Raw genomic sequence first — 56932 nt, forward strand, 5'->3', positions numbered from 1 at the left:
CGGACACCCTAGGGCCAGCATGTGGAGGGCGGAGCCGATCTACGATGCAAGCTCGAAGCTTTAGGAGCGACTGGACCTCCCACACCTCCTCCGATGATCAGTCGGAAGACATGACGCCTGTTTAGGGGCGACATGTCCAGATACAAGGAGCGGCTTTAGCCGCGACGGGCGTTACCGGTGACGCCTGTCGCGGCTAAAGCCGCTCCTACGAAGAGCAAAAAACGCAAAGGTCGCGGGCGTACCACACAGGCGCAGCCTTGCCTCACCCACCACGCGCCTGCTCCAGCACCCGCCGCTGCATCTCGTCCAGGTACTCGTCCAGTTCCTGCACCGAGGTAAAGATCTCGTTCAACGGCACCGCCTTGACCACGTCGAACACCTTGCGGATCTGCGGTTGCGGGTTCACCACCAACACCCGGCCGTCGCGCGCGGCCAGCACCTTGCGCGCCTTGAAGATCGAGCGGATGCCGGCGCTGCTGATGTAGTCCAGGTGCGACAGGTCCAGCACCAGGGTGGTGAGCTGCGTGGCCAGCAGCGGCGCCAGCGCCTCGTCCAGGGCCTGGTAGGTGTGGGTGTCCAGGCGCCCGCTCAGGGTGATGCGTTGGCGCTTGTCCTGCGCCGGATCGATCTGCAGGCTCAACGTGGTCATGCGGGCGACTCCTGAAGGGATGGATCGGCGGGCTGCAGCAGGACGATGCGCACGACGTTGCGGCCGCCGTCGTGGCGATATTCCAGGCGATCGGCGAGTTGCTGCACCAGGTGCAGGCCGAGGCCGCCGATCGGGCGCTCGGCGATGTCCGCGTCCAGGTCCGGCACCGGCGCCGTGCGCGGGTCGAAGGCCGGGCCGCTGTCGTGGAACTCCAGCACCAGCGCGTCGTGCAGCAGGTGCAGGATCACGTCCACCGGCAGCGGCTCACGGCGCAGGTGGCCATGCTCCAGGGTGTTGCAGGCCAGTTCCTCGACGATCAGCCGGGTGCGGCTCACCTGCTCGCCGCTCACGCCGTGGCGCAGCAGCGCCGCCTCCATGCTGTCGCTCAACTGCGCCAGTGCGTCGATTGCCGGTTCCATCTGCCATCGCAGCATCATCGTGTCGTCTCCCGTGCCGGATCCTGGCGCAGCCGGATCGCCAGCAGGGTAATGTCGTCGGACTGCGGTGCCGGCGCGGTGAACGCCTGCACATCGGCCAGCACCGCGGCGCATTGCGCCTGCGCGTCGGCGCCGGGCTGCAGCGCCGCCAGCAGCCTGGCTTCGCCGTACGGCTGCTCCTGCGCATCCATCGCCTCGGTGATGCCGTCGGTGTAGCTGAGCAGGGTGGCGCCGGCGGCCAGGCGGCCATGGACCACCGGATAACGCGACTGCGGCTCCAGCCCCAGCGGCGGACCCGATTCCAGCGGCAGCAGTTCGGCGTGGCCGTCTGCGCCGAGCAGCAGCGGCGGCTCGTGGCCGGCACTGGACAGCCAGTAGTCGCCGCTGTGCACGTCGATCAGCCCGCACAGCACGGTGGCGAACATGCACGGCTCGTTGCCTTCCACCAGCCGCTGCGAGGCCGCGATCAGGATCGCGTCCGGGCGCGTGTGCCGGCGCGCGGCGATCTCCAGCACCGTCATCGCCCGCGCCATGAACAGCGCCGCCGGCACGCCCTTGTCGGACACGTCGCCGACCACGAACCACAGCAGCCCCGGCTCGGTCTCGAAGAACTGGTAGAAGTCGCCGCCGACCATCTCCGCCGGCTCCAGCAGCGCATGCGTCTCCAGGTGCTTGTGGGCGCTGTCGAAGGTGCGCCCCACCGGCAGCATCGCCTGCTGGATGTCGCGCGCGATCGACAGTTCGCTCTGCATGCGCTGCCGCGCCTGCGCCAGCGTGGCGATCTCGTCCAGCTGGCGCTTGATCGACCCACGCGCGCTGTCGAAGGCGCGCGCCATCACCCCCACTTCGTCCGCGCGCTGCACGTGGCGCAGCGGATAGTCGAACGCGCCCTGGCTGAAGTGCAGCGCCGAGTCGGTCAGGTCCTCGATCGGCCGTACCAGCCGCACCGTGTAGCGGTGCAGCAGCCACAGCCACAGCGCCAGCGCGGCGGCGCCGGCCAGCGCGCCCCACAGCACGATGCGGTCCAGCCCGGCCAGGATGTAGTCCTCCGACACGCTCAGCGCGAAGGTCCAGCCGGTGTCGCCCACCGCCGCGCTCTGGGTGAGGTAGCGGGTGCCGTCCGGCGCGGTGTGCTCGAAGCGCACCGGCCTGTGGGTGTCGGCCGCCTGCGCCAGCGGCGACAGGTCCGGCCGCGCCCGCGCCACGTGCGCCTCCAGGGTGCGGCGGAAGCGCAGCGCCGGGTCCGGGTGCAGCACGAACAGCCCGTCCGGCGACAGCAGCATCGGCTGCAGCCCGCTGTTGGCCGGCAGTTCGGCGACGATGGCCTGCAGCCGCTGCAGCGGCACGTCCACGCTGACCATGCCGATCGCCGGCGCCTGCGGTCCGTCGCCGGGCAGGCGCAGCGGCAGGTTGTAGGTGGTCAGGTAGGCGCCGCCGGTGCTGGCATCGCTGTACGGCTCGGACCACCACGGCGCCGGTGTGGCCAGGGTGCGCCGGTACCAGGGCATGCTGCGCGCGTCGAAGCCCAGCGCCTCCACCGGTTGCTCCAGCACCCCGGTGGCGGTGCGCCGCAGGTGCCAGGCAAAGCCGCGGTCGTCGCCCTTCAGCGCCCCCGGCTCGATCACCAGCAAGGCGCCGGCGATGTCCGGGTCGCCCTGCAGCGTGGCCTGCAGCAGGTTGCGCAGGTTGAACGGTTGCCGGCCCAGCCCGCTCGCGGCGGCGGCCAGGGTGCGCCCGCTCACCTGCACCGAGCCCAGCGTGGCGTCCAGGCTGCGCGCGGTCTGCTGGGTCAGCCCGGCCACCTCCTCGCGGGCGTTGCGCACCATCACCTCGCGCGCGCCCACGTAGAACAGCAGGGCCAGGCCCAGCAGCAGCGCCACCTGCAGCAGGCTGCCCCACAACAGCAGCCGCGTGCGCAGGCTGTGCCGCCAGGCGACCGCGGAGGCGTCCTGCGCTGACGAGGCAAGGGCGATGGCGGCGCTCCACGGGGGCCTGGAGCCCGATCATAAGCGTAGCCGCGGCCGCCCGGCACAGCGGCCGTGGCGGCTGTCCCGCAGGGTGTCCCGGGCCAATGTGACAGTCCGTTCCATACGCTGGCGTACGAGGTCCTGAGAGGCGGTTGCGCTACACTTGCAGGCTTCGAGAAAACACATGCCATCGCGCGCGTGCGTGCGACCTACGGGAGCGTTATGAACTGGTTGAACGAGGTGCTGCAGAACGATCCGAACCCCACTGAAACCCAGGAGTGGATCGAATCGCTCAAGGCCGTCATCGATGTCGCAGGCCCCGAGCGCGCGCATCAGCTGCTGGAGGACATGGTCGAACTGACCCGTCGTTCCGGCGCCTACCTGCCGTTCTCGCCGACCACCGAGTACGTCAACACCATCTCCCCCGCCAACGAGGCCAAGAGCCCGGGCGATGCGGCCATCGAGTGGAAGATCCGCTCGATCATCCGCTGGAACGCGATGGCCACCGTGGTCCGCGCCAACCGCAAGCCGGGCGACCTGGGCGGCCACATCGCCTCCTTCGCCTCCAGCGCCACCCTGTACGACGTGGGCTTCAACCACTTCTGGCGCGCGCCCTCGGACAAGCACCCCGGCGACCTGCTGTACATCCAGGGCCACAGCTCCCCCGGCATCTACGCCCGCGCCTTCCTGGAAGGCCGCATCAGCGAAGACCAGCTCAACAACTTCCGCATGGAAGTGGACGGGCAGGGCATTTCCTCCTATCCGCACCCGTGGCTGATGCCGGACTTCTGGCAGACCCCCACCGTGTCGATGGGCCTGGGCCCGCTCAGCGCCATCTACCAGGCGCAGTTCATGAAGTACCTCGAGCACCGTGGCCTGATCGAGAAGTCCGACCGCAAGGTGTGGTGCTTCATCGGCGACGGCGAGAGCGATGAGCCCGAGACCTTGGGCGCCATCGCCCTGGCCGGCCGCGAAGGCCTGGACAACCTGATCTTCGTGGTCAACTGCAACCTGCAGCGCCTGGACGGCCCGGTGCGCGGCAACGGCAAGATCATCCAGGAGCTGGAAGGCGTGTTCCGCGGCGGCGGCTGGAACGTCATCAAGCTGCTGTGGGGCGGCTACTGGGATGCCCTGCTGGCCAAGGACACCAACGGCGTCCTCAAGAAGCTGATGATGGAAACCGTCGACGGCGAGTACCAGAACTGCAAGGCCTTCGGCGGCGCCTATACCCGCGCCAACTTCTTCGGCAAGTACCCGGAGACCGCGGCCATGGTCGCCGGCCTGTCCGACGACGACATCTGGCGCCTGAACCGCGGCGGCCACGATCCGCACAAGGTCTACGCCGCCTACCACCAGGCGGTGAACACCAAGGGCATGCCCACCGTGATCCTGGCCAAGACCGTCAAGGGCTACGGCATGGGCTCGGCCGGCGAGGCGCTGAACCCCACCCACCAGACCAAGAAGCTGGACGACGACGCCGTGCGCGCGTTCCGCGACCGCTTCAACATCCCGCTCAGCGACAAGCAGCTGGCCGACGCCGAGCAGGTGCCGTTCTACCACCCCGGCCCGGACTCGCCGGAAGTGCAGTACCTGCAGGAGCGTCGCGCCGCGATGGGCGGCTACCTGCCGCAGCGCCGCCGCAAGGCCGACCTGTCCATCCCGGCCCCGGGCCTGGACAAGTTCGAGCGCCTGCTCAAGGACAGCGGCGAGCGCACCTACTCCACCACCATGGCCTTCGTGCAGAGCCTCAACATCGCCCTGCGCGACAAGGAACTGGGCCCGCGCATCGTGCCGATCGTGGCCGACGAAGCCCGTACCTTCGGCATGGAAGGCATGTTCCGGCAGATCGGCATCTACGCCCCGTTCGGCCAGAAATACAAGCCGGTGGACGCCGACCAGCTGATGTTCTACCGCGAAGACCAGTCCGGCCAGGTGCTGCAGCAGGGCATCAGCGAGCCGGGCGCGATCTCCTCGTGGATGGCCGCCGGCACCAGCTACTCGGTCAGCAATGTGCCGATGCTGCCGTTCTACATCTACTACTCCATGTTCGGCTTCCAGCGCGTGGGCGACATCGCCTGGCAGGCGGCGGACATGCGCACCCGCGGCTTCCTGCTCGGCGGCACCGCCGGCCGCACCACGCTCAACGGTGAAGGCCTGCAGCACGAAGACGGCTTCAGCCAGGTCATCGCCGGCTCCATCCCCAACGTGCGCAGCTACGACCCCACCTTCGGCTACGAAGTCACCGTGGTCATGCAGTACGGCATCCAGCGGATGATGCAGGAGCAGGTGGACGAGTACTACTACATCACCCTGATGAACGAGAACTACGCCCACCCGGAAATGCCGGCGGGCGCGGAAGACGGCATCATCAAGGGCATGTACCTGCTCAAGGACGCCGGCAAGCCCAAGAAGGGCGAACTGCGCGTGCAGCTGCTGGGCTCGGGCACCATCCTGCGCGAAGCCATCGCCGCGGCGGAACTGCTGGACAAGGACTTCGGCGTCACCGCCGACATCTGGTCCTGCCCCAGCTTCAACGAACTGCGCCGCGACGGCTTCGACGCCGAGCGCTGGAACCGCCTGCACCCGGAAGGCGAACAGCGCAAGCCGTTCGTCACCCAGCTGCTGGAAGGCCGCCAGGGCCCGGCCATCGCCGCCACCGACTACGTGCGCGCCTTCGCCGACCAGATCCGCGCCTTCGTGCCGATGCACTACACCGTGCTGGGCACCGATGGGTTCGGCCGCTCGGATACGCGTGCGAACCTGCGCCGGTTCTTCGAAGTGGATCGGTACTACATCGCGCATGCCGCGATCGCGGCGTTGGCGAAGGATGGGAAGATGACCGGGAAGGATGTGGCCAGGGCGATCAAGCAGTACAAGATCGATCCGGAGAAGGCTAATCCGGTTGGGGTTTGATAAGTTACGTGTGTAAGGTATAGGGCGGCCTTGTGCCGCCCTATTTTATTTGTTGGCGTTTGCATATATTTTAGATATATGGAACGCTGTATCGGCGACTTGCCGATAAAAAAGCAGGAACGTGACCAGGAAGATCATGATGGATCAATCCGCCTTTCCAAACGAATCTCGACAAAGCGAACGGTCAACCCACTCGATAGCGCCGGCTGGCGAATCTCCAGCCGGAGGGGCGGTCGTGAGTCTCTTCTGCGGGGCCGGTGGGCTGGATCTCGGGTTTGAGAAAGTCGGCTTCATTGTGCCAGCGGCTTATGATATTAGGCAATCAAGCATCGATTCCTACAATGCAAATCGATCAAGTGTGCTCACAGGCCATGTGTTTGATGTTCGCGATTTGTCCGTGGAGAAGATTTCGCTAGATGCTGGTGGAAGACTAAACTTTGTCGGCTTAATTGGTGGGCCGCCTTGCCAAAGTTTTAGTGGGGCAAACACCACGGATAGAATTGATGATCCAAGGCATTCACTCCCTGATCAATATGCACGCTTGGTCCACGAACTGAATGAAAGCTCGCCTCTTCATTTTTTTGCATTCGAAAATGTTCTCGGGCTCATTGGTCCAAAGCATGCTCACGTCTTCGAGAGGATGAAGAGTGAGCTTAGTAAGGAATTCAATCTCACTGAGGCTGTAATGGATGCCTACGATTTTGGCCTTCCGCAGCGACGTAGGCGTATCATTGTTGTGGGATTTAACAAGGCCCTTTACGGAGCCAGGAAGTGGATACCTCCCCAGCCCAACGCAGTCGCAATGACAGTCAAGGACGCAATTGGAGACCTTCCAGAGCCTATCCACTTCGAACGGGGCCTCTCAACAGATTCAATTCCATTTCATCCAAATCACTGGTGCATGAAGCCTAAGTCTGAGAAGTTCATCAGCGGGAGGATGAGTATCGGTAGCAAAAATAGACGTTGTTTTAAGGTCTTAAGCTGGCATGAGCCAAGTCCAACTGTTGCGTATGGCAATCGCGAGGTTCATGTTCATCCTGGCCAACATCGTCGCCTGAGCGTGTTAGAAGCGATGCGGCTACAGGGGTTTCCAAACGATTTTGTTCTGAAGGGAACGCTTTCTGCCCAGATTACGCAGGTGAGTGAAGCGGTGCCTCCGCCTATGGCTGCCATTATTGCGGAATCCATTCGGACCCAGTTGCAGCTAGACTGAGTGAGACAAAGGACCAAAGGAGTGGCAAATTGGAAACGAATGAATTTGACCCCGTGCCTGACGTTGGTTTTATCGAGCGGCAAAGCGAACTTGCGAAATACCTCGGCAATCCTGATGACGCAGGGAAGCCGATTAAAACGCATCTTCAAGCAAGTGATCGTGTTATCGCAAGGGTTACGGACGGAATTTACCGTGAGCCAGCATCGGCGCTGAGAGAGCTGATCTCAAATGCTTGGGATGCGGATGCGCGTAATGTTTCCATCTTGACTGATGCGCCGCGTTTTGGTCGCATCTATGTTCGAGATGACGGCAATGGCATGACGTTCGAAACATTGTCTCACTTAGTCAAAAACATCGGTGGCAGCGCAAAGCGCAATGCTAAGGGGCAAGAATTAGGTGTAACTGGAGGCGACACAGACGTATCTCCCGGCGGTCGACAGCTGATCGGGAAAATAGGAATTGGGTTGTTTTCCGTGAGTCAGCTGGCACGTCGATTTCGAATCATCACAAAAGTTCGTGGTGCGGACTACCGCTTAATTGCGGAGGTCTCTTTACGGACATACGCTGAGGATGGCGACGAGTACGATCACGCCGAAAGCGAAAGTGATGATAGGTACATTACAGGGATAGTTGAGATCGTAAGGCAGAAAGCTGAAGATCTGGATTCCCATGGCACTGATCTTATTCTTGAGGAAATCAAGCCGCGTGTCCGAAATATCTTGCGTGACGCTGATCGGTGGGCGCTAATTCGCGAAAAGGATGAGGCGCTACTGCGCGGAGACAAAGAAGCCGCCAATGCGATTCGCGTCAATCGTCCTGCATTTCACGTAGGTAATATGGCGCCAACAACGCATGGAGATGTGGCGACCATCGCTGAAGCACCTAAGCTGCCTTGGAAAGAAAACGATCAGGAAGATGTGCGAATGTCGATCCTCATGGACGAGGTGGAGCGTGAATCAGGCAAGTCCAATCGAGCAGATATAAGTTCGACGCTCGACGCATATCTGAATATGTTGTGGACATTAGGCCTTTCGGCGCCAGTGCGATATGTCGATCGTCATCCTTATGATCTAACTGCCAGTGACAATATTCAACTTTATTGGATTTCAAATGAGCAGCGCGGACAGGCTACTCATGTCTTAATGGAAAATGGAGAGACTGTTCGTGAGGCAATACATCGCCGAGGTCCGGGAAACCACAGGCTACTAGATGGACAGGAGCAGGGGCAGGGTGGATTTAGGGTGGTTATCGATGGTGTCGAGATCAAACGCCCGATTCGGTACAAATTCATCCCTGCTGGAGAGAAGAATATATCAAATTCTCTTCTTTTGGTCGGTGCTTATAATCCTAATTTGTCCAAGATTTCGGAATCAAAGAGGGGCGGGAGTCTCGATTTGGAGGCATATGCGTTCTGGACAGGACGAATCATACCCAAGGAAAATAATGGCGTCCTGGTGCGGATTCGAGGTGCGAGTGGGGCTGCCTTTGATTCAACATTCTTCGGCTATCAGGTCTCGGAGCTGACGCGGCTTCGGCAAATTACTTCTGAGATATTCATCCGGCGCGGATTGGATGCGGCGTTAAATATTGATAGAGAATCCTTTAATTTTTCTCATCCCCATGTGCAACTTGTTGCAAGCTGGTTGCAGAGGACGATTCGTCAGCTTACCAACAAGCATAAAGATCTCGCTGCCAAACAACGTAAAGCTAGAGTTGAGGTTGATATTGGAAAAGAGTTAACTGAATTACATCAGCATGTTAAGTCTGTGTGGGCTGAGCGGCAAGCGGACGATATTCCGCCATCTGTAACTATTGCCGATGATCTTGCCGTGGAAGCTGCGCGTTTTGAAGGGCGGGTGGCAATTAGCAGGAAAATCCTAGGGCGTGTTAAGTCCTTAAGCACACTGCCATTGGATCAAGGGGACGGAAAGGTCGAAGCGCTGGTCCAGGTTCTGCTCGCATATGAAGTTCTGCAGTCAATGAGCTTCGACGATCAGGAGGGACTAATCAAAGCAATTCTGCAGGTTTTCTACGGAGCTAAAGAATGATGAATCATATCCCAGATGGACATGGGGTCGATGCCGTAGAAGAAGATGAAATCACCGGCATCTATGGCGATGATGCCGACGGAGAGGCCCTTTTAAGCCTGCGGAAAAAGATTAAGTTCGAACCCTGGCATCACCCCGTCAAACAATTGATTCGAAGGCGTCAATGGGTGGCACAGGTTGATCGATTAATTGGTCAAGAGCAAGGGCGTGTCATTTCATATCTATCACTTCCTGGGGCGGACATGCTTGACGTCCGAGTTCTTGGTGAGTCTGTCCAAAAGAACGGAGGTGCAATTCGTCTCCTGGGATTTAATGCAAGGCAGGTGTCAAATGATGAAACGGGTGTGCAGCTAAATGCAGAGTCAGTTCTACGGCAAGAAGGAATAATAACGGATGACTCGTTGACCCTGCCCGATCGCCTGCAGGATATAGCAGTGGGCCGTTCCCATGCCGCCGCAAAGCTAGCCGAGTGGGGAACGTTCGATGTAATTAACATTGACTTATGTGATCACTTCGGTTCTGCAACCCCCAGTCCGAACATGTTTGATGTTATAGAGCGGATTGTCGCTCATCAGCGCGTACGCACGCGGCCTTGGCTGTTAATGATCACGACTCGAGTGGATCCAGATAACGTTGGTCTTGCAAGAGAGAAATTTTCTAAGCCGATTGACACAAACTTAGCCGCCGCAGCGCAGTTCGAGGCTAGCCTTGTAGAGGCTCTTGCACTAGGTGAAGAGAGTATTGGTGATGAGTTGGCAGGCTGTTGGGGAAAATCGGGAGAGCCGATCGCAAAAATTTTTGCCATAGGCATGGGGAAATATCTTCTGCATTTTCTTCACAACCAGATTCAAGATCCAGCGAAGGTAGAGCTAGCAAGTTGCTTTGGATATCGTGTGTACGGCAATGATGTGGATATGTTGTCGACGGTGTTTCGTATCAAGCCAATTGAAAAGGTAGTAATTGCAGTTGGTGTTGAACAGGTTGATATTCCGGAAATTGAAATTTCGAGTGCGCTTCAGATCGTTCGAAAGGCCGGGGCTTTGATAGATGGGGATGCTGTATTGAATGCTGATCAGAACATGATGGATATGGTCGAGGATACAGAGAAAATGCTCTCAAAGGTGGACTACGATATTAGCGGCTATCGTCCTTGGTTGAGGGCTCTCACTGCTCGGGCTTGCCAGGTCTAGCGAATGAAGATATTCAAGATATATATGTCGCTTGAACCTGCAGGCCACAGTTATTATGCGGGCCCAAGTCGTTGGTGGTGAATTTTTATATGTGGCTTAAACGTCCTGAGGAGTTGTGGGGAGTAGTGGGGTGGAATGGTGTTGGAGCTGGCCGAGCTAATCGCTATTTGGTCAAATCTTGTCGCGCTCAGTGATCGTCTGATAAAGCCTGTCTAGTCGTTTTTCGCTGAGCTGGCAGGCCCATATAACACGAACAAGCCAACCGTCCTTCTTTAAGCTTCGGATGGCTTTGGCGTCGCGCTTGCGGTTCCCTGAGATCTTATCCAGCCAATATTCAGTTTGGCTCTTCGGCATTTTCCAATTTTTGCACCCCTCATGGCCGTGCCAGAAACAGCCATGTACGAAGACTGCAACCTTACGGGATCTGAAGACTAAGTCAGGCTTCCCTGGCAACTTGCGGTCATGGAGCGAATATCGCAGGCCACGGCTGTGCAAGTACCGTCGCACAACCATTTCAGGTTTGGTGTCGCGGCCTCGAATTCGAGACATCACACGACTCCGGGTCTCTTTGCTCATGAAATCCATGGCCTAATAAAAGCACCCGCTAACCGGGAGATCAACCAGTGCCTACTAACTGATTTACATATGTCAGGAAGCTTGGCGAGGAAGGTGGGGTGGTTTTGCAGTGTCGGCAGGGCGCACCTGGGGCTGTTATCTTGACCGTTGACAGAAGTGATGCATTAGATGCATTCTCATGAATAAGGAGCGTCGAAACTCCTCACGTAGCGGCACCCACCTCCGACAAACCGGTGGGTTTTTTGTGCCCGATGCTCGGGCGCAAGCTGACGCGATGCCTGCGTCGGGAGGGCGGCTAATACAACACCCTTCGGGGAAATACGCCCGCCGTCTACGTGCGGTTTCGAACCTCCCGACTTCCCGTCCGCCATGCGTGGCGGCCGGACCCCTTCATGGAACGAGGAGGCAACGATGGCGCACGACCGATTGGACGACGAAGACATGCCCGGCTATTTCCTGCCGGAGGACAGCCAGTTCCGGCTGGCGAAGCTGCGCGATCACGTGCGCTTCCTGGTCCGGCTGGCACAGCCACGCACGCAGGCCGAGGAGCGCGCCGCCGAACCCAAGGTGCGCATGGGCGAACTGGCGCTCTGCCTGGAACTGTTGGCCGAACAAGTGGACCTGGTGCTGGACGCGCTGTCCTATCCCGCCCAGCGGACCGACACCACGCGCGGCGCCCGGCCCGATGCCACTTACCAGGCAGCAACGGACGCCGGCAGCGGCACGTTCCGCGTGACGCAGCAGCAGATCGACAGGCTCACTCAGCTGGCCGAGACCGTCTCGGCCAATGCCCGGATAGTGGCGGCCGGCGATGCGCCCGAGCGTCCCGGCCAGACGCTGCCGGAAGCGGGCACCACGCTCTGCGCCGCAGCGAACGACGTGCGTGAACTGCTGCTGCAGATCGCACGCCAGCCGCTGCGCGAACCGGCGTCCAACAGCGTACGAGAAGAGCGGGCTGTCTATGCGCTGGAATCCGAGGCGCCGCCTGCGGGAGGCGGGTGGCTGCATTGATCCTGGCTAATTGGCGCGGCGCGGGCGATTTGTAAGACAAGGCCGGCCCGACGCTGTTGGGCCGAACAGGGCTGCAGCGAGCGTCCGCGTGGGCGACGGCATACTCGCGCCGATCGGCCGGCCGGACTACTCTCTAGTGCAAGAGAATCGAAGCGAGCGTGTCATGGTGACAGCGAAGCACCTGATCGGCATCCTCTTCATTGCCGCGACGCTGCAATTGACGGGATGCCAGGCTGATTCGGCTCAGCCCCCAGCGCCGGACCGAGCGCCGCATGCCAAGGAGGAATCTGCAATGAGAACGGCCGTGCCGTTGGTCAGGCCACTGAGCCCGCACGTGCTGGCTGATGCCATCACGCTGGATTTCGATGTTCCCGCCCAGGCCGATGATCCGGAACCGCCTATCTTCATTGGGGTGAGGGTAGCGGCCCCGGATGCTGAGTCTGCGCTGTCCAAAGTGGACCGCTTACGCGACGCCGGCGTCACCGCGCAGGTCCATCTCTCTCGGTTGACGGCGGCAGGCGAGGAGCCCGTGGTCTTGCAGCGGAGCGAACTGGTTGGGCGCACCGAGTACCAGGCGGTGGCATTGGACCGCGACGGACATGTGCCAGGTCTCCTCAAGGCCAATGCAGATGAACCGACGATGCGCGCCGCTGGATTGATCGCTCCGGATGCCGCTTACCGTGAAATGGATCTGGCCTTTGTTCGCGATACACCGCCTGGTCGCTACCGGGTGTCCGTCCGCTTCGAGAGTAATGTTCGTGCCTTGGGAGAGGCGAAACCGGACTTGTTGGTCGCCTTCACGGCCAAGGCGAAGTAGGAACGCACGGCCGGTGAGTGAGTCACGCGGATGTGCTTGCCAATCTGCTGGTTAAGGGAGTACTTCCCTCGTCTATCTTCGGTTGAAGGCGATTGTGCGAGCATGTTTGTGCATTGCGTGCAGCATCGAATCCCTACGAGGAGGTCTGCGTGAAAAGTGTACTAAGCCAAGCGCGCATTCCTGCGCTGGCGCTGGTGGTGGGGCTACTGGCGGGATGTGGTAGAGCCCCGCAATTCGCGGAACGGAACGTCGTCAAGGAGCGAAGCGATATGCGAACTGAAGTACCCTTGGTACGCAACCTGGATTCAACGGGTCCAGCGGAAGTCCAGGTGGAGTTTGACGTGCCGAAACAAGGTGATGACGAGACGCCACCCGTCTTCATCGGAGTCAGGATCACAGGTGAGGATGCGACTGCCCTAGCCGATCTTGCCGACCGATTGGTGCGTGCCGACATCGTCGCATTTCTCCAGCTTGAGCGGATCGATTCTTCTGGTGCGACGAAGGTCGAACTCCAGCGGAGTCAGCGCATCGACCGCGAGCGGGACGCGCTTGTGCCGCTGCCAGCCGATGGCACGGCGGCCGGCCTATTCGATTTCGATGCCGACGTGACCACGATGCAGGAGTCCGGTCTGCTTTCGCCAAGCAAGTCGGAAAGAGAGCTTGCATTCGCCTTCAGCCCGTCGCTACAGGCGGGTCACTATCGGTTGAGGCTGCGTGTGGATCGGCATCGCGAGGCGCTTGTCGAGGCGCATGCGCAGCTCTTGATCGCGTACACAGCAAAGGGAAAGTAAGAGGGAGCGGACATGGACAATCCGGATAAGCGTTATACCGTGACGGTGTATGTGGCTGCGCCTGGGACGCCAACGCTTCTGTCAGGCGGTACGTCGGCTGCGGGGCATGTCTACTATGCAATCGACGATGGCACGACGAAGAATAGCTATGGCTTCGCTCCCAAGCACCATGGTGACTACAGTGGACCGGGCAACGTCGTCTACAACGATGTAAAGGACTACAAGGATCCTTACTACTCGCGCACGATGGAGATCGATAAAGCGCAGTACGACAAGCTGAGGGACTTTGGTGCGGATCCAAAGAAGTACGGCTTCGATATGCAGTACAACGGCGCGACGAATAGTTGCATCGATTTCACGTGGGGTGCTCTCAACCACGCGGGACTACATCGTCGGGACCGGCATGGGGTCATCGACGAGAAATTCGACGGCGATCTCAAGCCCTTGAACAACGAGGACGACATCCGCAGCATTCCGGCGCCGAAGCCGGGAAGCGAGTTGAACAAGGAGCATCACAACTCAATGCCGGAGCAGAAATTCTGGCAAAAAGCTATCAGCGAGAATGAGACGCCAGGCGCCCGAGGAGCGTCCGCAGTGCTCGCTAGTGCAGGCCTCGAGCGACCACGCGATCCATTGCTGCAGCAGGCAGAATCTGCGGTGGTCAAGCTGGAGCAAGGCCTGGGGCGGGATTACGACGGCAACAGCGCCAAGTTGGCGGCGAGCGCTGCTTGCCTTGCGAAGGAAAACGGCCTTTCGCGTATCGACCATGTGGTTCTCAGCCAGGACTCGCGCAACGTGCATGCAGGCGAGAACCTGTTCGTTGTCCAGGGTGCGCTCAACGACCCTGCGCACCTGCGTGCGCACATGCGAACGGAGGATGCGCTGCGCAAGCCGGTGGAAGAGACGCTGGCGCAGCTGCAGGCTTTGAACGAGGCGCAACGCTTAAGCCAGGCGCAGGGCGTGGACCAGCTTTCTCAGACTCAATCCAAGCCTCATCAGATCTGACGGCCAGCGCCATGTGGCGGCGCATGCGACGTCCTGGAGGTCGTGAGATCGGCATGGTGATGGTCACCTTGCTGATGGCAGCATGTGCTTCCATTCCAGGTGCCACCCGCGCGACTGATCTCCAAAGAGGGTGCACACGCTACGGCGGTGACCAGGGTTGGGCCGGTCTTCGCTGTCAGAACGGTCAGCGTGTTGCCTGGTAGTTCGCGCGCAGCCGAAAATTTCGCTGTCATTGAAGAGTGCCGCAGCGGAAAGCTACACGTCACCTTGCGACGACAGGAAGGTGCGGAGACCTATGCTGCGCCCGCATGTGCAGCGGTGCTGTCTGCGCTTCAGTATGCCGTCACTGCGTCGAAATTGCCTGGCGTGGAGCTGGAACTGACGGAGGATTTGATCGGTCCCGGCCGGCAGCTCATTGCCCGCACGTCATCGCTGGCAACGGCGACCAGCGCAAGCGCGCGCTATGCATTCGCGCTAGATAAGGAACGTGATCTGGTTGCCGCGAATGTCGTTTCCACGACCGCACACGAAACATTCCACCTGCTGCGTGGCCTCAGCGGCACAACGTCCGAAATGCAGAAGGAGGAACGCCTCGCTTACACGATGGGGGCCTGCGCACAACTGCAGGCATTGGGATGGGTGAGAAGCAAGGATCTCCCTTCCATTGCGTTGCCGCAGCATGCAGAAGGCGTTTCTGGAAGCGTCAATGCGTCGAACTTTGCGGGCATTTCGGCAACAAAAGAGCTCATGCAATTCATGCGGGATGGGGTGGTGACCAAAGACGCACCTGAGGGGATAGCGATGGCGCACTTCTGCCAAACGGCCCTTGAGTGAGCCAAAAGCGGCCCTTCGTAGTCCAGGTCAGTCCGGTGGAGATGGACAGTGCGCCGTGCGCTCGGCTACGTTTTAGTGGGAGGTCACCAGACCTGCCATTTCACGGTCGCCGGGCGGCAGGGAGGGAGCGATGGCGAGACTGCGCTGTTGGTTGGGACTGAGTGGCCTCTTCTTGGCCGGATGCGCCAACGTCTCTACCAGCGAAGTCCTGGCTGCAGGCTCTGGAGACGCACTCTGTAAGCAAGCCACCGATTGGGATAGTGGGGTGGCGTTGCCTGCGCAGCAGATCACGCCAACCATCATAGGGAACGAGGTGGGGGTGACCTATCATTTCGACCTGCGAGGAACGGGCGGTTTGCGGTCGCTCGATGCCAGTTGTGGGGCGGGCAGCTACGCCGAGTGCAACTTCACTGCACATCGGCTGGACGACACGGCGTACCAGTTCTCCGAGCTCTCTACGTTTGGTCTTTGGCAGGTGCAGGGCCGCCTGTATCTGCTGTATCGCATCGTGTCGCCGAAGAACGACACAGCGTCCCGCAAGCGCCGGTTGGTGGAGTTGGCCGAGCCACCCGCGGAGATCTGCAATCAAATCGGCGATTACTCGGACCTGATGTAGATGCCCTGCCGGATCGACAGGTTGCCTATGCTCATCCTTCCCGCTGCATCATCAGGGCCAGAGGGCGCTGGGCAGCAGCGGCCTCTAGGCCACGCGCCTCAGGGAGCGGATCTCGGTGCGCGTTGATTCGGTCATTGGGTTGCAGCACACCGTGCGCAGGTGCAGATGGACGGGTCTGCTGGCCCTGCACTGCTTCTGGATGGCACTCATCTGCACGCAAGCGCTAGCGGCAGATGCACCACACATCTCGGTCGAGGGAATGAACAAGCACAGCGCCATCAATGGGATGGGCCTGTTCCTGACACGTTCTCAGGTCGCGACGCAGGGGCGCGCGCAGCTCGTGCACTTCGAAAAGCGCATCGTCTGCAGCGATCGCCGCATCCAGGTGGCCTTTGCCAACGGACTGGAGCGCATGCCTGAGCGGATCTGCCGCGTCGCCTCCGAGGCGCTCGCGTTCGTCAGCACCCAGTCGCACGTTCAGAACATCGCCATCACGTTGCTCGTCGTGCCCAGTCGGGTGGACTACCAGGCGACCTTCTACAGGGTGGGCAGAGGGCCGAAGCTCGTTCTAGTCGCCCCGGTGCTGCAGACCGAAGAGGCGACGCTGGCCAACATCGCCGATCTGGTGGCGCACGAGGGCTTCCACGTGGGCATGTTCGCCGCTGGCGACGTGCCGCTGGCTGGGAACGAGTACGCCGCTTACCACTACGGGCTGTGCGGGCAACTGGTGGCATTGGGGCATCTGGAGCCTTCTGCGCTGCCGGGCTTCGGCGTGGCGTCGGACGATCCGCATCTTGTCGATTCATCCGAGAGCGCTGAGCGTGTGCGGACCGAGGCGCTTGAGGCCTTCGGCGCCCTGCCCATGACGAGAGAAAGCCCCGCCGGCGAGGCGTTGCTCGCACAATGCCGTGCGACTGTGCCGGCCAGCTCGAAGCACTGAGCCTGACTCCTTCGGGTCTTCAGCCTGCTTGCCCGCACGTCGCAGTTGCTGGCGCCAGCCTTGGCTACAGCACATGGCGCGGTGCCATTGGGACACGTGAAGCGAAAGACCTGCGTCACCGCCTGGCATCGGCGGACAACCAGATGCCTTGCCCACCACGATGCGCTAGCATCCCCCGCACACGACGGCGCGCGCGCCGTCCTTCAGGGGGACATCGATGAAACATTCCATGCTGGCCGCCGCCGTGGCGGCCTTGCTGTGCGGCTGTACCGTGGTCTCGCCCGATCCGGGGCAGCAGGCAGTGCTGGTGGACAAGCCGCTGCTGTTCGGCAAGGGCGGCATCCGCCTGGACGACGTGCGCGATCCTGGCCGCACCTACACCTGGATGACGACGTCGGCGGTGTACGTGGACACCACGCCGCAGACGGTGCAGGTGGCCTTCGACGACTTCTCGTCCAGCGACAACATCCTGTTGGACTTCTCCACGCAGATCCAATACCGGATCACCGCGCCGGCGCGGCTGCTGTCCGGCTTCGGCCAGGACTGGTTCAAGAACAACGTCGCCAGCCAGTACGCGGCGATCGTGCGCGACCAGGTCAAGCGCTACGACATGACCCGGATGATGAGCGACCCGGACACGGCGCGGAAGATCGACGATTCGGTGACCGAGAACGTGCGCGCTCTGGTCAAGGAGCAGGGCCTGCCGATCCAGATCCAGAACATCACCCTCGGCCGCGCCCGTCCCAATCCCGACGTGCTGCAGCAGATGAACCTGACCGCGGCGCAGCAGCAGCGGGTCAAGACCCTGGTGGAAGCCACCACCGCCGAGCGCCAGCGCGAGCAGGAGCAGGTGGCCAAGGCCGACGCGGACAACGCCTACCGCAACCGCATGGGCCTGACCCCGGAGCAGTACCTGGCCAGCCAGATCGCCGAGATCAATGCCGAGGCCTGTGCCAAGGCGCAGGCCTGCTACATGGTGCCGTCGGGGACGTCGGTGATCGCCAAGTAGCGCGCCGCAGTAGAGGCGGGCTTGGGGTGGCTCGCCGCATGCCGCTCGGTCGCACGCTGCACGTTGTCGCTACGGCGCGCCGGCAGCGGTTGTCGCCGTGCCGCGTGTCTGCCACTGTGATGGCTGTGTCCTGCGAGGAGATCCGCAGATGGAGCCCGCCCCGTTCCCAGTGTCGCAGCGCCCGCCGGCGACGCGCCTGTTCGCCCTGCTGGCGCGCGACGCGCGTACCGGCGTGATCTTCCGCCGCGGGCCGAGCAAGCAGGTGCAGTTGATCCACTGGGATCTGCGCGACGACAGCTTCGTGCATGGCCAGTGGTTCAAGGGCCGCATCTACGAACGGCGCTGCGATCTGTCGCCGTCGGGGCGGCTGCTGGTGTATTTCGCCTCCAAGCAACGCGGCGACTTCGGCACCTGGACGGCCTTGTCGCGGCCGCCGTTCTTCACCGCGCTGGCACTGTGGCCCAAGGGAGATAGCTGGGGTGGTGGTGGGATGTTCGAGGACGAGCGGACCTTGTTGTTGAACCATCGGCCCCGCGACGGGCGCGACCCGTTCCCGATGCCGAGCGGCTTCCAGTTGCCGCTCCATCTGCAGGTGCGTCCATTCGGCATGTACTCGGGTGGCGGCGAGGACGAGCCGATCGACGGCGCGTTGCGTGAGCGCGCCGGCTGGCAGCTGCGCGATGAAGGCGAGGGTGAGCGCGGTGGGCTGCGCAGCGACGCGCTGTTCCGCTTCAGCCGCCCGCGCGTGCGCGAGAAGCTCGGCGCCAATGGCCGCCGCCTGCAGTCGCTGCTGCATGCGGTCGGCGAGGATAATCATGCATGGTACGGCCTGGATCACCGGGTGCTGGACCGCGATGGCAACGTGCTGGTCGACCTGCCGGGCAGCGACTGGGCCGATTGGGACGGCGGCGACCTGGTGTTCGCGCGCGAGGGCGGGCTGTATCGCCTGCGCAAGAGCGACTTCGGCGAGGTGGCGCAGCGGGGTGCGCAGGCCTTCCAGTTGCTGCACGATTTCAACGGCGCACGCTTCGCGCCATTGGCACCGACGGCGGACGCGCTGAAGTATTGAGCGGCCGTTGCGCCGCGCCTACAGTAAACCGCCGCGAACAACGCTTCGCTAGATGGAGGCGCGGCTTTAGGAACCCTATAACAGCGGCCGGCGCGCACCTGTAGGAGCGGCTTCAGCCGCGAAAAAAGCCGTCCGTAAAGATGCGGCATCCGCCCAACCAGCGGCATGGACGCCACACTCACTGCGGCGGAACACCGAGCAGGAACTTCAAGCCATGGGTGAGTCCACGTGGCGCCACACTCAGGTGATCCTCGTCGGCGAGCACATCCAGTTGCAGGCGCAGCGACGGATAGTGCCGCCCACGCAAGGTCTGCACCATCTGCTGCGCGTCGGTCACCATGTCGTAGCGCTTGCCGTAGCGGCGCTGTTCGTACTCGCCGACATACATGTAGACCTGTGCCGGAAGATCGTGGTGACTGGAGGCGAAGTGCGTTTCCTCGGCGCGCATGGCATGCGCGCCGAACCAGTACGACGGGCTGCCCAGGATGTAGCCGGAAAACAGCTCGGGTGTGCTCAGCAGGATCTGCGTGCCGAGTAGGCCGCCGTACGAATGGCCAAGGAACAGGCGCCGCGCTTCATCGGTGCGATAACGGTGCGCGACGAAGGGCAGCACCTGATCGCGCAAGTAGGCAATGTAGGTGCTGGAACCTCCGTGAGTGGCACCGGCGGCCGCAACATCGCCGGCCTCGGTGGTGGGCGTGTAGTCGCGGCGCCGGCTCGGCATCGGCTCATCGCCGAGTGCATACGACAAGCCGACCAGGATGAAGTCCTCGATAGCCGGCCCTTCGCCGTTCAAGCGCCGCGCGATCTGCCGCGCCACCGGAAATGCATAGTCGGCATCGGTGGCATACAGCACCGGGTAGCTCCGCTCGGGATGGTCGGCATAGCCGGCAGGCAGCGCCACGAACACCTGGTAGGTGCGGCCGGACACGGGATCGGGGACATCCCACACCTCGGTCCCGACCAGTTCGTACGGCGCACCGCTGCCGCGCTGACCGCCGAGCTGCGTTGCCACGGTGCGTGCGGGAGGTGGTACCGGTTGCGCGCTGGCCTCCTTTGTTGCCGCCGCTGCCGCAGGTGCCTGCGCCGTGTTCGTGCACCCGGCGAGCAGCAGGCACGTCCAGACCAGCCAAAGCGCTTTCCTCATTCCGTCGTTTCCGTTTGTTCGGGTCCGCGCGCAAGTCGGCGCATCTGCATGGTGCCATGTCGACGCGAGTGCAGGCGGATCGCGTGTTCTGCATCGCTCGCGCACCCGCTCCGCGGCGCCCGGTCCGTGTCGATTGGACATGCGAAAAGGAGATTCCGGCGCTGGCGGCTTCCCTCTGCATGAAAGGTAGATTAGGTTGCCTGCACTCGGGGGGAGCCGCATGCGTATCGCGTTGGTCATCGTCGTTGCCGTGGCATCGCTCTGGCTGCTTGCTGCAGGACGTGCTGCGGCGCCGGCCGGTCGGCAAGAGTCGATCAGGATCGCCGCGGTCTCGATCCAATACACGTACATGGGGTGGGGGTACGTCGATGAACGTTTCCACCTGGTTCCGGCGCGCAACGGTGCGGGGTTCGTCATGCGGTGGACGGACAAGGATGGGGCGAGGCACGCCGAGCAGCTGGTCGCCACGGACAAGGTGATGGCGTTGTTCGCAGCAGCGCGTGCTCCCCGCGTCGATCGCGCGACCGGGCTGGGCGTAGTGCAGCAGCGGGCGATGGCGCCGGAGACGATCGCCAGAATTCGCAGTAGGCTGTTTGCTGCTCGGGATTGCTCACCTCTGCAGCAACGTCAGTGGCGCGCCGCACAAGCGACTGCGGGCAGCGTGAGGACAGAGCTTGAGCAACTCTATCGCGAGACTATTCCATGGACCGACGATAGCCCGTCCATGACGGTCCGCATCGTGCCAGAACGTGGGGCGCCGCTGGTGTTCCATTCGCAGTCGCAGAAGCCGTTCATGCTGGCGTGGATTCACGGCATGCCAGGTGGCCGAAGAGATGAGGAGATGGATGGCCCAAAGGCGACCTAGTCGCTGCCGCTCAGCGATGCGCTTGTCGAGATCCTGCCGGCCCTGTCGCCTGCACGAAAGCGGTTGGCGCGCGAGCAACTGGTAAGGGTACTGGCTCGGAACCTGGAACGCCGCTCTCCTTTATCCTGCTCGCAGGATCGAGGCAACGCGCACGCAGGGAGTTGAATCTTTGGTGCCTGGCTCTTGCAGGTGAGTCGGCCAGGCAGGGCGCGCAGCTAGCTGACAGGTGCTCCTTGGTGTCGTCCGCATGTGTGCGTATAGACTGGCAACTCCATATTGGGGGCGTCCGATGAGAGTACTTCGCTGCCTGCTGCTGCCGGCCCTGCTGTGCATTGCTGGGCTTGCTCAGGCCCAGGACGACACCCGCCGCATTGCGGTGACCATCGACGACCTGCCGTGGCAGCGCATTGAGCAGACGCCGCCTGCTCAGTTGCCGGCGCTGCATGCGCAGTTGATGGCCTCGCTGCGGCAGGCGCAGGTGCCCATCGTCGGCTTCGTCAACGAGGACAAGCTGGAGCAGGACGGCCAGGTGCAGCCGCAACGCGTGGCGATGCTGCGCGATTGGCTGGACGCCGGCTATGCGCTGGGCAACCACACCTACGGTCACGTGAACCTGCACCAGGTGGGCGTGCCAGCGTACGAGGACGCGATCGTCCGTGGCGAGCGGACCTTGCGGCCGTTGCTCGCCGAACGTGGCCAATCGCTGCAGTGGTTCCGTCATCCGTACCTGGCGACCGGCCGCAGCGTCGCCGATCGCGAGGCTGTCAACGCGTTCCTGGCTGCGCACGGCTACCGCATTGCGCCGGTCACCGTGGACAGTGGCGAGTGGGTATGGGCGTTCGCCTATGCGCATGTGCTGGACGAGCCGCCAGGCCCGGCACGCGATGCCCTGCTGCTGCGGCTGCGCAAGGGCTACGTACCGTACATGCTCAACAAGCTGGATTTTTTCGAGCGCGAATCGCAGGCGCTGTTCGGCCGACGCATCCCGCAGGTGTGGTTGATGCACGCCAACGCACTCAACGCCGCCGCCTTCCCGGATCTGGTCGCGGCCACGCACCGTCGCGGCTACGCCTTCATCGGCCTGGAGGAGGCGCTGCGCGATCCCGCCTACACCCATGCCGAGGGCTACACCGGCCCCGGCGGCATCAGCTGGCTGCACCGCTGGGCGATGGCCGAGGACAAGCCGAAGGACTTCTATGCCGGCGAACCGGTGGTGCCCCGTTGGGTGTTCGCGCTGGCTGGGGTGGATTCGGAGTAATGCAGGCGTGCAACTGCCGGCGCGTCCCGGCAGGCCTTCACCATCCACGCACGCGTGGCGAGATCACGATGGCGCCTCTCCGCTCACCCTGACGCCCATGCCCTCGTCCAAGACGCCTCCGTGGAAGAAGCCGAATCCGCGCGGTCAGCGCAGTCAGCCTTTGTCGCCTTCGCAGAAGGCGGCCGCGCGACAGCGGGCCGATGAGAACGGCCGTCCGTATCCGAACCTGATCGACAACATGTGGGCGGCGCGGCTGCCGCATGCGACGTCCTCCTACAGTTCGGACATCGACGAGGAATAGTCAGGGCGTCTGCGCTTGGATTGGGGCGTACATGGCGCGCGTTGTCGGAAGAATGTCGGAGTTCGCCAGTGCGGCAACCGGTCTGGTTGTCCTGGCGCGTGCGATTGATGAATGCCGATACACCGGAGCTCGGATGCACCCTTGGCCTGCGCCGGGCGATGCCCATACCGTGCCGTGCCGGCACTGGGCCGGTCATCGCATCCAGGTACGGGTATGACTCCGCAAGAACAGCAGCTTCTCGAAGACTTCCTGGCGCGCCTGCGCAGCGCCGGCGGGGTGGCCAAAGATCCGCAGGCCGACGCGTTGATCCACGCGCGCCTGGCGGATCAACCCGATGCCGCGTATCTGCTGGTGCAGCGCACCCTGCTGCTGGAGCACGCGCTGGAGGCCGCCAAGGCGCAGATCGCGCAGTTGCAGCAGCAGGCCGCGCCGCCACCGCCGCCGGCCAGCTTCCTGGGCCAGGGCTTCAATGCGGCGCCGCCGCCGTTGCCCCCGGCGCCCGCCGCCACAGGCGTCGCGGGCGCCGGTGCGCCCGGCTGGCGCGAGCGCTGGTTCGGGGGTGGCGCTGCGGCCGCGGAGCCGACGCCGGCACCGGCCGCCGCGCGTGGCCCCAGCTTCCTCAGCACCGCGGCCACCACGGCGGCCGGTGTGGCCGGCGGCATGTTCCTGTTCGAGGGCGTGGAAAGCCTGCTGGGCGGCCACCACGGCGGCGGCCTGTTCGGTGGCGGCGCGCCGCAGGAGACGGTGGTCGAGAACATCACCAACAACTACTACGACGACACGCCGCAGCAGGACATGGGCCAGGACTTCCAGGACGACGGCGACTTCGGCAACGACAACTGGGTCTAAGACGCACCAGCCTGCAGGGTGCGTCGTCATTTAGTTGCACATACCATCTAGCTGACAGACACTTTTATTTGCGTTTCAAAGAGTTGACAGCACCGATGGCGAGCGCCAGACTGCGATCTGCGAAGCAGATCGCAGTCTGGCGCTCGCCATCGGTAGCGCAAAAATCAATTCTTTATCTATTCAAGAATTGCGTTTGATTCGAGCCTGCAAGCCTGCTTTGGCCGCAGAAGCAACTGTTCTCAGTCGCTGACTGGCTTGACTATTAATTCATAAATCTATTCAATGTCGGCATGAGCGATGACCGGCTACGCGATCTTGTTGCCCTCTTGCGCAGCGAAAAGGTCGTGACGGCGGCCCGCATCGGCGATGTGCTGCAGATCAGTCAACCGACGGTATCGCGCCTGTTGGCCAGTGCTGGCGAGCAGGTGCTGCGGATCGGCAAAGCTCGGGCGACACGCTATGTGCTCACCCGGTCGCTGGGCCGGGCGGGCCATCGTTGGCCGTTGTTCCGCATCGATTCGCGCGGTCGTGCCGAAACGCTCGGTCATCTGCACGCCATGCACGGTGATGGCTACCTGTTCGTTCCACAGGTCACCTGCCCCGCGCTGATCCATGGCGACTTTGCCAGTGGACTGTTTCCAGGGCTGCCGTGGTTTCTGGACGACCAGCGTCCGCAGGGCTTCCTTGGTCGGGCCTTCGCGAGGCGCGTGGCTGAGGACATCGGTGCGCCGCAGGACTTGCAACGTTGGCAGCCTGACGATGTGGTGCTGGCTCTGTTGCGGCACGGCGACGATCAACCGGGCGATTTGGTGCTGGGCGAGTTTGCATTGCAGCGCGCACAGCAGGCTGCGCTGCAACCAGTGGATGTGATACCGCAGGCGGAGCGGCGTGGTCTGTATCCGCAGCATGCCGAGCAGGCGTTGCTGGGCGAGGCGGTGGGCTCGTCGGCGGGAGGCGAACAACCGAAGTTCACCGCAATCCTGCACACGGAAGGCGGCTACACGGCGGTCATCGTCAAGTTCAGCGAGCGTGCCGGCACGCCGGCCGCGCAGCGTTGGAGCGACCTGCTGCGGTGTGAACACCTGGCCAGCGACGTCTTGCGTGCGCACGGTATCGCCGCCGCCGAGAGCGAACTCCTCGAGAGCGACGGTCGCGTGTTCCTGCAATCGACGCGCTTCGACCGTACGCCTGTGCTGGGACGGCGCGGCTTCGTCTCGCTGGCCGCGGTGGATGCGGCCTACTTCGGCCATGGGCGCATCGACTGGTGGTCGTTCGCACCGCAACTGCAGCGCGAAGGCTGGCTGAGCGACGCAGATGCGCAGCGCCTGCGCGTGTGCGGTTGGTTCGGCGCACTGATCGGCAACAACGACATGCATCTGGGCAACGCTGGCCTGATGCTGGACGATGCCTTGCCGCTGGCCTTGGCACCGATCTACGACATGCTGCCGATGGCGTTTCGGCCCGCGGCCAGCGGCGAGGTGGTAGAGCGCGCCTATGTGGTGCCGTTGCCGACACCGGACCAGCGCGACGACTGGCGCGCAGCGGCCGGCATGGCGGTGCCGTTCTGGGAGCGTGTCATCGAGGACGTGCATGTGTCCGCGGCATTCCACAGCATTGCGCGGGATGCCCTGACGCAGTTGACCCGCGCCGTATCGCGGATCGGTTGAGCGCTTTCGCGCAGCGTTAAATCACCCGACACATCGCCCTCACGCGGGCCGGACACGCCGCAGGGGAAGCTGCCGCGACTTCCCCCACGAGGCCTTGCCCATGACTGCTACCAACGCACGCGTCCGTCTGCATGTCGAAGATACCGGCGGTGCCGGTCGTCCGGTGATCCTGATCCATGGCTGGCCGCTGTCGGCCGAGGCGTGGAAGGACCAGGTCGGGCCGCTGCAGCAGGCGGGCTACCGGGTCATCGCCTACGACCGCCGCGGCTTCGGCCGTTCGGAGAAGCCGGCCGACGGCTACGAGTACGACACCCTGGCCGACGACCTGGCTGGCATCATCGAAGACAAGCAGCTGCGCGATGCGGTGCTGGTCGGGTTCTCGATGGGCGGTGGCGAGGTGGCGCGCTACGTGGCGAAGCATGGCACCGGGAAGCTCGCCGGCGTGGTATTCGCCTCCGCGGTGCCGCCGTACATGCTCAAGACCGAGGACAACCCGGAAGGGCCGTTGAGCAAGGAGCAGGCGCAGGAGATGGAGCAGGGGCTGAAGACCTCGCGCGAGACCTTCTTCGACGACTTCACCCGCGGCTTCTTCAGCGCCCACGGCACGCTGAAGGTCAGCGAGGCGCAGCGCCAGGAAGCGATCGCGCTGTGCCTGCAGAGCGACCAGACCGCGGCGCTCGGCTGCATGCAAGCGTTCGGCACCACCGATTTCCGCGAGGACATCAAGAAGGTCGACGTGCCGACCCTGGTGCTGCACGGCGATGCCGACGCCACGGTGCCATACGAAGGCTCCGGCCAGCGCACGCACCGCGCCATCGCGGGCAGCGACGTGGTGTTGCTGAAGGATGCGCCGCATGGCTGCAACACCAGTCATGCCGAGGAGTTCAATCAGGCCTTGCTGGCGTTCCTGGCCAAGCTGGGCTGATCGCGAGGCCTGGCACCGGTTGCGTTTCGCGGTGCGGTCGCGCAAGGCGCAGCACCGCTTCGACGAGAGAAGCAAACGCTTAAAAAACAGACCCGCGGCAGCAATCAACTGCCGCGGGTCGATCCGGCCGACTCAGGCCATCGCGCCGGTCACTCGCCGACCAGCGTAGCCACGCTCTGCGGGTCGACATAGACCACGGTCTGGCCCGAAGCGACGCTGTACTTGCCGCCGTAGCCGACGTTGAGGCTGGACGAGGTGCTGTACTTGGTGAACGCGGTGGCGCTGCCGACGGGCACGCGCACGGTGATCTGCCGATGCTGGGTGCCGGTGTTGACCGCCACCAGGACCAGCTTGCCGCCCTGGGTCTTGTAGGCGCTGACCGCGACGTCGCTATACGGCGCGGCGGTGGCGCCGATGCGCACCGAACCCGGGCGCACGAAGCGCGCGTATTGCGACATCACGTAGCCGCGCTTGCTCACCGTGCCGTTCTCGGCGATCAGCCCGTAGCTGCGGCGGATGTACCACCAGATGTAGCCGCTGTAGTTGGCCAGCATGCTGTTGTGCAGTTCGCTGCCCACGCCGAGCGCGGACGGCCAGGCGTTGCCGTCGGTGTTGTCGGTGTAGTGCTCGGTCATCCACAGCTGCTTGCCCTTGCTGCGCGCCAGCGGGTAGTCCTTGGGCTGTACGCCATACAGGTGCCCGCCGATGATCGACAGGTACTGGGCGGCGCTGCTGTTGAGCACCGGGTCGGTCAGCGCGGTGTTGAAGCCCAGCGACTCGGCGGCGAGCAGCTTGAACTTGCCGAACTTCGCGCCCTGCGCGCTGATGAAATTGAGGAAGTCGGTGCCGTTCCAGTCGCCCGACTCGTAGTCCGGATGCCAGTCCGGCTCGTTTTGCAGCGACAGGGCGTAGATCGGCGCGCCCTTGCTGTCCATGTAGGCGGTGAAGTCCAGCAGGTGCTTGGCGTAGGCGTCGTAGTACTGCGGCAACAGCTTGCCGCCGTTGTTGAGGTTGTTGTTCGACTTCATGTAGGCCGGCGCCGACCACGGCGTGGCCAGCAGCACCGCGCCGTGCGCGCGGGCGCGTACCGCCGACGGCACCTGCTGGCTCCAGCCGGAGCTGGACGGATCGATGCGCATGCGCATGATCGACAGGCCGATCTGCCCGGTGTCGCTGCCGAACGCCAGGTCGACCTGGGCCGGGGTTAGGTCGGCGATCCAGCCGGCGCCGTTCATGCCGCCGAAGCCCTGGATGGTCTGGTGGACTTCGGACGGATTGACGGTGACGGTCTGCGCCAGGGCGGCGCCGGCCGAGAACAGCGTGGCGGCCGCGGCGAGCAAGGTGCCGAGCAAGCGGGGGGTCTTCATGATGTGTCCAACGGTGGGGGAGGCGTGACGCTAGCCAGCGCAGATGACCATTTCAATGTCGCCATCGTCCAAACCCGGCAAGTGAGACCGGTGGCGCAAGGCGAGCGCAACCGTGTCCTCAGTCCGCACGGCGCGCATGCCACGCCGGATGACGCGATGCAGCGCGGGTGCTTGCGCCGCTGCGCAGCGAGGAGACGCCTGCGGATTGTGCGCAGTTGCGCGTGCAAACGCCGCAAGATGCACAAGTGCGCGCGATGCAGAACTGCGCACAATGCAGGCGCCGGCAGGACGGAGGGGACATGCCGGCATCTCCTCTTGCGAAGGGTGTTGCGCATGCCATTGTTCCGTCTTCCGCAACGCTGCGGCGTTGCCCTGTTCGCTGCGATGCTGTCGCTCCTGCTCTGCCTGCCGATGCTGGCGCAGGCGCAGGCCACCCGCTATCGCGACGCCGCGCCGCTGCTGCTGGGCGTGGCCTGGTATCCGGAGCAATGGCCGGAGACGCAGTGGGAGCACGATCTGGCGCTGATGCAGGCGGCGCACGTGCGCGTGGTGCGGATCGGCGAGTTCGCCTGGAGCCGGATGGAACCGCGCGAGGGGCAGTACGACTTCGACTGGATGGATCGTGCCATCGCCGCCGCCGCGCGCCATGGCATGGTGGTGGTGCTGGGCACGCCGACCGCGGCGCCGCCGGCGTGGCTGACCCAGGCCTATCCGGACACCCTGCGGGTCAGCCAGGACGGTGTGCGCGACGAGCACGGCAACCGCCAGCAGTTCTCCTTCGCCAGCACCCGCTACCGGCGCTTCGCGCATGCCATCGCCGAGCAGATGGCGCAGCGCTACGGGCACAACCCGCACGTGGTCGGCTGGCAACTGGACAACGAGTACGCGCAGGCCTCGTTCGATCCCGAGGCCAAGGCGCAGTTCCATGCCTGGCTGCAGCACAAGTACGGCAACATCGAGGCGCTCAACCAGCGCTGGGCCACGGCGTACTGGAGCCAGACCTACAACGATTTCGCGCAGATCCCGGTGCGCGAGGACGAGGAGAACCCGGCGCTGTTGCTGGAGTGGAAGCGCTTCGTCAGCGACACCTGGACCGACTACTCGCGCAACCAGATCGACGCGATCCGCCCCCACGCCGATCCGCGCCAGTTCATCACCACCAACACCATGGGCTGGTTCGCCGGCTTCGATGCCTACACCGTGCACGGCGTGCTCGACATCGCCGCCTGGGACGACTACGTCGCCGGCGAGCGCTACGACTGGGTGGACAATGCCGCGCGCCACGATCTCACCCGCGGCTACAAGCAGCGCAACTACTGGGTGATGGAAACCCAGCCGGGCTTCGTCAACTGGCGCGCGACCAACGTGGCGCTGCGCAAGGGCCAGGTGCGGGCGATGGCGTGGCAGGCGGTGGCGCATGGCGCCGATGCGGTGTCGTACTGGCAGTGGCGGGCCGCGCCCAACGGGCAGGAGGAGTACCACGGCACCCTGGTCGGCACCGATGGTGAGCCGGTGCCGGTGTATGCGGAGATCCAGCAGGTCGGTGCCGAGTTCGCCAAGGCCGGGCCGGCGCTGGCCGGCACCACGCCGCAGGCGCAGGTGGCGCTGATCAACGACTTCGACAGCCGCTGGGCGATCGGCTTCCAGAAGCATGCGGCCGACTTCGATCCGGTCGTGCAGATGAAGAGCTTCTACCGTCCGCTGCGCCAGCAGGCGCAGGTGGTGGACGTGATCTCGGCGATGGCGCCGCTGGAGCGCTACAAGCTGGTGGTGGCGCCGGCGCTGAACGTGCTGACCGAGGCGCAGGCGCAGCGGCTGAAGGCCTATGTCGAACACGGCGGGCATCTGGTCCTGGGGCCGCGCAGCGGCATGAAGAACAGCGACAACGGCCTGCATCCGCAGCGCCAGCCCGGCCCGCTCGCGGCGTTGCTTGGCGGGCGCGTGGAGCAGTTCTATGCGCTGGACAAGCCGATCCCGCTGGTCGGCGCGGGCGCGGACGGCAGCACCAAGATCTGGGCCGAACAGTTGCAGGCCACCGCCGCCGACACCACTGCGCCGCTGCAGTACGGCTCCGCCAACGGGTGGCTGGACGGCGCGCCGGCCTTGCTGACCCGGCGCGTCGGCAAGGGCCGCATCAGCTATGTCGGCGGCTGGTTCGACGACGCCACCCTGGATCGTCTCACCGGCGGCTGGCTGCGCGATGCCGGGGTACAGGCGCCGCTGGCCGATGTGCCGGACGACGTGGAAGTGGGTGTGCGCAGCGACGGCGCGCGGCGTATCGTGGTGTTGATCAACCATGGCGCCGCTGCGCAAGCCGTGCGGCTGCCAGCGGCGATGCGTTCGCTGCTGGGGCCGACGCCGAGCGGCGACACGGTGCAGCTGGCGCCCGACGACGTGGCGGTGCTGGAGCAGCGTCGCTGAGGACTGCGGCGGTGCGCTGCGGCGCTCCGCTGGCGATGCTGTGACGGATCGATGCGGTTGGTGCGCACAGGCAGCGCCGACGTCGCCGCGTCGCGCCCGTGCGCCAAGCGCGAAGACACGCCCTACAATGCACCTGCCAGCGGGCGTCGCCGCCGCCATCGCGTCGCGGCCTCGTTCCCTCACTGGAGTCACGTGTGTCCTTGTCTTCTTCCCGTCCGTTGTCGCCGGTGGGCCGGCTGTTCGCCGCTGCCGCCGTGTTCGAAGGCCTGACCTGGGCCGGCCTGTTGCTCGGCATGCTGCTGAAGCACGGCACCCAGACCACCGAGCTGGGCGTGTGGCTGTTCGGCCGCCTGCATGGCGTGGCGTTCCTGCTGTACGTGGCCGCCAGCCTGATCGCAGCGCTGCGCCTGCGTTGGCCCTGGTGGGCGTGCGCACTGAGTTTGCTGGCGGCGCTGCCGCCGCTGGTCACGGTGCCGCTGGAAGTGTGGTTTCGGCGGATCGGCCTGCTCGGCGCGCCAGGGCAGCGCGCGGCGGGCTAGTGCTGGCGCTTCGGCGCAGGCGAGGGCGTCGCGGTGTGCCCTGCGGCGCGTTGTGCCGGCGTTCTCCGGCATCGCTCTAGACTGCAGCCCCCAGTGCAGGCGAGGAGGCCATGGGCAAACGCCAACGACGACCACCCCCGCCAATGCCGACACCCACGCGCCTGCAGCGGCTGGTCGCGCGTCTGGAACGGCCGGTGTTGGTGTTGATGGCGGCGGGCATGGTGGCGAGCGCCGCGATGAAGCTGTACCTGCTGGCGAAAGCGCTGCAGAGCGGCGTGTACATCGGCGTCCCGAGAGCCGGGCCGAAGCGGATCTATCTGCTGGCGACCGATCCAGGCCACTACTGGTTTTCGATCGCTTGGGACAGCTTGCTCTGCCTCGTGTTGCTGGCGCTGGCCATCGCCACGGGCTGGGCGCTGATGGCGTTGCGCAAGCCGAAGTAACGTTGGGCCGGCGGATCGCCGCGGCCATCACTTGGCCAGGCAACGCTGCCAACGCTCGGCCACGCGCTGCGCGAACCAGGCGGTGGTGAGCTTGCGGGTGATCTTCGGGCTTTCCAGGGCAATGCCCGGCAGCACGGCGCGTGGCAGCGGCCTGCCGGCATCGCGGTCGGCCAGCGCGAACACCTGGCGATACAGCGGGCTGTCGGCGAAATCCGCCTCATTGCCGCGCTGCAGTTCGCGGCGGATCGTGCGCGCGTCCATGCCCAACGGCGTGGCCAGGCTGCGTGCGGCGCGCTCGCTGGCACCGGGGGCGTCGAGGTTGGCGCCGGGCGTCAGCAGATCGCCATCGAGGGCGAGCGAGATGCCGCTGGCGCGCGCGAGCGCAGCCTGGAACGCGGCATTGCGGCTGGCGTACCAGCCGGTATTGAAGTCAGCGAAGCGGTACAGCATCGTCGCTTCGTTCGGGTAGCCGAGCAGGTGGCGGGTGCCGAACCAGATGCCGCCGCGGCGAGTGAACACCGCGTGGCGCACGCCGTCGCTCAGCGGATACGGATAGCCGTCGGTGTGCGCCTGCGCAAAGGCGATGCTCACCTGCATCGGCCCAGCCGTGTGCACCGGGTTGAGATCGCCGAACAGGCGCTGGCCCAACGGCACGCTGCCGGCGATGTCCTCGAAAATCGTGCTGAGATCCTGCTCGGTGCGCGCGGCAGCCAGGCGCTCGGCATAGCTGCGTCCATCCGGCCCGCGCAGCGTGAGCGCCGCATCCAGCGCGAACGCCGGCACATGCACCGCCGCTGCGCGCCGCTGCAGTTCTGCCCGGGCGATCTTGCCCAGGCCCGGCACCGGTGGGTTGGTCTGGTAGGTCGATTCCTGTTCGATCACCGCCAGCACCGCGCAGATGTTGTCGGCGTTGGTGGGCAGGTTCTGCGAAGCCAGGGCCACGTAGACGTCGTCGGCCCAGCCGCGGCGATCGGGCACCGTCGTCGGGATGCGCCGGGCAATGTCGGCCTTGACCTCGCTGGGCGTGCGCTCGGGCACGCGCGGCGCCTGCGTGGCGCAGGCGCCGAGCAAGGCGGCGCTGCACACGGCGAGCAGGCGGACGAAGACGTCGGTGGACATCGGTGCGGCGGTTCCAACGGAGTGGCGGTCGCCTGCATCCTACAGGTGTGCTGTCGGCACCGCGCCTACGTCGCCGGCGTCGATGCTGTGTGGTCGGAGATCGTTGCCGCTTGCGCGTCCGCGTCGAGCACATGGATGCCGAAGCCGCTGCGGCCGGGCGCGAACTCCTCCCGCAGCGTCAGCGCCGGAATCGCGTAGTCGCCGTGATTCTGCTTGCGAAAGGCGATCGGCGCGGCGCTGAACAACGCATCCAGGCGCTCGCCCAGGGCAGCACTGGTCTGCGCGAAACGCGCCGCATCCATGCGGCCGCTGCGGTAGACCACGAACGGCGGCAGCACGTCGAACCCGGGGTAATGCAGGATGCCGTGCTGGATCGGGAACAGCAGGTCGTCGATGGGCCCGTTGATGCCGCGCGGCGCGTAGTGCGATTCCCAGCCGCCGGTGGTGACGATCAGCATCGCGCGCTTGCCGGCCAGCGTGCCTTCGCCGTAGCGGTCGCCCCAGTGCGTGTCGGAGTGTTCGCCGACGCCGTAGGCGAAGCCGCAGGCATACACCCGGTCCACCCAGCCCTTGAGGATGGCCGGCATCGAGAACCACCACAGCGGGAACTGCAGGAGCAGTGCGTCGGCCCAGCGCAGCTTGTCCTGCTCGGCGGCGATGTCCGCGCGCTGGCGGCCGCTGGCGAAGGCGCGCTGCGAGTCGCGCGAAGGATCGAAGCGCGCTTCCGCGGCACCGTCCAGGCTGTCATGGGCGTCGACGGCGGTTTTCCACTCCATTGCGTACAGATCCGAGACCTGGACCTGGTGGCCGGCGTCCTGCAGGCGCTGCACCGCCACCTGCTTGAGCGCGCCATTGAGCGAGGTGGGTTCGGGATGGGCATGGACCAGCAGGACGTTCATGCGGGTTCTCGGTGAGGGAAGGTCTCCACGCTAGGCCGCGCTTCGCTATAGTGGAAATGAATTGCCTTGATAGTCGCTATTGCCATGGTTGATCTGCGGCGCCTGGATCTCAATCTGCTGCTGACCCTGGACACGTTGCTCGACACGCACAACGTGACCCGCGCCGCGGCGCGCCTGCATCTGTCGCAGCCATCGGTCAGCGTGCACCTGGCCAAGCTGCGCGAGGCACTGGGCGATCCGCTGCTGCTGCCGGGGCCGCGTGGCATGCGCCCCACTGCGCGCGCCGAAGCGCTGCGCACCCCGTTGCGCGAGGCCTTGCAGGCACTGCAGCAGGCGGTGGCGCCGGACGCGCCGTTCGATCCGGCACACGCGCAGACCTTGTGGCGGGTGGCGGCCAGCGACTACGGCGCCTCCACCGTGCTGCTGCCGGCGATTGACGCCTTGCGTCGGGTGGCGCCGGGTACCCAACTGGCGGTGCTGCAGTTGACGCCGTCGACGATCGCGCAGCAGGCCGAACAGGGCCAGATCGACCTGGCCCTGCACACCGTCGCCGATGCGCCGCCCGGCCTGCGCCGGCGCACGCTGTTCGCCGAGCGCTATGTGCTGGTCGGCCGCGCCGGCCATCCGCGATTGCGGCGGCGGCCGAGCCTGGCGCAGTTCTGCACGCTCGAACACGTCATCGTCTCGCCCGACGGCGGTGGTTTCAGCGGCGTCACCGATGCGGCCTTGCGCGCGCATGGCCTGCAGCGCCGGGTGGTGCTGTCGGTGCCGCACTTCCAGTTCGTGGTCGCCGCGCTCCAACGCAGCGACCTGGTGGCGATGCTGCCCGAGCGCCTGGTGCGAGACCAGCCCGGCCTGCGGGTGTGTGCGCCACCGCTGGAGCTGCCCGGCTACGACATGGCCATGCTCTGGCACGAGCGCGTGCATCGCGATCCAGCGCACCGCTGGTTGCGCGAGCACCTGCTGGCGTCGATCTGACGCGGTGCAGGCGATCTCGCCTCAGCGGCGCGTGGCCAGCACCCCGTCCAGCGCCAGTTGCGCGGCGAAGCCGGCCTTCTCCAGGCGCCTGGCCACCTCGCGCGGCACGTCGCGGCCGCTGGTGAGCTTGTTCGGCGTGCCCGTGTAGTGGAACAGCCGGCCGCCGCGGCGCAGCACCCGCGCGAGCTGGTCGTAGAAGGTTTGTGCGTAGAGTTCGCCGGCGATGCCGAAGCGCGGCGGATCGTGCAGGATCGCGTCCATCGACGCGTCGGCGATGCCGCCGATGGCGGCGCCGACATCGCCATGGGTCAGCTGCAGGCGGCCGTCGCTGGCGGCCGGATCCGGCGACCACGGATTGAGCGTGCGCAGCCACAGCACGTCGGCGTTCTTCTCGAACGAGTGCAGTTGCGCCACGCCGGCTTCCAGCGCGCAGGCGGCGAAATAGCCGAGGCCGCCGCAGGTATCCAGCACCTGCTTGCCGCGCGGTTCCACCAGCGCCACCTTGCGCCGCGCGTCCTCGAACGGCGACAGCTGCGCGCTGGGCAGCATCTTGATGCCGTCGATCTCGAAGGTCGGCGCGCCCCACTCGGTCGGCACCAGCTTGATCAGTGCGCCGCCGAAGCGCGACACCGCTTCGAACGCATCGCCATCCCAGTAATAGAGCGTGCGGTCCTTGAGCTTGCCTGGATACGGATACTCGCGTCCCTGCCACTGCCAGCGGTCGGCACCGAGCAGTGCCTGGCCCTGGCTGCGCTCCAGGTCGAGCGAACCGGACCAGGTGGTGGCGCCGGCATCGCGCGCGGCGAGCAGGGCGGCGGCGAGCGGACGGGTGAGCAGGGGGCCGGAATAGCGGGTCACGGGGGATCTGCCGGCGCCACGGCGCGGCACGGGGCTCGGATGCGGGAGCGCATCGTAACCGACGCGGCGCCGAGAGGGGATGACTGCGACGGGCAAGCGCCGCATTCGCCGTCGCTACGTGCAAAACGCATCGGCAGGATTGCGGCGCCGGACCAAAGCGCTACTCCGGAAGAAGCGCTTTGCTCTCCGGTGCAAATCCCGCCGGGACCGAGGTGCCGCGCCCTGCGCGAGCAACGCGGCAGCTTCGTCAATGCGCCATGCCACCGCGTGCCTGCGCAGGTTCCTGTTGCGGGGCCGGCTGCTGCAATGCTTGATCGCGCTGCTGATTCTGCGCATCCACCTGGCGGGTACTTTCCTGCAGCGTCGGCGCCTGTTCCAGATCGACACGCGCACGAAATCCTGGTGTGTTGCCGGCGACGAACGCAACCTTGTCCTGCACCGTGACCGTCTGCAGTTGCTGCGGGCCCTGAATGCCCTCTGCCTTGGCCGCCTGCAAGGTGTGCGCGACTTGCGCGTCGGTGGCGCGGGGCATGCGTTCGCGCAACGCGTTGAAGAACGGATGGTCGGCGTGCGTAGCTTCGGAGACCAGCGGCGAACGCTTGGCCTCGGCCAGGGCCGTCCGTGTGTCGCGTCCGACGACGGCATCGTCATCCAGGCCATGCGCGCGCTGGAACTCTTTCAGGGCATGGCGCGTATTGCGTCCGAAGTCGCCATCCGGCTTCAACGGCTTGCCGTCGGCGCCACGGTAGCCAAGTTCAGCCAACTGTTCCTGAAGTGCCCGGGTTTGCTGATTGCGCTCATCCCCACCCATGCTGGCCAACTGCTGCAGCGAGACCTTGCCGCTCTGGATGTCGGCGACCAGCTCGGGCGTGATGGTCTGGGCCCATTGGTTCGCGGCCTGCACGCGTTCGTTGGCACCGTTGTCGCCACCATTGATGATGCGGCCCGCTGCACGGGCGTTGTCGCGCAGGTTCTCCGGCACGCGATCCCGCCAGTAGGCCACCGCCAGATTGGCCGCCGTCTGCGGTTCGGCGGCCAGGTCCGGGTTCTTGGCGAGATCGACATTGAAGCGCTGGCCGTAGCGCTCGTAGTTGTCGCGGCCCGTGTACTGCAGATAGCCGCGGCCATGAAACCGCCAGCCGTCGCCGGGTTCGGTATTGCCGAGATCGGCGCGGTTTTCGTACATCACGGTGGCAATGCGCTGCGGATCGCGGCTGGCGACGGCGTCCTCCACCTGCTTGCGGGTGAAGCGGTCATCGGCCGAGGAGACCGCGGCGATCACGCTGTCGGCCGAGGTATAGCCCAGGTTCTCGTGCATGCGCCGAAAGTGGCCGGTTTCGACGGCGGCGTTTCCCATCAGGTTGGCCAGTTCCGTCGGCGAGGTGATGCCGGAATCGACCGCGGTCTTCAGCAGCAGTGCCGAGCTTTCGTTGAAACGGGGCATGGTTCTCTCCTTGGAATCGGATTACTGGACGACGGCGCGATGCTTGTCCATGGCGTCCTGCAGTTTTTCTGGATCGATCTGCGAGATCGGGGTCCATGCGAAGTCCGCCGGATAGCTGGCGGTTCCGCGGAAGACGTCCATCGCGCCGCTCTGCGGATTCTCTGCAGGTGCCGTGCTGCTCGCTTCCGCCAGATACCAGGCTTTCTTGCCCGGGTCGTATTTCAACGTGTAGGTGACATTGCTGCGGGTCTGCTGGTTGACGTAGACGATTTCCTGCGGCTTCAGGCTCAGGTTGTCGTCCAGGCGCTTCGCGTTGCGCGCCACATCGTTGTAGAGGCAGTCGACCGCTTGCGGGCTACGGTCGGCCACGTTCCATGCCGCATTCGCCTGTTGCAGGACCAACAGCTCGCAGGTATTGCCTGACGCATCGGCATTGGCGTGGCGGACGATGGCGACGGCATCGGTCCCGCCGTTGCCGGTCAGGTCGTGCTGTTTGAAGGCGAGGATCTGGTCTCCCGGCTTGAGCAAGGGTTGCAGGGATGCCTCCCCTGAAAGCGACGCCGCCGGCGAAGCGGGCGCCTTGGTGGTCGCTGGAGCAGGGGAGGGCGAGTCCGTGCCGCCGTTGGCGGCGTGGTCGGCCGGTGTGGTTTGCGCGGACGGCTGGCAGCCGATCAGGCTTGCCGCAAGGAGGAAAGGCAGACAACGTGGCAGTGATGGCATCGGGCGGTCTCTGGCTGCATGCAACGGACGCGTTGCGATTGGGTTCAAGGCAGCAGGGAGGCCGACGAGGCGGTCTTGGATTCGCGTCGTCCTGACACGGAGGCAACTCCCGCTCCCTGGATGCAACCGCGGGCGCACCCTTGGTTGCGCTGAGGCTTATAGCAACGCATTGCTTAAGAATTTGTTGTGTCTTGGGCGGTTCGCGCGGTCGCTGCTTCCGTTCCCCCCGCATAATGGGCGCTAGTTCCCGTGTGCCCGGTATGGGCCGTCGTTCGATCGCAAGAGGCTCATGATGCTCAAGGGTGTGCTGCTCGGTTTCGCCTGTTACGCCGCCTATTCGATCAGCGATGCCTTCGTGAAGGGGTTGGAAGGGTCGCTGCCGGCCTACGAGGTGGTGTTCTTCGGTGCGCTGTTGATGCTCGCCGCGCTGCCGTTCCTGAAGAAGCCGGGCGATCGCTGGCGCGAGGTGGTGGTGGCGCAGCGGCCGAGCATCTGGCTGCTGCGCGCGTTCACCGGCGCGGCCGGCAATCTGTCCGCGGTCACGGCCTTCACCTTGCTGCCGATGGCCGAGGCGTTCGCGCTGATCTTCCTGATGCCGATCTTCGTCACCGTGCTGTCGGTGCTGCTGCTCAAGGAAGAAGTGCGCTGGCGGCGCTGGCTGGCGGTGATCGTCGGCTTCATCGGCGTGCTGGTGGTGCTGCGGCCGGGCTTCCGGCACCTGGGCCAGGGCCATGTCGCGGCGATCGTCTGCGGGCTGGTGGGCGCGGTGTCGGTGATCAGCCTGCGCATGGCCGGGCCCGGCGAGAAGCGCCTGACCCTGTACGGTGCCGGCGTGCTCGGTCCGTTGCTGATGGGTGGCCTGCTGATGCTGCCGACCTTCGTCTGGCCGACCTGGCAGCAGTGGATCCTGCTGGCCGGCTACGGCCTGCTCGCCGGTCTGGCCGCGATCTTCATGATGTACGCCTCGCGGTCGGCACCGATCAGCGCGGTGGCGCCTACCCAGTACAGCCAGATGCTGTGGGCGATCGGCTTCGGCTACTGGCTGTTCCACGATCACCTGGACTGGCCGATGGCGGTGGGCATCGCGCTGATCCTGGGCGCCGGGCTGTTCACCCTGGTGCGCGAAGAGAAGGTCACGCGGTGGTGGCGGCGCACCAAATTGGTGTGAGCGCAGCCGCCTGAGCCGATCTCGGTCGCCGCACCGGCGCCGATCAGGAAATCGCCGATACGGCCGCGCACGCAGCGCGGCGATGCTGCCGGCTCACGGACGAGGCAGGGCAGCGGCGCGTGGCGGCGAGGGAGCGCAGCGGTCGCCGCGCCATCGGACTTTCCTTATCAAGATCGGAGAACGGCATGACGAACAATGCGATGGGGCAGTTGCTCGACGCCGCCGCCCATGCGGGCGCGGCGGGCGTGCGGGTGGTGGCGGGCGTGGTCGGCGCGGACGGTGCGGTGCGCAACGGCGCGGGGTACACGGTGGCGCACGTGAGCACCGGCCACTACCTGGTGAGCTTCCAGCCGCCGTTCCAGGCGCTGGACGGCGTCTCGGTCACCCAGATCTATCCGGGCGACGGCAGCACCTGCGACAACGCGGTGATCATCCGCCTGGACGCGGGCCAGGTGCTGCTGAAGACCGGCGATGGCGGCGGCAACCAGTCCGACCGCGATTTCAGCTTCGTCGCGATCGGGCAGGGCGGCGCGCTGGCCTGAGTCGGCGGCACCGGGCGTCCCGGCGGCCTGCGGCGGCGTCCGCACCGCCGTGGCCGCCACCCATGGCACGCGTGGCTGGCGCGCGCTGCCGCCATCTTCTATGTTTGCAGGCTAATCCCTCGCGATGGCCTGCGCCCATGACCGATCCGTCCGCCCAGCCCGACCACCTGCAGCGCAGCCTCTCCAACCGCCACCTGCAGTTGATCGCGATCGGCGGGGCGATCGGCACCGGCCTGTTCATGGGCTCGGGCAAGACCATCAGCCTGGCCGGGCCGTCGATCCTGTTCGTGTACCTGATCATCGGCGTGATGCTGTTCTTCGTGATGCGCGCGATGGGCGAGCTGCTGCTGTCGAACCTGGAGTACAAGTCGTTTATCGACTTCTCCACCGATCTGCTGGGGCCGTGGGCCGGGTTCTTCTGCGGCTGGACCTACTGGTTCTGCTGGATCATCACCGCCATCGCCGACGTGATCGCGATCGCCGCCTACGCGCAGTTCTGGTTCCCGACGCTAGCGCCATGGATCCCGGCGATGCTGTGCGTGCTGTTGCTGCTGGGGCTGAACCTGGTGACGGTGAAGCTGTTCGGCGAAATGGAATTCTGGTTCGCGCTGATCAAGATCGTGGCGATCTGCGCGCTGATCCTCACCGGCGCCGGCCTGGTCGCCTGGGGCTTCCAGTCGCCGTCCGGGCACGTGGCCTCGCTGGCCAACCTGTGGAACGACGGCGGCATGTTCCCGATGGGGCTGGGCGGCTTCTTCGCCGGCTTCCAGATCGCGGTGTTCGCCTTCGTCGGCATCGAGCTGGTCGGCACTACCGCCGCCGAGACCGCCGACCCGCGCCGCAACCTGCCTAAGGCGATCAACTCGATCCCGGTGCGCATCCTGGTGTTCTACGTGCTGGCGCTGGTCGCGATCATGGCGGTGACGCCGTGGCGCGAGGTGGTACCGGGCAAGAGTCCGTTCGTGGAGCTGTTCGTGCTGGCCGGCGTGCCGGCCGCGGCCAGCTTGATCAACTTCGTGGTGCTGACCTCGGCCACCTCCTCGGCCAACAGCGGCATCTTCTCCACCAGCCGCATGCTCTACGGCCTGGCCGAGGAGCGCCACGCGCCGCGCGGCTTCGCCCGGCTCTCGCGCGCGGCGGTGCCGGCGCGCGGGCTGCTGTTCTCCTGCGCCTGCCTGCTCGGCGGCACCGTGCTGATGTACCTGATCCCGAACCTGGTCACCGCCTTCACCCTGGTCACCACGCTGGCCGCGGTGCTGTTCATGTTCGTCTGGTCGCTGATCCTGTGCGCCTACATCGCCTACCGGCGCAAGCGCCCGCAGCTGCACGCGGCCTCCGCGTTCAAGATGCCCGGCGGTGTGGTCATGTGCTACGTGTGCCTGGCGTTCTTCGCCTTCGTGCTGGCGCTGCTGACCCTGCAGGCCGATACCCGCCAGGCGCTGTTCGCCAGCCCGGTGTGGTTCCTGCTGCTGGGCGTGGGCTACGCGTTGAAGCGGCGCAGTGCCTGAACCGGTGCGCGCGGCGGGCGTTGACGCTCCGCGCGCGCTGACGGATGCTCGCGGCCTTTCCTGCGCGAGCCAGTCCCGATGATCACCATCCATCGCCTCGGCGGCACCTCCGACACGCCGGTGTGCTGGGTGGACCTGTGCCGGCCGAGCGAGGCGGACCTGGCCGAGGTCGACCAGAAGGTGGGCTTCGCGGTGCCGACGCGTGCGGCCATCGGCGAGATCGAGTTCAGCAGCCGGGTGCGGGTGGAGGGCGAGGTGCTGTTCCTCAACGTGCCGCGCTACCAGGACGAGGATGGTCCGACCGCGCCGCTCGGGTTCGCGGTGTCGCCGCGGGTGCTGGTGACCCAGCGCGAGCAGCCGATGGCCTCGCTGGACGCAGTGGCCGCGCAACTGCAGCACAGCCCCTGCCGCAGCAGCGACGACCTGCTGCTGCGCCTGCTCGATCAATTGGTCGGGCGCCTGGCCGATCGCCTGGAGGCGCTGGAAGCGCAGATCACCGAGACCACGCGGGTGGCGTTCGACCGGCCGCACGCGCGGCACAAGTCGCGGCACCTGGAGCGGATGCTGCACGACGTCGGCGACATGGGCCGGCGCCTGGGCGGCATGCACAACGCCGGCCACGGCCTGCTGCGCCTGGCCACCTATCTGGATGACGCCGCGCCGGACTGGTTCGGCGAGGACGCGGCCAAGCGCATCGGCCTGCTGCACAAGGACCTGGTCACGCTGAGCGAGTTCGAGCAGCAGTTGAACGACCGCATCGAGTTCCTGCTCGACAGCGTGCTGGGCATGATCAACGTCGACCAGAACAACGTGATGAAGGTGATGGCGGTGGCCTCGGTGGTGGGTATCCCGCCGACGGTGCTGGTCGGCATCTGGGGTATGAACTTCGCGCACATGCCCGAGCTGAAATGGCACGACGCCTACTACTGGGCGCTGGGCGTGATCGCGCTGAGCATGCTGTTGCCGTTGGCCTGGTTCCGCCGCCGCGGCTGGGTCTGAGCCGGCCGCGCGCAACGCTTGCAGCATGGGATCACGCGGCGAGGCTGTCGGCCTCGCCGGCATGCTCCTCCGTGCCGCTTTCCTCGCCGCTGACGTGCTGTACCGCGGCGATGTCCCACGACACCGTGTCCGGATCGATCAGGGCGTGGATCGCCGCGCCCTGCAGTTCGCGCATCAGCCGCCGCGCCGACGCGGTGCCGTGCGCGACGCTGTCCCACAGCACCATGTCGACCACGCTGCCGTCGCGGCGGCGGGCGATGCGCCGCGAGCGGAAGCCAGGCTGGCGCTCCAGCCAGGCATCGACTTCGGCATTGGCGCGCAGGAAGGTGCGCCAGGTGCAGTCCAGCAGGCGGAAAGTGGCGATTTCCAGGGCTTCGGTATGGGGATGCATCGGTCTCTCCTGCGGTCTGCATCGCCCGCATGGCACGCTGGCGGCGATGCGGCAGCGCGACGGGGGCATGGGGGAAGGGACAGGACCGTACGGTCGGAACAGGCGGGCGGGGGCGGGCGTTCCGGGACGGCGCCGGTGCGGGAACCGGCCGACACAGGATGCTGGCCCGCGCCGCGGGCGCGTTAGCGCGATCCAACGGAATTCTTGTACGATCCTGCAAGCCGCGTCGCGCCGTGGTCCGTGCCGGCGCAGCATCGTGCAAGCTTGCCTTCCTCCTTTCGCACGCTACGGCGCCCTTGCCGATGACCGCGCTCGCCCACCGCTACCAGGAAATGGCCGCCCTGGTTGCCCGATTGGCCACGCCCGATGGCGACCACGACACCGCCATCGAGGGCTTCTTCTGTTCCTACCGCTCCGCGCCGTCGCCGAAGACGCATACCGCGCAATGGCCCGTCTTCGCGCTGGTGCTGCAGGGCGAGAAGTGCCTGACCCTGGGCAACGAGGAGTACCGCTACGGCGTGGGCACCTTTCTGCTGGTGACGCTGGATCTGCCGGTGGTCTCGCGCATCACCCAGGCCAGCCCGGAGCAGCCGCTGCTGGGCGTGGGCATGTCGATCCGGCCGGACCGGCTGCGCGAGTTGCTCGAGCGCATTCCGTTGCCACCGCAGGTGGGCGCCGAGCGCCCGCGTGGGGTCTCGGTCAACACCGCCTGCCCGGACCTGCTGGACGCGACGCTGCGCATGCTGCGGCTGCTGGAACGCCCGGCCGACATCGCCGCGATGGCGCCGCTGATCGAGCAGGAGATCCTGTATCGCCTGCTGGTCGGGCCGTGCGGGCCGAACCTGCTGCGCATCGCCCAGGAGGACAGCCCGAGCAACCGCATCGCCAAGGCCATCGCCTGGCTGCGCCAGCACTACGCCGAACCGCTGCGGATCGAGGACCTGGCGCGCCAGGTCAACATGAGCGTGTCCTCCCTGCATCACCATTTCAGCGCGGTCACGGCGATGACGCCGCTGCAGTACCAGAAGCAATTGCGCCTGCGCGAGGCGCGGCGGCTGATGGTGGTCGAGCGCATGGACGTGGGCGCGGCCGGCTACCGCGTCGGCTACCAGAGCCCGTCGCAGTTCAGTCGCGAATACAGCCGGCTGTACGGACGCTCGCCGCGCAGCGACCTGGCCGAGCAGCTGGGCCTGGCCGGCTGAGCGGTGCTGATACTGCGCGGGCTGCCTTGCGCATATGACGTGCTGCTGCTTGATCGACGACAGCGCATTTCGCATCAATTCGAAGCGTGTCCTGTAGGCGCGGCTTCAGCCGCGACGGGCTTTACCGGGAACGCTTCGTCGCGGCTGAAGCCGCTCCTACGGAGAAAGCTGCATCCGGCGTGCGTGTCGTGGGATCAGATGATGCGAGGGGCGCTGCAGACAGCGCGGCCTCTTGCGACGGCGCCCGTGCAGGACCGCTGCAGTCCTGCACGGGCGGCACGCACTACTGCAGTTGCTTGAGCCGCGCGACGATCTCCTGCGCGTGGCGCTCGATCAGGCCTTCGGAGGTGCCCCAGGCGGTGCTGTTGGTCGATTCCACGTCGAACTGCGCGGCGGTCTTGCCGTTGGCATCGGCGACGGTGACGCGGCTCTTGATCTTGTCGCGCCCGGCCATGATGCCGGCCCAGAAGCGCGCGCCGTTGCTGCGCATGTAGTAGTGGTCGATGACGATGGTCATCTTGCGCGCATTGGCCTGGCCCTGCGCGCCGTGCAGGTGCGCCGCGTCCAGTTGCGTGTCGAGCTGGCGGCGGAACATGGCCAGGCTGTCGGCGTCGGTGTCGTCGTTGCCGGTGAGTTGGTACCAGTAGGTTTCGGCGGTGGTCGCCTTGTAGCTCTGGTGCACCACGCTGTTGGTCGCGCATCCGGCGGCCAGCAACATCACGCTCACCAGCGCGAGCGTTTTCCATTGCAGTTTCATGCTCTCTCCTTGTTGAATCCCCATGCCGAGGCGAACGCCGCCGGCCGCGGCAGCATAGCGGCTGCGCGCGGGCAGGCGGGAGGCCTAGCGCGTCGTCTCCGGATCGCCCAGCCACGCGGCCACGATCCGCGCATAGGCGCCGCTGGCCTTGCTCAGGTGCAGCCACTGGTCGACGTAGGCCTTCCAGGCCATGTCGTCGCGCGGCAGCAGGAACGCCTTTTCGCTGTACTGCAGCGGCTGCTCCGGCGCCACTGCGCACAGGCCGGGCACCTGGCGCTGCTGGAAGCGCGCTTCGGAGGCATCGGTGATCATCACGTCGGCGCGGCCCTCGCGCAGGTCGCGGAAGATGGCGGGGTTGTCGTCGGACAGGCGCAACTGCGCATGCGGCAGCTCGCGGCGGGCGAACGCCTCGTTGGTGCCGCCGCGCGGTTCGATCACCCGCACCTCGGGACGATCGATCTGGGCGATGGTGCGGTAGCGCGTGCGGTCGGCGCAGCGCACCAGCGGGATCTTGCCGTCGACCTCCAGCACCGCACTGAACCAGGCCTGGCGCTGCCGCGGCAGCGACACCGAGATGCCGCCGACGGCGATATCGCAGCGGTCGGCCAGCAGGTCCGGCAGCAGGGTCGGCCAGCGCGTGGGCACCCACTGCAGCTTGACCTCCAGGCTGTCGGCCAGCGATTGCGCCAGGGCGATGTCGATGCCTTCGTAGGTGCCGTCGCTGCGCAGGCGGCTGTAGGGCGCGTAGTCGCCGGTGGTGCACACGCGCAGCACGCCGCGTTGCAGGACGCTGTCCAGGTGCGAGGGGGCGGCGTGCGCGGGCAGCGCCAGTACGGCGCCGAGCAGGCCGGCGGCCAGGCGTCGGATCATGCGGTTCTCCTGCGGCAGGGTGGGCGGCGGTGCCCGTTGGCTGTACGCCGGCTGTCGCGCCGGCGGTGCGCGTCACCTTAGCCGTTTTGCGCATGCGCCGACGCAATCCCTGACGCGACAAGGCCTTGCGTGCACCGGGCGGGCGCCGGTGACGCCATGTTGTCGCGCGCCGCGCGTGGCGGCACGCACCGGCAACGGAACTCGCGGCACGCTGTACCGGTCCGTCCCCCACATTCGCCTTCGCCGCCTGCCCATGGATCCTCGACCGTCGTGACCCCCCTTCCTGCGCAAGACCGATGGCTGCATCTGTGGGCGGCACTGGCGACGGCGATGATCCTGGCCTTGCTGGGACGCCTGCTGTGGGGCACGCCGTCGGCCCCGCCGCGTGCCGTGGCGGAGGACGCGCTGCGCCTGGTGTTCCTGCCGCGGCAGACCGCGCAGCGCGTTCCGGACCCGCCGAAGGTGTCCACGCGCGCGCCGGCCGTGGCTACGCGCATGCCGGCCGGGACACGGCCGCCGCGCGGTGCGGCCGCGCCGCCGTCTTCGCCCTCGCAGCCGCCGACCGCGCCCGCCGCGGCCGCGACCAGCATGGCGGCGACGCTGTACACCGGCGATGGCCATCCGCGCCTGCCGGATGGCGTGGCGGTGGATCCGTTCGCGCAGGCGCAGGGCACGCCGCCTGGAACACTCAATCCGCGTGACGTGGCCAAGTCCAAGCGTCTGCTCGAACGACCCAACCCGATCGACTACCGGTCGACCCGTTTCGACAAGGACTGGGCCAGCGATGGCACCCTCGGCGACGTCGCCGTGCAGGGCATCGACCGGGCGATCAAGCAGCTGTTGCCCAAGAACACCCATCAGTCGGCGGTGGCGCGGCCGCCGCCGGATGTGCGGTTCAACCCGGCGCTGCACGAGCGCGCCAGCGACCTCGGCAGCGAGGCCACCGGCGATGCCTACAAGGCCGCGCCGATCGCCTTCGAAAAGGTGCCCGGGTTGGATGGCGAAGCCAGCCGGCGGATTCGCCAGGCCCTGGCCGACCTGCAGCAACGCCGCGGCGCCTGCCCGGCGGCGCAGCGCGCGCGCCTGCTGGCGCCCGTGCAGCAGCACCTGGATGCGCTGCTGCAGGTGGAAACCGCCATGGCCAAGGGCGCCGACCCGATCCGCGCACAGCAACTGCTGCCGCGCGAGGCCGACAGCGCCTACGACCTGGCACGGCGCGCGCTGTGGTACGCCGATCAGAAGCTGGCGGCGTGTGCGCCGTAGCTGGGTAATTTGACCTTGGCAGCCGTCGGGACTGAAGTCCCTCCCACAGTGCACCCAGCCAGCGTGTTGCGGACTGCCGTAGGAGCGGCTTCAGCCGCGACGGCGTTGCAGGGAAGCTTTGGTCGCGGCTGAAGCCGCTCCTACGTGTCTGCGCCCCTCGGGTTGTCAGAGGTGCCCTTCGGCCGCGCAAGCGGAGGATGCGGTCTATTCGGCCTTGGATGCAGTCGGGACTGAAGTCCCTCCTACAGTGCACCCAGCCAGCGTGTTGCGGATTGCCGTAGGAGCGGCTTCAGCCGCGATGGCGTCGCAGGGAAGCTTTGGTCGCGGCTGAAGCCGCTCCTACGAGGAAGGGAGCTGTCGGCAGCGTACCGAACCCGCCATCACTTGCCTCGACGCGTGCTGCGCGATGATGCGCGCCCATCCCGTCCGAGCGTGTCGCCGATGCCGTTTGCCCGTGCCGTGCTGTGCCTGCTGCTGTGCTGTGGCGTCGTCGCCGACGCGGCAGCGCGCACGGTGTACCGCTGCGTGCGCGACGGCACGGTCAGCCTGGCCACGGCACCGGAACCGGGTTCGCGCTGCACCCCCAAGGAACTGGGCGATGCGGCGATCGCCACGCCCAATCTGTGGGGCAACCTCGGCGTGTTCAGCGGCACCCTGTACGAGCGCGAGCAGGACGGGCAATTGGTCTACTCCACGCGCAACCTGCCGGGCTCGCGCCCGTACCTGCGCTTTACCGCGATCACGCCGCCGGGAGAGGTGGCGCATCCCGGATTAGGCAAGGTCGGGGCGCCGCAACTGCACGCGCATGCCAAGCAGTTCCGCGCCGCGGCGCGCGCCACCGGGGTCGACGAGCCGTGGCTGCGCGCGATCGCGCATGCCGAGAGCGGCTTCGATGCCACCGCGGTCTCGCCCAAGGGCGCGCAGGGGGTGATGCAACTGTTGCCCGAGGTCGCCAGGGAGTACGGCGTGCGCGATCCGTTCGCGGCCGACCAGTCCATCGCCGGCGGCGCCCGCTACATGCGTGCGTTGCTGCGCCGCTACGCCGGCGATCGGGTGCTGGCCGCGGCGGCCTACAACGCCGGCATCGGCACGGTGGCGCGCTACGGCGGCGTACCGCCGTACGCGGAGACCCGCGAGTACATCGACAAGGTGATGGCGCTGTACCAGCGCTACCGCATCGCGATGGGGATGGCCGTGGAGACGCCCGCGCAATAGCGGCGGCGCCCACCGTCGGCGTCGCCGGGGGCGCAGGCGGACGCGGCGTGGCCGCGGTGCCGCCCGCGGCGGCTCAGAGCGCGACGGCCTCCGCCTCGGCTTCGGCCGTCGCTTGCGCGTGCGGGGCTGTCGGCGCCGCGGCCGGTGCCGCGTACAGATCCAGCAGCAACAGGGTCACGCCGTTGGTCCAGCCGAAGCCGTCCTGCAGCGCGTACTCGCCGCCGCCGCCGCCCTTGGCCTGCGCGTCCACGCCGTACTTCTCCACCAGCTTGTGCTGCTGCGCGAACAGCGCCTGCACCCGCGCCAGGAAGCGGCTGCCGATCCGCTGCGCCAGCGCGTCCTGGCCGTAGCGGCGCAGGCCGTCCACGGCGATCCACTGCAGCGGCGCCCAGCCGTTGGGTTCGTCCCACTGCTGGCCGGTGTGCAGGCGCGTGGTGGCCACGCCGCCGGGGCGCAGCAACTGCGCCTGCACGGTGTCGGCGCTGCGCTTGGCCCGTGCCGGCGAGGCGACCCCGACGAACAGCGGGTACAGCGCCGCGGCGGTGACCTGGTCGCGCAGCCGGCGCTGCTGCCAGTCGTAGTCGGCGTAGTAGCCGGCGTCGCTCCACAGGTGCTTGTCGATCGCGGTCTTGCGGGCGCTGGCCAGGGCCGCGTAGTCGGTATCGCAGCCGGCCGCGCCGGGGGTCTTGGCGCAGGCCAGGGCCAGGGTGCTCTCCAGATGGTAGAGCAGGCTGTTCAGGTCGACCGGGACGATGGCGGTGGTGCGGATGCTGGCCAGGGTCTTGCGGTCGCCGAGCCAGCGGCTGGAATAGTCCCAGCCGCTCTCGGCGCCGGCGCGCAGGTCGCGGTAGACCTCGGCGGCGGGGCGGTCCTTGGCCTCGGCGGCGGTACGCACGTCGTGCAGCCAAGCTTCCGGGCGCGGCGTGTCGCGGGCATCCCAGTAACGGTTGAGCAGGCTACCGTCGGCCAGCCGCACCACGTGCGCATGCGCGCTGCCCGGGGCCAGGGTCTGCGCGCCTTCCATCCAGTACGCGTATTCCTTCTGCAACTGCGGCAGGTAGCGCGCATAGGCCGCGTCGCCCTCCACCTTGGCCTGCAACTGCACCATGTGCGAGAAGAACGGCGGCTGCGAGCGGCTCAGGTAGTAGGTGCGGTTGCCGTTGGGGATGTGCCCGTAGGTGTCGATCAGGTAGGCGAAGTTGTCCAGCATCTGCCGGCTGCGTTCGTGTTCGCCGCTCTCCACCAGGCCGAGCATGGTGAAGTAGGAATCCCAGTAGTAGACCTCGCGGAAGCGCCCGCCCGGCACCACGTACGGGTGCGGCAGCGACAGCAGGCTGCTGTAGGCCGGCACGTCGACCTGGCGGCGCACCAGCAGCGGCCACAGCGCGTCGATGTGCTCGCGCAGGCCGGTGTCCTGGCGGATCGCCTCGGTCTGCACCGGGCCGGATTCCTCGAAGTTGGCGGCGACGAAACGGCGCAGGTCGAAACCCGGCTGCTGGCGCTGCGCCAGATAGTCGGCGTTGATCAGCGCCGGGTCGCGCAGCGGCAACGCATCGACGAAGTGCTTCTGGTCGTCGAACAGTTCCTGCTGCTGCACCGCCTGGAACAGTTCCGGGTAGGCCAGGTCGGGCGTCTGCGGCGGCGGTGCCGGGGCGGTCAGCGTGGTCGCCGGCGCGGCCTCCGCCATGGCGGTATCGGCGGTGCCCAGCAACAGGCCGAGCGACAGGCTCAGCAGCGGGGTGCAACAGGGAGGAGCGGCATGGCTCATGTCGGGTCCAGAGCAGGATGCGTGCGGCATGGTAAACGACCGAAGCGGAGACGGGGGCGCGCGGCCGGATCCGGTACGCGGCCCGCCCGATCCTGCCCTGGCGGCCGCGCGCCGCCCGGCTCGCACCGGTGAGGGACCGCAACGCCTGGGGCATGCAAGAACGGGGCCGCTGGTCTGGCGTGGCTCTCGGTCGGCGGGGCAGCTTGGGGACTGCCCGCCTGGGTGGGGGACGACTCGGCCCCGCCCGCGTCAGGGCGGGGGAGCTGCCGTCCAGCGCGCGGCGGCACGCGCCGCGCAGGTCAGGGCGTCTGCGGCCGCTGGCGGTCCTTCTCGGCGCTGAGCGCGGCTTCGGCGCGCAGGAACACCTGTCCGATCGGCTCGTCCGCCCGCGCGGCCTGGGCGTCGCCGACCAGCACGGTCAGCCCGAGCGCCTGCTGCCGCGCGGCGATCTCGCGCAGGCCGCGCAGTTTCTGATCGGCGTCGGCGCCGTGCAGCATGACGATGAACTCGGCGCTGTCGGTCGCCCGGTCCACACTGTCGGCGGCGGCGCCGTCCTGCACGTAGCTGGCCAGGGTGCGGTCGAGTTGCTGCAGGCTGCTGCCCAGCAGGCGTTCGCTCTGCCGCTCGGCCAGCGCGGCCAGTTCCTGTACTTCCAGGATCACCACCCGGTAGCGGCCGTCGGTGCCAGTGTCCGTGTTGTCGCCAACCGGGTGCGCTTGCAGGAGCGCCTCGCGTTGGCGCTGCAGCGCATCACGGCGCGCGTCGAGCAGGCGCATCGCGGTGCGCGCCAGCGCGCGCAGGCCGTCGCGCTGGGCGTCCTTGAGTTCGCGCGGCGTGGTGTCCAGCACGCACACGGTGCCCAAGGCGATGCCCTCGTCGGTCACCAGCGGCATGCCGGCATAGAAGCGCGCGCCGATGTCGCCACGGACCACGGAGATGTCGGCGAACCGCGGGTCGTCGGCGAGGTCGGGCACTTCCATCAGTTGCTTGGGCTCACGGATCGCGTGGTCGCACACCGCCTGGCTGCGCTCGGTCTGCGGCACCTCCAGGCCCATCCGCGCCTTGAACCATTGCCGGTCGCGATCCACCAGCGACAGCAGCGCGATCGGGGTGTCGCACAGCGCGGCGGCGATCTGCACGATGTCCTGGTAGGCATCCTCGGGCAGGCTGTCGACGATGTGGTAGCTGTCGAGGACACGCTGGCGCTGGGCTTCATCGGTCATGGGCGTCGTCGGGTCTGGCGCGAATCGCGAGGCGCAGCACCATACCGCAGGGCGCGGCGACGTCGCGTGGACAAGCGCGCAAGCGTGACGCGGTGCACGCTCGAGTCTTTTGCCGCGCACGACCAATCAGCGCCGATGGCGGTCGTGCATGGTGCAAAGGAAGGTCAAATCGCCGTGATAGGATGCGCCGCGTTTCGCTCTGCCATCCCGGTAGCCCACGGTGCATCACGCATGCGGCGATCTGCGATGCCGGTTTGCACGGTGGCTGCCGCATGGTCCGCCTGTACTCCTTCTGCAAGGGAGTGCGCCGCCACTTCGCAAGGACGATTCCCATGGCTCTACCCGACACGCACCGTTTCCGCACCTGCGTCGCCTTCCTGCTCACACTCTCGCTGTTGCCTGGGGCTGCGTCTGCCAGCAGCGTGACCGGCACCATCAAGGACCTGTCGGTCCGTGCGACCGACGGCGTGCACTACGTCGTGATCAACGGCACACCGACGCAGCGTCCGACCTGCGCGGCGAACACCACGTACTACATGATCAAGGACGAGACCTCCGATACCGGAAAGGCGCAGCTGGCGATGCTGCTGTCCGCCTACATGGCGGGGAAGCCGGTCTGGATCGAAGGGGCCGGCGCCTGCACGCGCTGGGGCGACGGCGAAGACGTTCGCACGGTGAGCTTTCACTGAACGTGGCGGTTGGGCAGCATGGTGGTTACCGCCGGCGCATGCATGCTGACGCGGTCCCGCGACGATCTTGAGGCAGACCGTGGCTGGGCGCAGTCTGTCTTGCGTGTGGATGAGCGTGCCAAGCGAAGCGTGACATCGACACGCTCGTGAGGTCGCGGCTGAAGCTGCTTCTACAAGGGCGGCGAATCGGGTGCTGGTTCCAGTCGCAGGAGCGGGGCGTGCCCGGCATATCGCGGGAATCGGCGGGACATGGCGATCAGCCCGCGGCACCGGCGCCGAGCGCGCGCAGCTGCGTCTGCAGCGTGGCGGCGTTGTCGAGGGCGTGGCCGAGCGCGGTGTTGTCGAAGATCACCCAGGTTTCGCCCGTGCGTGGCGTGGCGGCGACGACGCGCTCGGCCAGGCCGCGCAGCGTGTCGTCGGCATAGTCGCTGTAGTAGAGGCGTGGTGCGCCGTGCCAGCGCCAGTAGGCTGGCGCCGCCGCGCCTGCCGGCTGCGCGGCGCTGGCAGTCAGGGCCGGGTCGGCGGCCACGCGCGCGATGTGGTGGCGCTGCCACAGCGCCTCGGCGCGTGCGTCGAACCAGCTGGCGTGGCGCGGTTCGCAGGCGATGCCGCCGTGCCAGCGGCGCCGCAGCATGGCGAAGAAGGTGGCGGCGGTGCGTGCATCGAAGGCCAGGCTCGGCGGCAGCTGCACCAGCAGGCAGCCGAGCCTGTCGCCGAGATGGCCGACCTCGTCGAGGAAGGTCTGCAGCAGCGGCGCGACGCGGGACAGGCGCGCGTCGTGGGTGATGGTGCGTGGCAGTTTGGCCGAGAAGCGGAAATGCGTCGGCACGCTGTCGGCCCAGCGCTGGTAGGTGCTGGCGCGGTGGGCGCGGTAGAACGTGGAATTGATCTCGACCGCGTCGAAGCGGGTGGCATAGCGCGCCAGCTGGCTGGCGCCATCGCCGACCAGGCCGCGCTGCGTGCTGGCGATCGACCAGCCGGCGCAGCCGACGCGGATGCGGGAAGCGGCGACGCGGCGGGGAGAAGCGGTCGGCATCGGCGGTGGCAGGCGAGGACAGGCCTGTCGGATACCAAGCGTTGCGACCAGGAGCCGTGAAGAACAGGCGCGGCGCGCCGCCTTGGCGACCCATCCGCGACCCGCGCGCATGCAGGGACGGTCGATGCCTGCAGGCTGCGCCGGAGCGCAGCCTGCGCGTTCACTGTCGCCGCATGTCGCATGTCGCATGTCGCATGTCGCATGTTGCGATGGCGACGCGTTGCGATGGCGCCGACGCCTCATGCTGGCGCCGGCGCGTGGCGCATGGCGGGGCAGATCCGCCATGCGTGTGCGGCGTTACTGCTTGCCCGCGGCCTTCGCCTTGACCGGCTGGCCGTCGCTGTCCAGCACCTGCACCTCGCCCAGCTTCAGCGCACGCACCGGCGCCTCGATCTGCTTGAGGTCGCCGACGATGACCCAGGTCATCGCCTGCGGCGCCACGATCTCCTTGATCGCCGCTTCCGCCGCCGGCTGGTCGACCGCTTCCAGGCGCGTCTTCAGCGTCTGCACGTAGTCGTCCGGGCGGCCGTACTGGACGATGCCTTCCATCGCGCCGAGCACCGCACCGGTGGTCTCGAAGCTGCCCGGCAGGGCGCGCACGCGCTGTTCCTTGATCTTGGCGATCTCGGCGGCGGTCAGCGGCTTGTCGCCGACCACGGCCTTGGCTTCCTTGAGGATCTCGGCGGCCGATTCGGCGGTCTTGTCGGTCTGCACCGGGGCGAAGAACAGGAACGGGCGCTGGCCGATCGCGTCGATCATGAAGCTGTTGGCGCCGTAGGCCCAGCGCTTGTCCTCGCGCAGGTTCATGTTCAGTCGCGAGGTGAAGGTGCCGCCGAAGGCGCCGTTGGCCACGCCGATCGCCAGGTTGTTCGGCGCCTTGGTCGAGGGCGCCAGCAGGCCGGCCAGGATCAGCGATTGCGGGGCGTCGTCGCGGTTGATCAGGAACACGCGCGGCTTGGGCTGCGCGGCCACCTGCGGCAGGCTCTTGGTCGGGCGCTTGCCGGCCGGGGCCTGCCAGTCGCCGAACGCGGCATCCAGCTGCGGGATGATCTTGGCCAGGGTGGTGTCGCCGGCGACCAGGATGCGCACGTTGTCCGGACGCAGCCAGTTGTTCTGGAACGCGCTCAGGTCGCCCGCAGTGAGGCTCTTGATCGCCGCCTCGGTGCCGGTGCCGGTGAGCGGCACGCCGTACGGATGGCTGGGGCCGTACAGCAGCGGCGGCAGGGTGCGTAGCGCCAGGCCCTGCGGCTGGGTCTTCTCCTGCGCGATCGAGGCCAGCCACTGGCCGCGGATGCGCTCGATGTCGTCGGCCTTGAACGCCGGGTTGCGCACGATGTCGGCGAACAGCTCCAGCGACGGCGCCAGCTGGTCGTTGAGCGCGTTGAGCGAGGCGTCGCAGCTGTCCAGTTCGCAGGACACGCTGGTCATCGCGCCCAGGCGCTGGCGGCGCTGCGCCACGTCCACCGAATCCAGGTTGCGGGTGCTCTCGTTCATCAGCGCCGCGGTGAAGTTGGCGGTGCCGAGCTTGCTGCCGCGGTCGGTCGCGTAACCGGCGTCGAACAGCATCTGGATCTGCGTGACCGGGATGGTGTGGCGCTCGGCCAGCACCACCTCGATGCCGTTCTTGAGCTTGCCGCGCTGCAGCTGCGGGAAGCTCAGGCTCGGGAACTGGCTGGTTTCCGGCACGCCGGCAGCGCGATCCACCTGCGACTTGCCGACGCTGTAGTTGCCCTTGGCCGGCACCTTCGGCGCGGGCTTGCCCGGGGCCGCCGGCAGCGGCTTGACCGCCTTGTCCTCGGCTGCCGGATCGAAGCCTTCCGGCGCCGGCAGCACGGTCAGCAGGTAGTCGCCCTTGCCGAACCAGGTGTCGGCGGCCTTGCGCACGCTGGCCACGGTGGCGTCCTGCGCGCGCTGCAGGTCCTTCTTGTAGGCGCCCGGATCGTTGCGGTAGACCTGGCCCTCGGCCAGCACCGTGGCCTTGCCGCCGAAGCCGCCGACCTTCTCCAGGCCGCGCACGAAGCCGGCGCGGTAGCCGACCTGCGCGCGCTGCAGTTCGTCGGCGGTGGGGCCTTCGGCCAGGAACTTCTGCAGTTCGTCGGCGATGGCGGCCTCGACCTTGGCCGGGTCCACGCCTTCCTTCACGTCGGCGGTGATCTGCAGCTGGCTGGCCAGCGCGAACGACTGCAGGCCGGCGGAGACGTCGTCGGCCAGCTTGTCGCGATAGACCAGGCGCTGGTACAGGCGGCTGGTCTTGCCGCCGCCGAGCACGGTGGTGGCCAGGTCCAGCAGCACCGCGTCGTCGGTGCCCAGCTGCGGCGCGACCCAGGTGCGGTAGATGCGCGGCTGCGCGACGTGGTCGTGCTGCACGCCGCGGGTCTGCTTGGCCAGCGGGGTGATCCACGGCTGCTGGCGCGGCACCGGGCGGCCGGCGGGGATGTCGCCGAAGTACTGCTCGGCCTTGGCCTTGGCCTGCGCCACGGTGATGTCGCCGGCCAGCACCAGGGTGGTGTTGGCGGCGCCGTAGTTGTCGTGGAACCACTGCTTGACGTCGTCCAGCGAGGCCGCGTCGAGGTCGGCCATCGAGCCGATGGTGTCGTGCTGGTACGGATGGTTGGCCGGGAAGATGTTGGCCAGGATGTTCTCGTCGACGCGGCCGTAGGGGCGGTTCTGGCCCTGGCGCTTCTCGTTCTGGACCACGCCGCGCTGGGTGTCCAGCTCCTTCTGGCCGATCGCGCCGAGCAGGTGGCCCATGCGGTCCGATTCCATCCACAGCGCGGTGTCCAGCGCGGTGGTCGGCACGGTCTCGAAGTAGTTGGTGCGGTCGAACCAGGTGGTGCCGTTCATGTCGGTGGCACCGACCTTCTCGAACGGCTGGAAGTAGGTGCCCTTGTGGTTCTCCGAGCCGGAGAACATCAGGTGCTCGAACAGGTGCGCGAAGCCGGTCTTGCCGGCCGGCTCGTCGCCCGAGCCGATGTGGTACCAGATGCTCACCGCTACCACCGGCGCCTTGTGGTCCTCGTGCACCACCACGGTCAGGCCGTTGGGCAGGGTGAAGCGGGTGTAGGCGATCTCCGGCGCGGTCGCCTGGCCCGGCGTGGCGGCGGCCAGGGCCGACGGCGCGGCGACCAGGGCGGCGCCGGTGCCGAGGGTGAGGATGCTGGAGATCAACAGCGACAAGGGACGGAGCATGGGCCGGGCCTGAGTGTGGACAGTGCGCCAGCATAGAGGGGCGGCGGCGGCCGCGGGAACGTGACTGATGGCACACCGCGCACGGCCCACCCGGAGGAAGGGCCGTGCGGGTGGCGTCAGGGACGCGGCGGCGCGCTCAGCGCGCGGCGCAGAAACCGAACTCGGCAGTGGCGCCGGGGGCCAGGGTCTTGTTCCAGTCCACGCCGCTGGCGCTGAGCGTGGTGCCCGATTGCGTCCAGGTGGCGTTCCACAGGTTGTTGACGGTGCCGCTGATCGACAGCGTGGCGGTCCAGTCGCCGCTGCTGCCGCCGGTGTTGGTCACCTGCACGCGGTTGCAGTAGCCGGCGTTCCAGTCGCTGTCGACCAGCACCTTGGTGCTGAAGCTGCTGCCGGACGGCGGCGGCGTTGGCGTGGTGCCGCCGCCGTTGCCACCACCACCGCCTCCACCATTGCCACCGCCGTTGCCGCCGCCACCGCCAGTGCTGCTGCCGGCGCTGTCCCACAGCTTCTTCAGCAGGGTCACCTTGTCGTTGCGGACCGTGCTCCAGTCGTCGTTGAGGATGCCGCCGGTGTCGCCGCTGTTCGGATTCCACGACCAGTAGAAGCCGCTGTGGATGCCCTTGCCGATCAGGTAGTCGACCAGCGCGTTCTGCCACTGCACGTCCAGCGGGTTGCCCTGGCCGTACTTGCCGCCGAACTCGCCCAGCAGCAGCGCGTGGCCGGCCTGGGCGAACTGGCCGAAGTGCTGCTCCCAGATCGCCGGCATGTTGGCCGGGAAGTTGGACGCGCTGAAGTACGGCTGCATGTAGACGTCCGGTCCGTACACGTGCGGGGCGAGCAGCAGGCGGTTAGCCGGGATGGCCAGCGGGGTGCAGGCCAGCGGTTCCAGGTTCTCGCCCCAGAAGTGCGCGGTGTCGCTGGAGCAGGTGGACGTGTTGGAAATGCCCTCGACCACGATCAGCCAGTTCGGCGCCGCGTTCAGCACCACCGCCGACGCGCGTTCGGCGGCCTTGTTCCAGTCGGTGGCGGCATTGCCGCTGCCCCAGGTGGCGGCGCCGTGCGGCTCGTTCTTCAGGTCCAGGCCGATCACCCCCGGCACCGACGCGTAGCGCTTGGCGACGAAGCTCAGATCATTCAGCCATTGCTGCTCGCTGTAGCTGCCGGTGTACCAGAGTTCGGAGATCGCGTTGCAGTCCGGGGTGTGGTGGTCGAGCAGCACGTACATGCCGCGGCTGCTGAGTTCGTTGATCACCTTGTCGAGCAGCTGCAGCGAGTTCAGGCCCTGCAGGTCCGGATTGCGGCTGTAGTCGATGCTGCCGGGCGATACCGCCTGCAGCGTCTGCGGGCAGAACGGCAGGCGCACGGCGTTGAAGCCAAGGCCCTGCATCTGCGTGATCATGTCCTTCCAGTTGCGCGCCCACAGGCCGTGCACGGTGTGCTGCGAGGTCTCGAAACCGAACCAGTTGACGCCGCGCAATTGCACGGCGTTGCCGGCGTCGTCCACCACTTTGCCCTGGTTGATGGCATAGCTCCAGGCCGAGCCGCTGGCGACCACGAGCGCCGCGGCCAGCAGGCAGCGGGTAATGCGGGAATGCAGGGACCGGTTCATCGCGATGCTCCGAGGGTGGCCGGTGCGGAGCGCGCCGGCCAAAGGGGGGCGGATGCCTGGCGGCGATGATCGGCAGTGTCCGCCTTGGCGGCCGTGACTGCCGTTGCAGAAGACGGGCTTGTCCACGGATTGCGCGCAGGTGCTGTGGTGATGTCCACGGGCGCGCTCTCGCCTGGCGAAAACGCCAACGGCAGCGTCGTGGGACGCTGCCGTTGAGGTTGGGCCCCGCGCGCTGCGCGGGGCGATGGCGCCGTCTTCAGCGGGCGGCGCAGAACCCGAACTCGGCGGTGGCGCCGGGGGCCAGGGTCTTGTTCCAGTCCACGCCGCTGGCGCTGAGGGTGGTGCCCGACTGCGTCCAGGTGGCGTTCCACAGGTTGTTGACGGTGCCGCTGATGGACAGGGTGACCGCCCAGTTGCCGGTGGCGCTGCCGCTGTTGGTCACCTGCACGCGTTCGCAGTAGCCCGCGTTCCAGTCGCTGTCGACGATGACCTTGGTGCTGAAGCTGGCGCTGCCCGGGGCCGGCGTGGGTGTCGGGGTCGGGGTCGGCTCCGGCGTGGGCGTCGGGGTCGGAGTGGGCGTCGGCGTCGGCGTGGTGCCGCTGGTATCGCCCCACAGCC

The 56932-nt window shown here is 66.4% G+C and carries 51 protein-coding genes (1 of these 51 cut by a window edge); 31 read left to right on the plus strand and 20 right to left on the minus strand.

What is annotated here, in order from left to right; translation table 11 throughout:
* Positions 1–262: 262 nt before the first annotated feature.
* Genes PIQ37_RS14145 through PIQ37_RS14155 form a run of 3 tightly spaced genes read right to left on the minus strand, consistent with a single transcriptional unit; the run spans position 263 to position 3059 of the window.
* Complete coding sequence (locus PIQ37_RS14145; RefSeq protein ID WP_342073929.1) at positions 263–649, minus strand: STAS domain-containing protein; 387 nt, start codon at positions 647–649, stop codon at positions 263–265.
* Positions 646–1086: an ATP-binding protein gene (locus PIQ37_RS14150; protein WP_342073930.1), complete on the minus strand. Its 441-nt coding sequence runs from the start codon at positions 1084–1086 to the stop codon at positions 646–648. Before PIQ37_RS14150 ends, PIQ37_RS14145 begins: the two co-directional genes overlap by 4 nt.
* On the minus strand, positions 1083–3059 hold the full coding sequence (locus tag PIQ37_RS14155; RefSeq protein ID WP_342074042.1) for a SpoIIE family protein phosphatase: 1977 nt from the start codon (positions 3057–3059) through the stop codon (positions 1083–1085). The genes PIQ37_RS14150 and PIQ37_RS14155 overlap by 4 nt, the downstream gene beginning before the upstream one ends.
* Before the next feature lie 216 nt (positions 3060–3275).
* Between PIQ37_RS14155 and aceE the strand changes: the two genes are divergently transcribed.
* The 4 genes from aceE to PIQ37_RS14175 all read left to right on the plus strand — a co-directional run bounded on the left by aceE (position 3276) and on the right by PIQ37_RS14175 (position 10417).
* Complete coding sequence (gene aceE / locus PIQ37_RS14160; RefSeq protein ID WP_342073931.1) at positions 3276–5966, plus strand: pyruvate dehydrogenase (acetyl-transferring), homodimeric type; 2691 nt, start codon at positions 3276–3278, stop codon at positions 5964–5966.
* Positions 5967–6105: 139 nt separating this feature from the next.
* Positions 6106–7179: a DNA cytosine methyltransferase gene (locus tag PIQ37_RS14165; protein WP_342073932.1), complete on the plus strand. Its 1074-nt coding sequence runs from the start codon at positions 6106–6108 to the stop codon at positions 7177–7179.
* A gap of 29 nt (positions 7180–7208) precedes the next feature.
* A complete protein-coding gene (locus tag PIQ37_RS14170) occupies positions 7209–9227 on the plus strand; it encodes an ATP-binding protein (RefSeq protein ID WP_342073933.1) in 2019 nt (672 codons plus the stop codon).
* Entirely contained in the window at positions 9224–10417 is a 1194-nt protein-coding gene (locus tag PIQ37_RS14175; protein ID WP_342073934.1) for a PP_RS20740 family protein, read from the plus strand. The genes PIQ37_RS14170 and PIQ37_RS14175 overlap by 4 nt, the downstream gene beginning before the upstream one ends.
* Before the next feature lie 171 nt (positions 10418–10588).
* Here PIQ37_RS14175 and PIQ37_RS14180 read toward each other — a convergent pair whose 3' ends face one another.
* The gene (locus PIQ37_RS14180; protein ID WP_342073935.1) at positions 10589–10993 is read right to left on the minus strand and encodes a very short patch repair endonuclease; all 405 of its coding nucleotides are present in this window, start codon (positions 10991–10993) and stop codon (positions 10589–10591) included.
* 411 nt (positions 10994–11404) lie between these two features.
* Between PIQ37_RS14180 and PIQ37_RS14185 the strand changes: the two genes are divergently transcribed.
* The 9 genes from PIQ37_RS14185 to PIQ37_RS14225 all read left to right on the plus strand — a co-directional run bounded on the left by PIQ37_RS14185 (position 11405) and on the right by PIQ37_RS14225 (position 19085).
* Complete coding sequence (locus PIQ37_RS14185; RefSeq protein ID WP_342073936.1) at positions 11405–12004, plus strand: XAC0095 family protein; 600 nt, start codon at positions 11405–11407, stop codon at positions 12002–12004.
* Positions 12005–12167: 163 nt separating this feature from the next.
* Complete coding sequence (locus tag PIQ37_RS14190; protein ID WP_342073937.1) at positions 12168–12821, plus strand: hypothetical protein; 654 nt, start codon at positions 12168–12170, stop codon at positions 12819–12821.
* Positions 12822–12970: 149 nt separating this feature from the next.
* Positions 12971–13612 carry a hypothetical protein gene (locus PIQ37_RS14195; RefSeq protein ID WP_342073938.1) on the plus strand — a complete coding sequence of 214 codons (642 nt, stop codon included), beginning with the start codon at positions 12971–12973 and terminating at the stop codon, positions 13610–13612.
* Between the two features lie 12 nt (positions 13613–13624).
* Positions 13625–14617 (plus strand): XVIPCD domain-containing protein, encoded by a 993-nt coding sequence (locus PIQ37_RS14200; protein WP_342073939.1) that lies wholly within the window; start codon positions 13625–13627, stop codon positions 14615–14617.
* Between the two features lie 189 nt (positions 14618–14806).
* Positions 14807–15451, plus strand: coding sequence for a hypothetical protein (locus tag PIQ37_RS14205; protein WP_342073940.1), 645 nt, complete (start codon positions 14807–14809; stop codon positions 15449–15451).
* Between the two features lie 319 nt (positions 15452–15770).
* Entirely contained in the window at positions 15771–16067 is a 297-nt protein-coding gene (locus PIQ37_RS14210) for a hypothetical protein (protein ID WP_342073941.1), read from the plus strand.
* A gap of 259 nt (positions 16068–16326) precedes the next feature.
* A complete protein-coding gene (locus PIQ37_RS14215; protein ID WP_342073942.1) occupies positions 16327–17007 on the plus strand; it encodes a hypothetical protein in 681 nt (226 codons plus the stop codon).
* 229 nt (positions 17008–17236) lie between these two features.
* Positions 17237–18016, plus strand: a complete 780-nt coding sequence (locus PIQ37_RS14220) for an SPFH domain-containing protein (RefSeq protein WP_019797028.1) — start codon at positions 17237–17239, stop codon at positions 18014–18016.
* 148 nt (positions 18017–18164) lie between these two features.
* On the plus strand, positions 18165–19085 hold the full coding sequence (locus PIQ37_RS14225) for a hypothetical protein (protein WP_342073943.1): 921 nt from the start codon (positions 18165–18167) through the stop codon (positions 19083–19085).
* A 178-nt stretch (positions 19086–19263) separates the two neighbouring features.
* On the opposite strand, the gene PIQ37_RS14230 is transcribed toward PIQ37_RS14225, so the two are convergent.
* Positions 19264–20232: an alpha/beta hydrolase gene (locus PIQ37_RS14230; RefSeq protein WP_342074043.1), complete on the minus strand. Its 969-nt coding sequence runs from the start codon at positions 20230–20232 to the stop codon at positions 19264–19266.
* A 220-nt stretch (positions 20233–20452) separates the two neighbouring features.
* Between PIQ37_RS14230 and PIQ37_RS14235 the strand changes: the two genes are divergently transcribed.
* The 6 genes from PIQ37_RS14235 (at position 20453) to PIQ37_RS14260 (ending at position 26097) form a co-directional block, all read left to right on the plus strand.
* Positions 20453–21097, plus strand: a complete 645-nt coding sequence (locus tag PIQ37_RS14235; RefSeq protein WP_342073944.1) for a hypothetical protein — start codon at positions 20453–20455, stop codon at positions 21095–21097.
* A gap of 289 nt (positions 21098–21386) precedes the next feature.
* On the plus strand, positions 21387–22355 hold the full coding sequence (locus tag PIQ37_RS14240; protein ID WP_342073945.1) for a polysaccharide deacetylase family protein: 969 nt from the start codon (positions 21387–21389) through the stop codon (positions 22353–22355).
* 97 nt (positions 22356–22452) lie between these two features.
* Positions 22453–22656, plus strand: a complete 204-nt coding sequence (locus PIQ37_RS14245; RefSeq protein WP_342073946.1) for a hypothetical protein — start codon at positions 22453–22455, stop codon at positions 22654–22656.
* Positions 22657–22869: 213 nt separating this feature from the next.
* Positions 22870–23505 (plus strand): DUF2076 family protein, encoded by a 636-nt coding sequence (locus tag PIQ37_RS14250; RefSeq protein ID WP_342073947.1) that lies wholly within the window; start codon positions 22870–22872, stop codon positions 23503–23505.
* A gap of 290 nt (positions 23506–23795) precedes the next feature.
* Positions 23796–25172: a type II toxin-antitoxin system HipA family toxin YjjJ gene (gene yjjJ, locus PIQ37_RS14255; protein WP_342073948.1), complete on the plus strand. Its 1377-nt coding sequence runs from the start codon at positions 23796–23798 to the stop codon at positions 25170–25172.
* A 100-nt stretch (positions 25173–25272) separates the two neighbouring features.
* A complete protein-coding gene (locus PIQ37_RS14260; RefSeq protein ID WP_342073949.1) occupies positions 25273–26097 on the plus strand; it encodes an alpha/beta fold hydrolase in 825 nt (274 codons plus the stop codon).
* Positions 26098–26246: 149 nt separating this feature from the next.
* On the opposite strand, the gene PIQ37_RS14265 is transcribed toward PIQ37_RS14260, so the two are convergent.
* Positions 26247–27467 carry a glycoside hydrolase family 30 beta sandwich domain-containing protein gene (locus tag PIQ37_RS14265; RefSeq protein ID WP_407136594.1) on the minus strand — a complete coding sequence of 407 codons (1221 nt, stop codon included), beginning with the start codon at positions 27465–27467 and terminating at the stop codon, positions 26247–26249.
* A 330-nt stretch (positions 27468–27797) separates the two neighbouring features.
* Here PIQ37_RS14265 and PIQ37_RS14270 point away from each other — a divergent pair, with 330 nt between their 5' ends.
* The 3 genes from PIQ37_RS14270 to PIQ37_RS14280 all read left to right on the plus strand — a co-directional run bounded on the left by PIQ37_RS14270 (position 27798) and on the right by PIQ37_RS14280 (position 30867).
* On the plus strand, positions 27798–29885 hold the full coding sequence (locus tag PIQ37_RS14270) for a beta-galactosidase (protein ID WP_342073951.1): 2088 nt from the start codon (positions 27798–27800) through the stop codon (positions 29883–29885).
* A 200-nt stretch (positions 29886–30085) separates the two neighbouring features.
* Positions 30086–30424 (plus strand): DUF3817 domain-containing protein, encoded by a 339-nt coding sequence (locus PIQ37_RS14275; RefSeq protein ID WP_342073952.1) that lies wholly within the window; start codon positions 30086–30088, stop codon positions 30422–30424.
* Between the two features lie 110 nt (positions 30425–30534).
* On the plus strand, positions 30535–30867 hold the full coding sequence (locus PIQ37_RS14280) for a hypothetical protein (RefSeq protein ID WP_342073953.1): 333 nt from the start codon (positions 30535–30537) through the stop codon (positions 30865–30867).
* 27 nt (positions 30868–30894) lie between these two features.
* Here PIQ37_RS14280 and PIQ37_RS14285 read toward each other — a convergent pair whose 3' ends face one another.
* Entirely contained in the window at positions 30895–31986 is a 1092-nt protein-coding gene (locus PIQ37_RS14285; RefSeq protein ID WP_342073954.1) for a DUF1615 domain-containing protein, read from the minus strand.
* Between the two features lie 65 nt (positions 31987–32051).
* Positions 32052–32885, minus strand: coding sequence for an NAD(P)H-dependent oxidoreductase (locus PIQ37_RS14290; protein ID WP_342073955.1), 834 nt, complete (start codon positions 32883–32885; stop codon positions 32052–32054).
* Positions 32886–32969: 84 nt separating this feature from the next.
* On the opposite strand from PIQ37_RS14290, the gene PIQ37_RS14295 reads away from it, so the two are divergent.
* The gene (locus PIQ37_RS14295; protein WP_342073956.1) at positions 32970–33863 is read left to right on the plus strand and encodes a LysR family transcriptional regulator; all 894 of its coding nucleotides are present in this window, start codon (positions 32970–32972) and stop codon (positions 33861–33863) included.
* A 21-nt stretch (positions 33864–33884) separates the two neighbouring features.
* Here the strand turns inward: PIQ37_RS14295 and PIQ37_RS14300 are convergent, their stop codons facing one another.
* From PIQ37_RS14300 to PIQ37_RS14310, 3 genes are all read right to left on the minus strand, one after another.
* The gene (locus tag PIQ37_RS14300; RefSeq protein ID WP_342073957.1) at positions 33885–34721 is read right to left on the minus strand and encodes a class I SAM-dependent methyltransferase; all 837 of its coding nucleotides are present in this window, start codon (positions 34719–34721) and stop codon (positions 33885–33887) included.
* Between the two features lie 247 nt (positions 34722–34968).
* Complete coding sequence (locus tag PIQ37_RS14305) at positions 34969–36165, minus strand: peptidoglycan-binding protein (protein ID WP_342073958.1); 1197 nt, start codon at positions 36163–36165, stop codon at positions 34969–34971.
* A 21-nt stretch (positions 36166–36186) separates the two neighbouring features.
* Positions 36187–36885 carry a hypothetical protein gene (locus PIQ37_RS14310; protein WP_342073959.1) on the minus strand — a complete coding sequence of 233 codons (699 nt, stop codon included), beginning with the start codon at positions 36883–36885 and terminating at the stop codon, positions 36187–36189.
* Between the two features lie 292 nt (positions 36886–37177).
* On the opposite strand from PIQ37_RS14310, the gene PIQ37_RS14315 reads away from it, so the two are divergent.
* The 4 genes from PIQ37_RS14315 to PIQ37_RS14330 all read left to right on the plus strand — a co-directional run bounded on the left by PIQ37_RS14315 (position 37178) and on the right by PIQ37_RS14330 (position 41102).
* Positions 37178–38053: a DMT family transporter gene (locus tag PIQ37_RS14315; RefSeq protein WP_026143535.1), complete on the plus strand. Its 876-nt coding sequence runs from the start codon at positions 37178–37180 to the stop codon at positions 38051–38053.
* A gap of 185 nt (positions 38054–38238) precedes the next feature.
* Positions 38239–38595: a hypothetical protein gene (locus tag PIQ37_RS14320; protein ID WP_152237325.1), complete on the plus strand. Its 357-nt coding sequence runs from the start codon at positions 38239–38241 to the stop codon at positions 38593–38595.
* Between the two features lie 137 nt (positions 38596–38732).
* Positions 38733–40103, plus strand: coding sequence for a D-serine/D-alanine/glycine transporter (gene cycA / locus PIQ37_RS14325; protein WP_010340292.1), 1371 nt, complete (start codon positions 38733–38735; stop codon positions 40101–40103).
* A gap of 78 nt (positions 40104–40181) precedes the next feature.
* Positions 40182–41102: a CorA family divalent cation transporter gene (locus tag PIQ37_RS14330; RefSeq protein WP_342073960.1), complete on the plus strand. Its 921-nt coding sequence runs from the start codon at positions 40182–40184 to the stop codon at positions 41100–41102.
* 31 nt (positions 41103–41133) lie between these two features.
* On the opposite strand, the gene PIQ37_RS14335 is transcribed toward PIQ37_RS14330, so the two are convergent.
* Positions 41134–41493 (minus strand): hypothetical protein, encoded by a 360-nt coding sequence (locus PIQ37_RS14335; RefSeq protein ID WP_342073961.1) that lies wholly within the window; start codon positions 41491–41493, stop codon positions 41134–41136.
* A 302-nt stretch (positions 41494–41795) separates the two neighbouring features.
* On the opposite strand from PIQ37_RS14335, the gene PIQ37_RS14340 reads away from it, so the two are divergent.
* On the plus strand, positions 41796–42695 hold the full coding sequence (locus PIQ37_RS14340) for an AraC family transcriptional regulator (RefSeq protein WP_342073962.1): 900 nt from the start codon (positions 41796–41798) through the stop codon (positions 42693–42695).
* Positions 42696–42978: 283 nt separating this feature from the next.
* Here PIQ37_RS14340 and PIQ37_RS14345 read toward each other — a convergent pair whose 3' ends face one another.
* Both PIQ37_RS14345 and PIQ37_RS14350 read right to left on the minus strand, forming a co-directional pair.
* Complete coding sequence (locus PIQ37_RS14345; protein ID WP_342073963.1) at positions 42979–43452, minus strand: DUF4410 domain-containing protein; 474 nt, start codon at positions 43450–43452, stop codon at positions 42979–42981.
* 84 nt (positions 43453–43536) lie between these two features.
* Positions 43537–44322, minus strand: a complete 786-nt coding sequence (locus PIQ37_RS14350; RefSeq protein WP_342073964.1) for a transporter substrate-binding domain-containing protein — start codon at positions 44320–44322, stop codon at positions 43537–43539.
* Between the two features lie 330 nt (positions 44323–44652).
* On the opposite strand from PIQ37_RS14350, the gene PIQ37_RS14355 reads away from it, so the two are divergent.
* Both PIQ37_RS14355 and PIQ37_RS14360 read left to right on the plus strand, forming a co-directional pair.
* On the plus strand, positions 44653–45585 hold the full coding sequence (locus tag PIQ37_RS14355) for a hypothetical protein (protein WP_407136595.1): 933 nt from the start codon (positions 44653–44655) through the stop codon (positions 45583–45585).
* 441 nt (positions 45586–46026) lie between these two features.
* A complete protein-coding gene (locus tag PIQ37_RS14360) occupies positions 46027–46800 on the plus strand; it encodes a lytic transglycosylase domain-containing protein (protein WP_342073966.1) in 774 nt (257 codons plus the stop codon).
* Between the two features lie 73 nt (positions 46801–46873).
* On the opposite strand, the gene treA is transcribed toward PIQ37_RS14360, so the two are convergent.
* Entirely contained in the window at positions 46874–48568 is a 1695-nt protein-coding gene (gene treA, locus PIQ37_RS14365) for an alpha,alpha-trehalase TreA (protein ID WP_342073967.1), read from the minus strand.
* A 299-nt stretch (positions 48569–48867) separates the two neighbouring features.
* Positions 48868–49791, minus strand: a complete 924-nt coding sequence (locus PIQ37_RS14370) for a GAF domain-containing protein (RefSeq protein WP_342073968.1) — start codon at positions 49789–49791, stop codon at positions 48868–48870.
* Positions 49792–50123: 332 nt separating this feature from the next.
* On the opposite strand from PIQ37_RS14370, the gene PIQ37_RS14375 reads away from it, so the two are divergent.
* On the plus strand, positions 50124–50480 hold the full coding sequence (locus PIQ37_RS14375; protein ID WP_342073969.1) for a hypothetical protein: 357 nt from the start codon (positions 50124–50126) through the stop codon (positions 50478–50480).
* 256 nt (positions 50481–50736) lie between these two features.
* Here PIQ37_RS14375 and PIQ37_RS14380 read toward each other — a convergent pair whose 3' ends face one another.
* The 4 genes from PIQ37_RS14380 to PIQ37_RS14395 all read right to left on the minus strand — a co-directional run.
* Positions 50737–51516 carry a DUF72 domain-containing protein gene (locus PIQ37_RS14380; RefSeq protein ID WP_342073970.1) on the minus strand — a complete coding sequence of 260 codons (780 nt, stop codon included), beginning with the start codon at positions 51514–51516 and terminating at the stop codon, positions 50737–50739.
* Between the two features lie 297 nt (positions 51517–51813).
* On the minus strand, positions 51814–54705 hold the full coding sequence (locus PIQ37_RS14385; protein ID WP_342073971.1) for a M16 family metallopeptidase: 2892 nt from the start codon (positions 54703–54705) through the stop codon (positions 51814–51816).
* A gap of 136 nt (positions 54706–54841) precedes the next feature.
* Positions 54842–56314: a cellulase family glycosylhydrolase gene (locus tag PIQ37_RS14390; protein WP_342073972.1), complete on the minus strand. Its 1473-nt coding sequence runs from the start codon at positions 56312–56314 to the stop codon at positions 54842–54844.
* A gap of 256 nt (positions 56315–56570) precedes the next feature.
* A protein-coding gene (locus PIQ37_RS14395) for a cellulase family glycosylhydrolase (RefSeq protein WP_407136596.1) crosses the window boundary here: on the minus strand, positions 56571–56932 show its final stretch. The gene runs 1096 nt beyond the window's last position; only the last 362 of its 1458 coding nucleotides appear in the window; the start codon falls outside the window, past its right edge; its stop codon occupies positions 56571–56573.

The organism is Xanthomonas protegens (assembly GCF_038442435.1).
Classification (GTDB): domain Bacteria; phylum Pseudomonadota; class Gammaproteobacteria; order Xanthomonadales; family Xanthomonadaceae; genus Xanthomonas_A; species Xanthomonas_A sontii.

Coding starts and splice junctions, on each gene's coding strand:
- PIQ37_RS14305 (WP_342073958.1), bottom strand. CDS start 36,165: ATGCCCCGTTTCAACGAAAGCTCGGCACTGCTGCTGAAGACCGCGGTC.
- PIQ37_RS14270 (WP_342073951.1), top strand. CDS start 27,798: ATGCCATTGTTCCGTCTTCCGCAACGCTGCGGCGTTGCCCTGTTCGCT.
- PIQ37_RS14215 (WP_342073942.1), top strand. CDS start 16,327: ATGAACAAGCACAGCGCCATCAATGGGATGGGCCTGTTCCTGACACGT.
- PIQ37_RS14360 (WP_342073966.1), top strand. CDS start 46,027: ATGCCGTTTGCCCGTGCCGTGCTGTGCCTGCTGCTGTGCTGTGGCGTC.
- PIQ37_RS14175 (WP_342073934.1), top strand. CDS start 9,224: ATGATGAATCATATCCCAGATGGACATGGGGTCGATGCCGTAGAAGAA.
- PIQ37_RS14250 (WP_342073947.1), top strand. CDS start 22,870: ATGACTCCGCAAGAACAGCAGCTTCTCGAAGACTTCCTGGCGCGCCTG.
- PIQ37_RS14235 (WP_342073944.1), top strand. CDS start 20,453: ATGCGTATCGCGTTGGTCATCGTCGTTGCCGTGGCATCGCTCTGGCTG.
- PIQ37_RS14345 (WP_342073963.1), bottom strand. CDS start 43,452: ATGAAACTGCAATGGAAAACGCTCGCGCTGGTGAGCGTGATGTTGCTG.
- PIQ37_RS14260 (WP_342073949.1), top strand. CDS start 25,273: ATGACTGCTACCAACGCACGCGTCCGTCTGCATGTCGAAGATACCGGC.
- PIQ37_RS14380 (WP_342073970.1), bottom strand. CDS start 51,516: ATGCCGACCGCTTCTCCCCGCCGCGTCGCCGCTTCCCGCATCCGCGTC.
- PIQ37_RS14145 (WP_342073929.1), bottom strand. CDS start 649: ATGACCACGTTGAGCCTGCAGATCGATCCGGCGCAGGACAAGCGCCAA.
- PIQ37_RS14320 (WP_152237325.1), top strand. CDS start 38,239: ATGACGAACAATGCGATGGGGCAGTTGCTCGACGCCGCCGCCCATGCG.
- PIQ37_RS14385 (WP_342073971.1), bottom strand. CDS start 54,705: ATGCTCCGTCCCTTGTCGCTGTTGATCTCCAGCATCCTCACCCTCGGC.
- PIQ37_RS14225 (WP_342073943.1), top strand. CDS start 18,165: ATGGAGCCCGCCCCGTTCCCAGTGTCGCAGCGCCCGCCGGCGACGCGC.
- PIQ37_RS14330 (WP_342073960.1), top strand. CDS start 40,182: ATGATCACCATCCATCGCCTCGGCGGCACCTCCGACACGCCGGTGTGC.
- PIQ37_RS14350 (WP_342073964.1), bottom strand. CDS start 44,322: ATGATCCGACGCCTGGCCGCCGGCCTGCTCGGCGCCGTACTGGCGCTG.
- treA (WP_342073967.1), bottom strand. CDS start 48,568: ATGAGCCATGCCGCTCCTCCCTGTTGCACCCCGCTGCTGAGCCTGTCG.
- PIQ37_RS14240 (WP_342073945.1), top strand. CDS start 21,387: ATGAGAGTACTTCGCTGCCTGCTGCTGCCGGCCCTGCTGTGCATTGCT.
- PIQ37_RS14150 (WP_342073930.1), bottom strand. CDS start 1,086: ATGATGCTGCGATGGCAGATGGAACCGGCAATCGACGCACTGGCGCAG.
- PIQ37_RS14285 (WP_342073954.1), bottom strand. CDS start 31,986: ATGTCCACCGACGTCTTCGTCCGCCTGCTCGCCGTGTGCAGCGCCGCC.
- PIQ37_RS14335 (WP_342073961.1), bottom strand. CDS start 41,493: ATGCATCCCCATACCGAAGCCCTGGAAATCGCCACTTTCCGCCTGCTG.
- PIQ37_RS14190 (WP_342073937.1), top strand. CDS start 12,168: ATGGTGACAGCGAAGCACCTGATCGGCATCCTCTTCATTGCCGCGACG.
- PIQ37_RS14220 (WP_019797028.1), top strand. CDS start 17,237: ATGCTGGCCGCCGCCGTGGCGGCCTTGCTGTGCGGCTGTACCGTGGTC.
- yjjJ (WP_342073948.1), top strand. CDS start 23,796: ATGAGCGATGACCGGCTACGCGATCTTGTTGCCCTCTTGCGCAGCGAA.
- PIQ37_RS14245 (WP_342073946.1), top strand. CDS start 22,453: ATGCCCTCGTCCAAGACGCCTCCGTGGAAGAAGCCGAATCCGCGCGGT.
- PIQ37_RS14390 (WP_342073972.1), bottom strand. CDS start 56,314: ATGAACCGGTCCCTGCATTCCCGCATTACCCGCTGCCTGCTGGCCGCG.
- PIQ37_RS14355 (WP_407136595.1), top strand. CDS start 44,653: ATGATCCTGGCCTTGCTGGGACGCCTGCTGTGGGGCACGCCGTCGGCC.
- PIQ37_RS14375 (WP_342073969.1), top strand. CDS start 50,124: ATGGCTCTACCCGACACGCACCGTTTCCGCACCTGCGTCGCCTTCCTG.
- PIQ37_RS14310 (WP_342073959.1), bottom strand. CDS start 36,885: ATGCCATCACTGCCACGTTGTCTGCCTTTCCTCCTTGCGGCAAGCCTG.
- PIQ37_RS14180 (WP_342073935.1), bottom strand. CDS start 10,993: ATGAGCAAAGAGACCCGGAGTCGTGTGATGTCTCGAATTCGAGGCCGC.
- PIQ37_RS14230 (WP_342074043.1), bottom strand. CDS start 20,232: ATGAGGAAAGCGCTTTGGCTGGTCTGGACGTGCCTGCTGCTCGCCGGG.
- PIQ37_RS14185 (WP_342073936.1), top strand. CDS start 11,405: ATGGCGCACGACCGATTGGACGACGAAGACATGCCCGGCTATTTCCTG.
- PIQ37_RS14200 (WP_342073939.1), top strand. CDS start 13,625: ATGGACAATCCGGATAAGCGTTATACCGTGACGGTGTATGTGGCTGCG.
- aceE (WP_342073931.1), top strand. CDS start 3,276: ATGAACTGGTTGAACGAGGTGCTGCAGAACGATCCGAACCCCACTGAA.
- PIQ37_RS14370 (WP_342073968.1), bottom strand. CDS start 49,791: ATGACCGATGAAGCCCAGCGCCAGCGTGTCCTCGACAGCTACCACATC.
- PIQ37_RS14315 (WP_026143535.1), top strand. CDS start 37,178: ATGCTCAAGGGTGTGCTGCTCGGTTTCGCCTGTTACGCCGCCTATTCG.
- PIQ37_RS14295 (WP_342073956.1), top strand. CDS start 32,970: ATGGTTGATCTGCGGCGCCTGGATCTCAATCTGCTGCTGACCCTGGAC.
- PIQ37_RS14340 (WP_342073962.1), top strand. CDS start 41,796: ATGACCGCGCTCGCCCACCGCTACCAGGAAATGGCCGCCCTGGTTGCC.
- cycA (WP_010340292.1), top strand. CDS start 38,733: ATGACCGATCCGTCCGCCCAGCCCGACCACCTGCAGCGCAGCCTCTCC.
- PIQ37_RS14165 (WP_342073932.1), top strand. CDS start 6,106: ATGGATCAATCCGCCTTTCCAAACGAATCTCGACAAAGCGAACGGTCA.
- PIQ37_RS14290 (WP_342073955.1), bottom strand. CDS start 32,885: ATGAACGTCCTGCTGGTCCATGCCCATCCCGAACCCACCTCGCTCAAT.
- PIQ37_RS14280 (WP_342073953.1), top strand. CDS start 30,535: ATGGGCAAACGCCAACGACGACCACCCCCGCCAATGCCGACACCCACG.